At 73.0% G+C, this 56,031-nt stretch carries 52 protein-coding genes, 1 tRNA gene, 1 other RNA gene, 1 pseudogene and 1 riboswitch (2 of these 56 running past the window's edge); of the genes and pseudogenes, 29 read left to right on the plus strand and 26 right to left on the minus strand.

Annotation, left to right across the window (positions count from 1 at the left end):
- Both AOM46_RS03475 and AOM46_RS03480 read left to right on the plus strand, forming a co-directional pair.
- A protein-coding gene (locus AOM46_RS03475; protein WP_062205367.1) for a DUF3145 domain-containing protein crosses the window boundary here: on the plus strand, positions 1-228 show its 3' portion. The gene continues 267 nt to the left of window position 1, outside the view; only the last 228 of its 495 coding nucleotides appear in the window; its start codon lies beyond the left edge, outside the window; the stop codon is at positions 226-228.
- Between the two features lie 69 nt (positions 229-297).
- On the plus strand, positions 298-1,206 hold the full coding sequence (locus tag AOM46_RS03480) for an NAD(P)-dependent oxidoreductase (RefSeq protein WP_062205370.1): 909 nt from the start codon (positions 298-300) through the stop codon (positions 1,204-1,206).
- Here the strand turns inward: AOM46_RS03480 and AOM46_RS03485 are convergent.
- A complete protein-coding gene (locus AOM46_RS03485) occupies positions 1,170-1,799 on the minus strand; it encodes a TetR/AcrR family transcriptional regulator (RefSeq protein WP_062205373.1) in 630 nt (209 codons plus the stop codon). The genes AOM46_RS03480 and AOM46_RS03485 overlap by 37 nt on opposite strands.
- A 53-nt stretch (positions 1,800-1,852) precedes the next feature.
- Here AOM46_RS03485 and AOM46_RS03490 point away from each other — a divergent pair, with 53 nt between their 5' ends.
- Positions 1,853-2,797: a beta-ketoacyl-ACP synthase III gene (locus AOM46_RS03490; protein ID WP_062205376.1), complete on the plus strand. Its 945-nt coding sequence runs from the start codon at positions 1,853-1,855 to the stop codon at positions 2,795-2,797.
- Between the two features lie 53 nt (positions 2,798-2,850).
- Positions 2,851-3,225, plus strand: a pseudogene (locus AOM46_RS35985) (class I SAM-dependent methyltransferase); the annotation flags it as partial.
- Positions 3,226-3,594: 369 nt separating this feature from the next.
- On the opposite strand, the gene AOM46_RS03500 reads toward AOM46_RS35985, so the two are convergent.
- The 5 genes from AOM46_RS03500 to AOM46_RS03520 all read right to left on the minus strand — a co-directional run bounded on the left by AOM46_RS03500 (position 3,595) and on the right by AOM46_RS03520 (position 8,538).
- Positions 3,595-4,857, minus strand: a complete 1,263-nt coding sequence (locus tag AOM46_RS03500) for a beta-ketoacyl synthase (protein ID WP_062205378.1) — start codon at positions 4,855-4,857, stop codon at positions 3,595-3,597.
- Positions 4,858-4,946: 89 nt separating this feature from the next.
- Positions 4,947-5,195: an acyl carrier protein gene (locus tag AOM46_RS03505; RefSeq protein WP_062205380.1), complete on the minus strand. Its 249-nt coding sequence runs from the start codon at positions 5,193-5,195 to the stop codon at positions 4,947-4,949.
- Positions 5,196-5,303: 108 nt separating this feature from the next.
- Complete coding sequence (locus AOM46_RS03510; RefSeq protein ID WP_062205383.1) at positions 5,304-6,305, minus strand: ketoacyl-ACP synthase III; 1,002 nt, start codon at positions 6,303-6,305, stop codon at positions 5,304-5,306.
- Positions 6,306-6,314: 9 nt separating this feature from the next.
- Positions 6,315-7,271: an ACP S-malonyltransferase gene (locus tag AOM46_RS03515; RefSeq protein WP_062205386.1), complete on the minus strand. Its 957-nt coding sequence runs from the start codon at positions 7,269-7,271 to the stop codon at positions 6,315-6,317.
- Positions 7,272-7,359: 88 nt separating this feature from the next.
- Complete coding sequence (locus AOM46_RS03520; RefSeq protein WP_234313608.1) at positions 7,360-8,538, minus strand: CdaR family transcriptional regulator; 1,179 nt, start codon at positions 8,536-8,538, stop codon at positions 7,360-7,362.
- Positions 8,539-8,632: 94 nt separating this feature from the next.
- On the opposite strand from AOM46_RS03520, the gene AOM46_RS03525 reads away from it, so the two are divergent.
- Entirely contained in the window at positions 8,633-9,361 is a 729-nt protein-coding gene (locus AOM46_RS03525) for a pirin family protein (protein WP_062205392.1), read from the plus strand.
- Positions 9,362-10,037: 676 nt separating this feature from the next.
- Here the strand turns inward: AOM46_RS03525 and AOM46_RS03530 are convergent.
- Positions 10,038-10,868, minus strand: a complete 831-nt coding sequence (locus AOM46_RS03530) for a serine hydrolase (RefSeq protein WP_062205395.1) — start codon at positions 10,866-10,868, stop codon at positions 10,038-10,040.
- A gap of 114 nt (positions 10,869-10,982) precedes the next feature.
- Between AOM46_RS03530 and AOM46_RS03535 the strand changes: the two genes are divergently transcribed.
- Entirely contained in the window at positions 10,983-11,453 is a 471-nt protein-coding gene (locus AOM46_RS03535; protein ID WP_062205398.1) for a MerR family transcriptional regulator, read from the plus strand.
- Between the two features lie 31 nt (positions 11,454-11,484).
- Here AOM46_RS03535 and AOM46_RS03540 read toward each other — a convergent pair whose 3' ends face one another.
- The 3 genes from AOM46_RS03540 to aceE all read right to left on the minus strand — a co-directional run bounded on the left by AOM46_RS03540 (position 11,485) and on the right by aceE (position 16,568).
- A complete protein-coding gene (locus tag AOM46_RS03540) occupies positions 11,485-12,366 on the minus strand; it encodes a DUF4429 domain-containing protein (protein ID WP_062206369.1) in 882 nt (293 codons plus the stop codon).
- A gap of 60 nt (positions 12,367-12,426) precedes the next feature.
- Positions 12,427-13,614, minus strand: a complete 1,188-nt coding sequence (locus tag AOM46_RS03545; RefSeq protein WP_234313609.1) for an alpha/beta hydrolase — start codon at positions 13,612-13,614, stop codon at positions 12,427-12,429.
- 221 nt (positions 13,615-13,835) lie between these two features.
- Positions 13,836-16,568, minus strand: coding sequence for a pyruvate dehydrogenase (acetyl-transferring), homodimeric type (gene aceE / locus AOM46_RS03550; protein ID WP_062205402.1), 2,733 nt, complete (start codon positions 16,566-16,568; stop codon positions 13,836-13,838).
- 391 nt (positions 16,569-16,959) lie between these two features.
- Here aceE and AOM46_RS03555 point away from each other — a divergent pair, with 391 nt between their 5' ends.
- The 4 genes from AOM46_RS03555 (at position 16,960) to AOM46_RS03570 (ending at position 20,150) form a co-directional block, all read left to right on the plus strand.
- The gene (locus AOM46_RS03555) at positions 16,960-17,394 is read left to right on the plus strand and encodes a DUF3052 domain-containing protein (RefSeq protein ID WP_062205405.1); all 435 of its coding nucleotides are present in this window, start codon (positions 16,960-16,962) and stop codon (positions 17,392-17,394) included.
- Positions 17,395-17,562: 168 nt separating this feature from the next.
- Positions 17,563-18,021, plus strand: a complete 459-nt coding sequence (locus tag AOM46_RS03560) for a peroxiredoxin (protein ID WP_062205408.1) — start codon at positions 17,563-17,565, stop codon at positions 18,019-18,021.
- A 110-nt stretch (positions 18,022-18,131) separates the two neighbouring features.
- A complete protein-coding gene (locus tag AOM46_RS03565; protein ID WP_062205411.1) occupies positions 18,132-19,262 on the plus strand; it encodes a DUF475 domain-containing protein in 1,131 nt (376 codons plus the stop codon).
- A 141-nt stretch (positions 19,263-19,403) separates the two neighbouring features.
- Entirely contained in the window at positions 19,404-20,150 is a 747-nt protein-coding gene (locus AOM46_RS03570; protein ID WP_062205413.1) for a Tellurium resistance, read from the plus strand.
- 34 nt (positions 20,151-20,184) lie between these two features.
- Here the strand turns inward: AOM46_RS03570 and AOM46_RS03575 are convergent, their stop codons facing one another.
- On the minus strand, positions 20,185-20,826 hold the full coding sequence (locus AOM46_RS03575) for a TerD family protein (protein WP_062205416.1): 642 nt from the start codon (positions 20,824-20,826) through the stop codon (positions 20,185-20,187).
- 110 nt (positions 20,827-20,936) lie between these two features.
- Between AOM46_RS03575 and AOM46_RS03580 the strand changes: the two genes are divergently transcribed.
- The 3 genes from AOM46_RS03580 to AOM46_RS03590 are packed head-to-tail and all read left to right on the plus strand — an operon-like array spanning position 20,937 to position 25,371.
- Complete coding sequence (locus AOM46_RS03580) at positions 20,937-22,100, plus strand: HpcH/HpaI aldolase/citrate lyase family protein (RefSeq protein ID WP_062206376.1); 1,164 nt, start codon at positions 20,937-20,939, stop codon at positions 22,098-22,100.
- Positions 22,097-24,535, plus strand: a complete 2,439-nt coding sequence (locus tag AOM46_RS03585; protein ID WP_062205419.1) for a phosphoribosyltransferase — start codon at positions 22,097-22,099, stop codon at positions 24,533-24,535. Before AOM46_RS03580 ends, AOM46_RS03585 begins: the two co-directional genes overlap by 4 nt.
- Positions 24,535-25,371: a hypothetical protein gene (locus AOM46_RS03590; protein ID WP_062205422.1), complete on the plus strand. Its 837-nt coding sequence runs from the start codon at positions 24,535-24,537 to the stop codon at positions 25,369-25,371. Before AOM46_RS03585 ends, AOM46_RS03590 begins: the two co-directional genes overlap by 1 nt.
- A gap of 16 nt (positions 25,372-25,387) precedes the next feature.
- On the opposite strand, the gene AOM46_RS03595 is transcribed toward AOM46_RS03590, so the two are convergent.
- Positions 25,388-26,101 carry a DUF4383 domain-containing protein gene (locus AOM46_RS03595; RefSeq protein WP_062205424.1) on the minus strand — a complete coding sequence of 238 codons (714 nt, stop codon included), beginning with the start codon at positions 26,099-26,101 and terminating at the stop codon, positions 25,388-25,390.
- A gap of 94 nt (positions 26,102-26,195) precedes the next feature.
- On the minus strand, positions 26,196-27,599 hold the full coding sequence (locus tag AOM46_RS03600; RefSeq protein WP_370592629.1) for a hypothetical protein: 1,404 nt from the start codon (positions 27,597-27,599) through the stop codon (positions 26,196-26,198).
- An 88-nt stretch (positions 27,600-27,687) separates the two neighbouring features.
- Between AOM46_RS03600 and AOM46_RS03605 the strand changes: the two genes are divergently transcribed.
- Positions 27,688-27,759: transfer RNA gene (locus AOM46_RS03605), tRNA-Val, on the plus strand.
- Between the two features lie 95 nt (positions 27,760-27,854).
- Positions 27,855-28,571, plus strand: a complete 717-nt coding sequence (locus tag AOM46_RS03610; RefSeq protein ID WP_062205429.1) for a histidine phosphatase family protein — start codon at positions 27,855-27,857, stop codon at positions 28,569-28,571.
- A gap of 17 nt (positions 28,572-28,588) precedes the next feature.
- Here AOM46_RS03610 and AOM46_RS03615 read toward each other — a convergent pair whose 3' ends face one another.
- Entirely contained in the window at positions 28,589-29,134 is a 546-nt protein-coding gene (locus AOM46_RS03615) for a CGNR zinc finger domain-containing protein (protein WP_062205432.1), read from the minus strand.
- Positions 29,135-29,293: 159 nt separating this feature from the next.
- Between AOM46_RS03615 and AOM46_RS03620 the strand changes: the two genes are divergently transcribed.
- The 3 genes from AOM46_RS03620 (at position 29,294) to AOM46_RS03630 (ending at position 31,698) form a co-directional block, all read left to right on the plus strand.
- On the plus strand, positions 29,294-29,737 hold the full coding sequence (locus tag AOM46_RS03620; protein ID WP_234313610.1) for a VOC family protein: 444 nt from the start codon (positions 29,294-29,296) through the stop codon (positions 29,735-29,737).
- A gap of 106 nt (positions 29,738-29,843) precedes the next feature.
- The gene (locus AOM46_RS03625; protein ID WP_062205438.1) at positions 29,844-30,740 is read left to right on the plus strand and encodes a pyridoxamine 5'-phosphate oxidase family protein; all 897 of its coding nucleotides are present in this window, start codon (positions 29,844-29,846) and stop codon (positions 30,738-30,740) included.
- Positions 30,741-30,831: 91 nt separating this feature from the next.
- Positions 30,832-31,698 (plus strand): SAM-dependent methyltransferase, encoded by an 867-nt coding sequence (locus tag AOM46_RS03630; protein ID WP_370592630.1) that lies wholly within the window; start codon positions 30,832-30,834, stop codon positions 31,696-31,698.
- Positions 31,699-31,778: 80 nt separating this feature from the next.
- Here the strand turns inward: AOM46_RS03630 and AOM46_RS03635 are convergent, their stop codons facing one another.
- Positions 31,779-32,438 (minus strand): DedA family protein, encoded by a 660-nt coding sequence (locus tag AOM46_RS03635; RefSeq protein WP_062205441.1) that lies wholly within the window; start codon positions 32,436-32,438, stop codon positions 31,779-31,781.
- Positions 32,439-32,644: 206 nt separating this feature from the next.
- Between AOM46_RS03635 and AOM46_RS03640 the strand changes: the two genes are divergently transcribed.
- Entirely contained in the window at positions 32,645-33,415 is a 771-nt protein-coding gene (locus tag AOM46_RS03640) for a superoxide dismutase family protein (protein ID WP_078856426.1), read from the plus strand.
- Positions 33,416-33,673: 258 nt separating this feature from the next.
- Positions 33,674-34,267, plus strand: coding sequence for a TMEM165/GDT1 family protein (locus AOM46_RS03645; protein ID WP_062205444.1), 594 nt, complete (start codon positions 33,674-33,676; stop codon positions 34,265-34,267).
- 105 nt (positions 34,268-34,372) lie between these two features.
- On the opposite strand, the gene AOM46_RS03650 is transcribed toward AOM46_RS03645, so the two are convergent.
- Together AOM46_RS03650 and AOM46_RS03655 are read right to left on the minus strand one after the other, a co-directional pair.
- Positions 34,373-34,990: an HAD-IA family hydrolase gene (locus AOM46_RS03650; RefSeq protein WP_062206381.1), complete on the minus strand. Its 618-nt coding sequence runs from the start codon at positions 34,988-34,990 to the stop codon at positions 34,373-34,375.
- A gap of 296 nt (positions 34,991-35,286) precedes the next feature.
- On the minus strand, positions 35,287-37,284 hold the full coding sequence (locus tag AOM46_RS03655) for an MFS transporter (RefSeq protein WP_062206384.1): 1,998 nt from the start codon (positions 37,282-37,284) through the stop codon (positions 35,287-35,289).
- Between the two features lie 197 nt (positions 37,285-37,481).
- Here AOM46_RS03655 and AOM46_RS03660 point away from each other — a divergent pair, with 197 nt between their 5' ends.
- Positions 37,482-38,420, plus strand: a complete 939-nt coding sequence (locus tag AOM46_RS03660) for a peptidoglycan-binding protein (RefSeq protein WP_062205447.1) — start codon at positions 37,482-37,484, stop codon at positions 38,418-38,420.
- A gap of 28 nt (positions 38,421-38,448) precedes the next feature.
- On the opposite strand, the gene AOM46_RS03665 is transcribed toward AOM46_RS03660, so the two are convergent.
- The 5 genes from AOM46_RS03665 to AOM46_RS35090 are packed head-to-tail and all read right to left on the minus strand — an operon-like array spanning position 38,449 to position 44,898.
- Entirely contained in the window at positions 38,449-39,321 is an 873-nt protein-coding gene (locus tag AOM46_RS03665; protein WP_234313611.1) for an ECF transporter S component, read from the minus strand.
- Positions 39,318-40,991, minus strand: coding sequence for an ABC transporter ATP-binding protein (locus tag AOM46_RS03670; protein WP_062205449.1), 1,674 nt, complete (start codon positions 40,989-40,991; stop codon positions 39,318-39,320). Before AOM46_RS03670 ends, AOM46_RS03665 begins: the two co-directional genes overlap by 4 nt.
- Positions 40,988-42,124 carry an energy-coupling factor transporter transmembrane component T gene (locus AOM46_RS03675; protein WP_062205451.1) on the minus strand — a complete coding sequence of 379 codons (1,137 nt, stop codon included), beginning with the start codon at positions 42,122-42,124 and terminating at the stop codon, positions 40,988-40,990. Before AOM46_RS03675 ends, AOM46_RS03670 begins: the two co-directional genes overlap by 4 nt.
- A gap of 6 nt (positions 42,125-42,130) precedes the next feature.
- The gene (locus tag AOM46_RS03680; protein WP_067225862.1) at positions 42,131-42,751 is read right to left on the minus strand and encodes an SCO2322 family protein; all 621 of its coding nucleotides are present in this window, start codon (positions 42,749-42,751) and stop codon (positions 42,131-42,133) included.
- A complete protein-coding gene (locus tag AOM46_RS35090; RefSeq protein WP_234313612.1) occupies positions 42,748-44,898 on the minus strand; it encodes a prenyltransferase/squalene oxidase repeat-containing protein in 2,151 nt (716 codons plus the stop codon). Before AOM46_RS35090 ends, AOM46_RS03680 begins: the two co-directional genes overlap by 4 nt.
- Before the next feature lie 121 nt (positions 44,899-45,019).
- Positions 45,020-45,152, minus strand: a riboswitch (cobalamin riboswitch).
- 197 nt (positions 45,153-45,349) lie between these two features.
- Here AOM46_RS35090 and AOM46_RS03690 point away from each other — a divergent pair.
- From AOM46_RS03690 to AOM46_RS03705, 4 genes are all read left to right on the plus strand, one after another.
- Entirely contained in the window at positions 45,350-46,648 is a 1,299-nt protein-coding gene (locus AOM46_RS03690) for a glycosyltransferase family 4 protein (RefSeq protein ID WP_062205458.1), read from the plus strand.
- Between the two features lie 111 nt (positions 46,649-46,759).
- On the plus strand, positions 46,760-47,533 hold the full coding sequence (locus AOM46_RS03695; RefSeq protein WP_062205461.1) for a class I SAM-dependent methyltransferase: 774 nt from the start codon (positions 46,760-46,762) through the stop codon (positions 47,531-47,533).
- Entirely contained in the window at positions 47,520-48,608 is a 1,089-nt protein-coding gene (locus AOM46_RS03700) for a prenyltransferase/squalene oxidase repeat-containing protein (protein ID WP_107079967.1), read from the plus strand. Before AOM46_RS03695 ends, AOM46_RS03700 begins: the two co-directional genes overlap by 14 nt.
- A 38-nt stretch (positions 48,609-48,646) precedes the next feature.
- Positions 48,647-48,982, plus strand: a complete 336-nt coding sequence (locus AOM46_RS03705) for a hypothetical protein (protein WP_234313613.1) — start codon at positions 48,647-48,649, stop codon at positions 48,980-48,982.
- Between the two features lie 82 nt (positions 48,983-49,064).
- Here the strand turns inward: AOM46_RS03705 and AOM46_RS03710 are convergent, their stop codons facing one another.
- From AOM46_RS03710 to AOM46_RS03720, 3 genes are all read right to left on the minus strand, one after another.
- Positions 49,065-49,841 (minus strand): DUF5336 domain-containing protein, encoded by a 777-nt coding sequence (locus AOM46_RS03710; RefSeq protein ID WP_062205467.1) that lies wholly within the window; start codon positions 49,839-49,841, stop codon positions 49,065-49,067.
- 177 nt (positions 49,842-50,018) lie between these two features.
- Positions 50,019-50,621, minus strand: coding sequence for a class I SAM-dependent methyltransferase (locus AOM46_RS03715; protein WP_078856494.1), 603 nt, complete (start codon positions 50,619-50,621; stop codon positions 50,019-50,021).
- A 178-nt stretch (positions 50,622-50,799) separates the two neighbouring features.
- On the minus strand, positions 50,800-52,098 hold the full coding sequence (locus tag AOM46_RS03720; RefSeq protein ID WP_062205474.1) for a hypothetical protein: 1,299 nt from the start codon (positions 52,096-52,098) through the stop codon (positions 50,800-50,802).
- Between the two features lie 294 nt (positions 52,099-52,392).
- Between AOM46_RS03720 and AOM46_RS03725 the strand changes: the two genes are divergently transcribed.
- The 3 genes from AOM46_RS03725 to AOM46_RS03735 are packed head-to-tail and all read left to right on the plus strand — an operon-like array spanning position 52,393 to position 55,150.
- Positions 52,393-53,250: a Nif3-like dinuclear metal center hexameric protein gene (locus AOM46_RS03725; RefSeq protein WP_062205477.1), complete on the plus strand. Its 858-nt coding sequence runs from the start codon at positions 52,393-52,395 to the stop codon at positions 53,248-53,250.
- Positions 53,247-53,990: a zinc ribbon domain-containing protein gene (locus AOM46_RS03730; protein ID WP_199823924.1), complete on the plus strand. Its 744-nt coding sequence runs from the start codon at positions 53,247-53,249 to the stop codon at positions 53,988-53,990. The genes AOM46_RS03725 and AOM46_RS03730 overlap by 4 nt, the downstream gene beginning before the upstream one ends.
- Positions 53,991-53,998: 8 nt before the next feature.
- The gene (locus AOM46_RS03735; RefSeq protein WP_062206397.1) at positions 53,999-55,150 is read left to right on the plus strand and encodes a bifunctional RNase H/acid phosphatase; all 1,152 of its coding nucleotides are present in this window, start codon (positions 53,999-54,001) and stop codon (positions 55,148-55,150) included.
- Between the two features lie 6 nt (positions 55,151-55,156).
- Here AOM46_RS03735 and yaaA read toward each other — a convergent pair whose 3' ends face one another.
- Positions 55,157-55,942, minus strand: coding sequence for a peroxide stress protein YaaA (yaaA, locus tag AOM46_RS03740; protein ID WP_062205480.1), 786 nt, complete (start codon positions 55,940-55,942; stop codon positions 55,157-55,159).
- Positions 55,943-55,994: 52 nt separating this feature from the next.
- Here yaaA and rnpB point away from each other — a divergent pair.
- Positions 55,995-56,031: RNase P RNA component class A (gene rnpB / locus AOM46_RS03745), an RNA gene on the plus strand (it continues 382 nt past the right edge of the window).

The following is a 56,031-nucleotide window of genomic DNA, read 5'->3' on the forward strand; positions in this document are numbered from 1 at the left end:
AGCTGCACACCCGAGCTCGGCATCTACCACGCGGTCACCGGGCGGCACGGCGACATCATGATCCCCGAGGACCGGCTGCGCGCCGCCGCCGACCGCGCCGCCGCCGGCGAGACCGACCTCCAGGCCGAGATCAGCCGCCTGCTGGGCAAGCCCTGGGACGACGAGCTGGAGCCCTTCCGGCACGCGGGGGAGGGCGCCCCGGTGCGCTGGCTGCACCAGGTCGTCTGACCCGGGCACCGGCCCCGCCGGCGGGCGCGGCGTAACCCCCCGTTCGCGAAAGCGAGTTAGCGTGCGGCCATGATCGACAACAGCGCGCAGCGCAGCACCGAACCGACCTCCATCGCCGTGCTCGGCACCGGCATCATGGGCGCGGCGATGGCCCGCAACCTCTGTCGCGCCGGCCTCGACGTCCGGGTCTGGAACCGCACCAGGGCGAAGGCCGAGCCGCTGGCCGAGGACGGCATCGTGGTCGCCGACACCCCCGCCGAGGCGGTCGCCGGCGCCGGCGTCGTCCTCACCGTCCTCCACGACGGCGAAGCCGCCGCCGAGGCCGTCACCGCGGCGCTCCCCGGGCTCGCCCCCGATGTCGTCTGGGCCCAGTGCACCACCGCCGGCATCGCCGGCCTCGACCGGCTGGTCGCCCTCGCCGAAGAGCACGGAATCACCCTGATCGACGCCCCCGTGCTCGGCACCCGACAGCCGGCAGAGGAGGGCACGCTCACCATCCTGGCCGCCGGACCCGAGGCCACCAGGGGCCGACTGGCCCCGGTGCTGGCCGCGATCGGCAGCCGCGCCATCTGGGTCGGCGACACCCCCGGCGCCGCCACCCGGCTCAAACTCGTCTGCAACAGCTGGGTGTTGGCCATCACCCATGGCACCGCCGAGGCCCTGGCCCTGGCCCAAGGGCTGGGCGTCGAAACCGCCGACTTCCTGGACGCCATCGCCGGCGGACCGCTCGACCTCGGCTATCTGCACACCAAGGCGGCGGCCATCGAGGCCGGCGAACTGGCCCCCAGCTTCGCCGTCGACACCGCGCTCAAGGACGCCCGGCTGATCGTCGACGCCGCCGACACCGCCGGCGTCCGTCTCGACGTGGCCGCCGCAGGCCTCGACCGGCTGGCCCGCGCCTCCGCCCAGGGCCACGGCGACCGGGACATGGCCGCCTCCTACTACGCCAGCTTCGACCCGGAGCCGGCGGCCGGCTGACCCAGCAGTCGCTCCACCGCGTGCCCCGCCCGGACGGCCGCGGCGGGATCGGCGCCGAGCTGGATGGAGTGGTTCAGGCTCATCATGACCCCGTACAGCTCGAAGACCAGCTGCCCCGGATCCGTCTCCGGCGGCAGCTCCCCCCGCGCCACGGCCGTCCGCAGCTCGCCCGTCAGCCGCCGCGCCCACGCCCGGAACTGGCGGCGGAGCAGCGTCAGCACCCGGCCGCCCCTGCCGTCGAACTCGAACGTCGAGCTGACAAAGAGACAGCCGCCGGGGAACACCCCCCGCTCCAGATACGAGATCCACGCCGCGCAGACGGCGCGCAGCCGGGGCAGCCCGGGGGTGGCGCCCGACGCCGGGCGCCACACCTCCCGGTCGAAGATCACCGCGCCGCGCTCCAACGCGGCCAGCTGCAGGGCCTCCTTGGTGCCGAAGTGCCCGAGCAGGCCCGACTTGCTGATGCCGAGATCGGCCGCCAGCCGGCCCAGGGTCAACCCGCTCAACCCCTCCACGGACGCGACGTCGACGCTCCGCTGGATGATGCGCTCACGGGTCTGCCTGGCCTCGGCCAGGGAGTGACGGGGGCTCATGTCCCCACTATAGAGACCGTCGGCCTATAGCGTCCGACCGGTCGGTCGCTATCATGCCTCCCATGACGCGCATCCACGCCCTGGGGCACTACCAGCCCGAGCAGGTCCTCACCAACGACGAGCTCGCCACCATGGTGGACACCGACGACACCTGGATCAGGCAGCGCACCGGGATCGCCACCCGGCACATCGCCAAGGAGGAGTCCGTCGCCGATCTCGCCACCGCCGCCGCGGGCAAGGCACTGGCCGCGTCCGGGCTCGCGCCCGAGCAGATCGGCCAGGTGATCGTCGCCACCTGCAGCGCCAGGGACCGGGTCCCCAGCAACGCGGCCAGGGTCGCCGGCCGGCTCGGCATCCCCGACGCCGTCACCTTCGACCTCAACAACGGCTGCGCCGGCTTCACCACCGCGCTCGCCACCGCCGACCACACGGTACGCGCCGGCGCCGCCTCCCACGCGCTGGTGATCGGCGCCGAGCGGATGTCCGAGGTCACCGACTGGACCGACCGCTCCAGCTGCGTCCTGCTCGGCGACGGGGCCGGCGCGGCCATCGTCAGCCACGACGGCCCGGCCGACGGCATCGGCCCGGTCGTCTGGGGCTCCGACCCGTCGCGGGCCGGCGCCGTCCGTCTTGAGGGCGCCTGGCAGCCCAGGTTCGGCCAGGAGGGCCAGACGGTCTTCCGCTGGGCCACCACCGAGTTGGCGCCCATCGCCCGGCTCGCCTGCGAACGGGCCGGCGTCGCGCCCTCCGAACTGGCCGGCATCGTCACCCACCAGGCCAATCTGCGCATCATCGAATCCCTGGCCCGCCAGCTGAAGGCCCCCGACGCCGTGGTCGCCACGGATGTCGTGCACTCCGGCAACACCTCGGCCGCCTCGGTGCCGCTGGCGCTGGCCAAGCTGGTCGAACGCCGCGAGATCCCGATCGGCGCCCCCGTCCTCCTCTTCGCCTTCGGCGGCGGCCTCGCCTGGGCCGGCCAGGTCATCCGCTGCCCCTGAGGGACCACCGTGACCCAGCCGGCACTGTCAGTGCCGGCTGGCACGATGCACCCATGACCGATGCGACCGCCATCCGAACGTACTGGGACGCCGCTGCCGACACCTTCGACGACGAGCCGGACCACGGCCTGCGCCAGGAGCCGACCCGTGCGGCATGGGCCAGCCGCCTGGCCTCCTGGATACCGGGCGCCGAGCAGGACGTTCTCGACGTGGGGTGTGGCACCGGCTCGCTCTCCCGGCTGGTGGCCGAGGCAGGCCATCGGGTCACCGGCGTTGACCTCGCCCCGAGGATGGTCGATCAGGCGCGCGCGAAACTGGCCGCCGCCGGCCTTCGGGGCCGGTTTCCGGTGGGCGACGCCGAGGCCCCGCCCACCGGCGGGGGCACCTTCGACGTCGTCCTGTCCCGGCACCTGGTGTGGACGCTGCCCGACCCCCGTGCCGCGCTGCGCGCCTGGGGCGCGCGGCTTCGTCCGGGGGGCACGCTCCTGCGGGGCGGTGGCGGGAGGCGGGCCAGGCCTATGTCGCCGGGCGGGGGAGCTGCCCTCGCACGGTGGCGTGGCCGCGGCGGAGTTGGCCGACGCAGTCCGCCCCCTCGTCGCCCGGCTGCGCGTCGAGCCCCTCACGAGCGATCCCACCCTCTGGGGCGGCCCGGTAGCCGACGAACGCTACGCCCTGATAGCCCAGGTCTGATCCGCCCATGCGAGGCCCGCGCCGCCTCCCCGCCGCGCAGCGGCGGAACGAGGAGGGGGCCCCGGGCTCCGCCCGGGGCCCCCTCAACAGGCGGCTGAGCTGCGCGGCTACACCGTGCGGAGGGCGAGGACCACGTTGTGGCCGCCGAAGCCGAAGGAGTCGCTGAGGGCGGCGATGGTGCCGCTGGGGAGTTCGCGGGGCTTGCCGACCACGATGTCGGCGTTCACCTCGGGGTCGAGGTTGTCCACGTTGATCGTCGGGGGCGCCGTCCGGTGGTAGAGGGCGAGCGCCGTCGCCACCGTGGCGACGCCGCCGGCGCCGCCCAGCAGATGGCCCGTCATCGACTTGGTCGCCGAGATCGCCACCTGGTCCAGATGCTCGCCGAAGACCTCCCGCAACGCCCGCACCTCGGCCAGGTCGCCCTGGGGCGTCGACGTGGCGTGCGCGTTCGCGTGGGCCAGCTGCTCCGGCTTCAGATCGGTGTTGGCCAGCAGATGCCGCAGCGCCATCGCGATACCCCGGCCCGTCGGCTCCGGCTGTGCGATGTGGTGCGCGTCGGAGGAGAGCCCCTGACCGAGCAGTTCGCAGTACACCCGGGCGCCCCGTCGCGCCGCGTGGTCGGCGGACTCCAGCACCACTATGCCGGAGCCCTCGCCCAGCACGAAGCCGGTGCGGTCCACATCGAACGGCCGGGAGGCCGTCTTCGGGTGCTCGTTGTCCTTGGACATCGCCATCATGTTGGCGAAGGCCGCGATCGGCAGCGGATGGACGCTGGCCTCCGTGCCGCCGGCCACCACCACATCGGCGCGACCGGAACGGATCATGTCCCAGGCGTAGCCCACCGCCTCCGCGCCCGACGCGCAGGCGCTCACCGGGGTGTGCGTGCCGGCGCGCGCGCCCACGTCCAGACTCACGTTGGCCGAGGGGCTGTTGGGCATCAGCATCGGGACCGTGTGCGGCGACACCTTACGGGCGCCGAGCTCCCTGAGCCGGTCGTACTGGCTCAGCAGCGTGGTCACTCCACCGATGCCGGAGGCCACCACGGCGCCCAACCGATCGGGATCGACATCCGCGTCCTCGCCGGCTCTGCCCTGGAAGCCGGCGTCCGCCCACGCCTCCCTGGCCGAGATCAGCGCGAACTGGGCCGACCTGTCCAGCTTGCGGGCCTGCGGTCTGGGCAGGACCTCACTCGGATCGACCGCGGCGGTCGCGGCGAAGGTGACCGGGAGATCGGCCGCCCACTCCTGGGTGAGGGGACGCGCGCCGGACTCACCGGCGAGCATGGCCTCCCAGGTGGTCGCGCTGTCGCCACCCAGCGGTGTGGTTGCGCCGACACCGGTGACAACCACCGCTCGATTGGTCGCGTTCACAGTTCTCTTACTCCGCTAGATCGGGGATGGTGCCGCAGGCCACCCCGAAGGGTGGCGAACAGCGCGTGGAGCCTCGGGGGTCTTCCCCGTCAGCCCTGGTGGTCGGCGATGTAACCGACGGCGTCGCCCACGGTCTTGAGGCCCTTGACGTCGTCGTCAGGGATCTTGACGCCGAAGCGCTCCTCGGCGGCGACGACCACCTCGACCATGGACAGCGAGTCGACGTCGAGGTCGTCGGTGAACGACTTCTCCTCGGTCACCTCGTCGTTGGGGATACCGGCGATCTCGTTCACGATCTCGGCGAGACCGGCGATGATCTCTTCCCGGCTGGCAGCCATGACGGCGCTCCTTCGTATGCTGCGGTGGATACCGCGCGGATGTTGATCCATGGACCCTCGCGGTGAACCCGGATGAAACGCTCGGGTCCTGGCCGGTGAGGTCCTTGCTTAGGGGAGAGTAACGACCGTGGCCGCGTACACCAGACCCGCCCCGAAGCCGATGACGAGCGCGGTGTCGCCGCTTCTCGCCTGTCCGGTCGCCAACATCCGCTCCATGGCGAGCGGAATGGAGGCGGCCGAGGTGTTGCCCGTGGTCTCGATGTCCCTGGCCACCGCGACATGCTCCGGCAGCTTGAGAGTCTTCACCATCGAGTCGATGATCCGCATATTGGCCTGGTGTGGGATGAAGACGTCCAGATCGTCCACGGTGATACCGGCGGCGTCCAGCGCCTGTTGAGCGACCTTGGCCATCTCGTAGACGGCCCAGCGGAAGACCGTCTGGCCCTCCTGCCGCAGCGCCGGGAAACGGTCTCCCGGCTGGTACTCGTTCCACGGAACCGTCTGCCCGATGACGTCCGCCTTGTCGCCCTCCGAGCCCCACACCGTGGGGCCGAGAGCCGGCTCGAGCGAGGGGCCGAGCACCACGGCGCCGGCGCCGTCGCCGAACAGGAAGGCGGTGGACCGGTCGGTCAGATCGGTGAGATCCGACAGCCGCTCCACCCCCACCACCAGCACATGGCTGGCGCTGCCGTCGACGATCAGGCCCTTGCCGACGGTCAGTCCGTAGCCGAAGCCGGCACAGGCCGCCGAGATGTCGAAGGCCGGCGCGTTCTCCGTGCCCAGCCGGTGCGCGATCTGGGTGGCGATGCCCGGGGTCTGCGCGAAGTGCGACACCGTGGAGATCACCACGGCGTCCACCTGCCGCGCGGTGATCCCGGCGTCGGCGATCGCCTTGCCCGCCGCCGCGAGAGCCATCTCGGCGACGGTCTCCTCGGGACCGGCCCAGTGCCGGGTGACGATCCCCGAACGCGAACGAATCCACTCGTCCGAGGACTCGATGTGCCGGAGGATCTCCTCGTTGGGCACCACCCGGGTGGGCCGGTAGCCACCGACGCCGACCAGCCGCGCATAGGGTGCGCCGCGGCTGGCCTTGAGTGTGGCGGGGGGCATGTCCTGCTCCTATTCGGCTGTCTCGTGGGCTCGGTCCGCGTACTCGGCTATGAGCGCGCGGGCCGACTCCAACTGTTCCGGGCGCTTGATCGCGACCCGGGTCACGCCGGGCAGGTTCCGCCGGGCCAGGCTCGCCAACGTGCCGGCCGGCAGCAGCTCGATCAGCGCGGTGGCCCCCATCTGCTGGAACGTCTCCACGCACAGATCCCAGCGGACCGGGCTCGACACCTGCGCCACCAGCCGGCGCAGCACCTCGGCGCCGTCCGTGAGCGCGGCGCCGTCCGCGTTCGACACGAACGGAACGCCCGGATCCGCCGGCGTGAGCCCGGCCACCGCCCGCTCCATCTCGGCGACGGCCGGCTCCATGTACGTGGTGTGGAAGGCGCCTGCCACCTTGAGCGGCAGCACCCGCGCCTTGTCGGGCTTGTCGGCGAAGAGCGCCGCCAGCTGCTCCAGCGTGCCGGCCGCGACCAGCTGGCCACCGCCGTTGTTGTTGGCGACCGTGAGGCCCAACTTGTCCAGCGTCGCGGCCACCTCGTCCGGGTCGCCGCCCAACACGGCGGACATCCCCGTCTCGGTGACCGAGGCGGCCTCGGCCATGGCGCTCGCCCTGCGGGCCACCAGCGCCATCGCCTCGCGTTCCGTCAGGGCACCGGCGACGACCGCCGCCGGCAGCTCGCCGACGCTGTGCCCGGCGACCGCGCCCAGCACCCGGGCCGGCGCGGGCGCCGACTCCGCGCCGAACAGCTCATGGGCGGACAGCAGGGCGCCGGCCACCAGCAGGGGCTGGGCGATCGCGGTGTTTCTGATCTCGTCGGCATCCGCCTCTGTTCCATAACGGATCAGATCGAGGCCGACCACTTCGGACCAGTCGCCAAGGCGATCGGCCACTCCAGGAAGTTCGAGCCACGGTTCGAGAAAGCCAGGGGCCTGGGAGCCCTGGCCGGGGGCGACGAGTACGAGCACCTTCTCACTCTCTCCCGGTTCGGGGGTTCGCCACCGGTGGTGGCGAGAACGAAGAACAGTCGTTGGATTTGTAGCCATCCCATAAAAGTCAGGCGGCGGGATCTCCGTCAGCGAGCCGACCGAGCATCAGGGCGATGCGCAGTGTAAAGGCCGACCGCACATCGGAAGGGGGCCACCCGGTGACATCAGTCACACGTCTGAGGCGGTAGCGAACGGTGTTGGGATGTACAAACAACATTCTGGCCGCACCCTCCAGACTGCTGGCCTGCTCCAGATAGACGCTCAACGTCTCCAGCAGCGCCGAGCCCGCCTCCTGCAGCGGTCTGTAGATCTCCTCCAGCAGCAGCGTGCGCGCCGCCGGATCGCCGGCCATCGCACGCTCCGGCAGCAGATCGTCGGCCAGCACCGGACGCGGCGCGTCCGGCCAGGCGGCGCAGGCCCGCAGGCCGGCCGCCGCGGCCCGCGCGGAGCTGGTCGCCGACAGCAGATCCCGCACCACCGGGCCCGCCACCACGGGACCCTCGGCGAACGGTCCGATCAGCGCCTTCGCCGCCTGCACCGGATCGTCGCTGCCCCCCGCGATCACCACCAGCCGCTTGCCCAGCACGCCGGTCAGCACCTGGAGCTTCGCGTACCGGGCCGCCCGGCGGATCGCCTCCACCGTCAACTCGCTGTCGCCGCTGGGCGCGCTGCCCAGCACCACCACCACATGCTCGGGGGTACGCCAGCCCAACGCGGCCGCCCTGGACACGTCGCTCTCGTCGGCCTCGCCCGACACCACCGCGTTGACCACCAGCGATTCGAGCCGCGCGTCCCAGGCGCCGCGCGCCTCGGCGGCCTGGGCGTAGACCTGCGCGGTCGCGAACGCGATCTCCCTGGCATAGACCAGCAGCGCGTTGCGCAGCGCCATCTCGCTGCCCGACGGCGCGAGTTCGTCCACCGCCGACTCCATGACCTCGATGGTGGTGCGCACCATCTCGACCGTCTGCCGCAGGGTCACCGCCCGGGTCAGCTCGCGGGGCGCGGTACCGAAGACATCGGTGCTGATCGCCTGCGGGGTGTCCGGGTGCCGGAACCACTCGGTGAACGCGGCGATCCCCGCCTGGGCGACCAGCCCGATCCAGGAGCGGTTCTCCGGCGGCATGGCGCGGTACCAGGACAACTGCTGATCCATCCGCGCGATCGCGGCGGCGGCCAGCTTGCCCGAGGACTGCTCAAGGCGGCGAACGGTGGCGGCATGAGCCTGCTTCTCATCGGCATCGGACACGGGTCCAGCCTGCCTCATTTCCCTCGGCCCCATGCCCCGGGGGGTGTCACCCGGTGCCGTGGAGGCGGCCGAAGTGCGGGATAACCTGGGCGTCATGTCGCGAACCGGGGTGCGAATCGTGCGGGCCGACGACCGCTACCGGGGCGGCGACCCGCCCGCCGGAATCGACACCAGGCACGCGTTCTCCTTCGGCGACTTCTACGACCCGGACAACCTGCGCTTCGGCCAACTGACCGCCTGCAACGAGGAACGGCTGGCCCCGGGGGCCGGCTTCGCGCCGCACCCGCACCGGGATGTGGAGATCGTCAGCTGGGTGATCGAGGGCGAGCTGACCCACGAGGACGACACCGGGGCGCGCACGGTCGTCCGGGCCGGCGATCTGGCCCGGCTGACCGCCGGCGGCGGCGTGCGGCACAGCGAACGCAACGAAGGGACGCGGCCGCTGCGGTTCGCGCAGATGTGGCTCGTCCCCGAAGAGCCGGGCGGCGCAGCCGAGTACGAGGTGGTGCGCGGTTTCGAGCCCGGCACCCCGTACCGGCTTCCGCGCACCTCGGCCACCCTGCGGCTGCTGCGGCTGGCCGCCGGCGAGCCCGCCGGGCTCCCGCCAGGACCGCTGCGCCATCTGCAACTCATGTCGGGCTCGGCCGAGCTGGTCGCCTCCGGCGCGGTGGGCCGCGCCCGCCTGGCGGCGGGCGACAGCGCGCGGCTCGGCACGCCGCACGCGGTGACCCTGACCGCCCGCACCCCGACCGAAGCCCTCCTCTGGCACCTGGCCGGCACCCCGGCTGCCCCAAGCCCCCGGCCGCTGCCCCCTGACTCCTGACCTCCCGGCCCCTCGCCTCGACCTGCCAGCCGAGCCCTTGCCGGGCCCCGGGCCCGCTCGGTCTTGACCCTCCTGACCCTGGCAGGCTTTGGTCTGCCCGGCCTCGGCCCGGGCCCGGTTTCGGCCAACGCCTGCCCGGCCTCGCCCTGTCGGGTCCCGACCCCGGCTCGACGCGAACCGCCCGGGCCCGCCTGGCCCCAGGGCTCCGGGCCCGGCGGCCCGTTGAGCCCCGGGTTCGGGCTCGCGGCCGGTGGTCTGCTGAGCCCCCGGGCCGGGCCTTGGGCCCGCTCGGTCTGACCCTCCTGGCCCTGGCGGCCCGAGCCTGCCGGGCCTTGGCCTGTCCGGCCCGGGCCCGCCCGGTTTCTGCGCCGGCCTGCCCGGCCCGACTGCCTGTGCCCGCGAAGCCGTACCCGGCCCCGGGCCCCGTCGGTTGGGGCCTGCCCGGCCTCGGGTTCGTTGGGCCCCGGCCTTGGGCCGGGCGCCGTGAGCGTGTCAGGGCTTGCCGACCGAGTCCTCCACGGCCCGTCCAACCCCACCCACTACTGCAGTTCGCTGCCGAGCCCCGCCCCCGGGCTCGGTTTCGGCCAACGCCTGCCCGGCCTGGGGCCAGACCCGCTGAGCCCGGGCCCCGTCGGTTGGGGGCCCCGCCCGGGCCCGTCCGGTCCCAGGGCCGGGGTCAGGGGGTGCCCGGCCCCGGGCTGAGCTCGGTGAGGATCGCGTCGGTGAGGGCCGGCCAGATGTCGGTGGCCCAGGGGCCGAAGGGGCGGTCGGTGAGGGTGGCGCAGGCGGCGCCCGCGTCCGGGTCGATCCAGAGGAACGTGCCGGACTGGCCGAAGTGGCCGAAGGTGCGCGGCGAGGAGAGGGCGCCCGTCCAGTGCGGGGACTTGTGGTCGCGGAGCGAGAAGCCGAGGCCCCAGTCGTTCGGCTTCTGGTGGCCGTAGCCGGGCAGCACGCCGTTGAGGCCGGGGAAGACCACGGATGTCGCCTCGTCCAGCGTCTCGCGGGCCAGCAGCCGGGGGGAGAGCAGTTCGGCGCCGAAGCGCAGCAGGTCGGCGACGGAGGAGACGCCGTCCTTGGCGGGGGAGCCCGGCAGCTCCGTCGCCGTCAGGCCGAGCGGCTCGCACACCGCCTGCCGCAGATACTCGGCGAACGGCATTCCCGTGGCCTTGGCGATGACATCGCCCAGCACCTCGAAGCCGGCGTTGGAGTAGAGCCTGCGCTGTCCCGGCGGCGCCATCGCGCGGTGCTCGTCGAAGGCGAGCCCGGAGGCGTGCGCCAGCAGATGGCGGACCGTGGAGCCCTCGGGGCCCGCCGGATCGTCCAGCTCGATCGCGCCCTCCTCGACCGCTATCAGCGCGGCGTAGGCGGTCAGCGGCTTGGTGACGCTGGCCAACGGAAAGGCCAGCTCGATCGGCCCCCGGGCGCCGGCCACCGCGCCGTCGGCGGTGACCACACCGGTGGCCACCGTGTCCACCGGCCAGCTGTCGATCAACTCCAGGCTTCGCATGCCGCCGAGCGTAGCGCGGCGCTCCGACAACGGGCCTTCTGGCCCCGGGCCCAGGAGGCCCGAGGCGAGTAACCGCTTGCCTGGAGTGCACTCCAACCTTCTAGCGTGGAGGCCATGACCCTGACGCAGACCCAGCCGTCGCTCTCACCGCATCCGGACGACCAGACCGAGCAGGTGGACCACTGTGCCGCGTTGGACCGGCCGTACCCGCGTCCCGAGGGGGAGGACCACTACACGATCAGCGAGGTCGCCGAGCACACCGGGCTGAGCGCCCACACGTTGCGCTGGTACGAACGCATCGGGCTGATGCCGCATATCGACCGTTCGCACACGGGTCAGCGGCGTTACCGCAACCGCGATCTGGAATGGCTCGCCCTGGTCGGCAAGTTGCGGCTGACCGGCATGGCGGTGGCGGACATGGTGCGGTACGCGGATCTGGTGCGGCAGGGGGACCACACCTTCGCCGAGCGCCGCGAGCTGCTCCGTGCGACGCGGGAGGACGTGCGCCGGCGGATCGCCGAGCTCCAGAGCACGCTGAACGTACTGGACTTCAAGATCAGCATCTACACGGACATACCGGACTGACCATGGGGCCCGGCGGCGAGGCGGCGCCGGCTCACAGCTCGGCGAGCAGCGACCGCTTCTTGGTGGTGAACTCCTCGTCCGTGAGCAGCCCCGCCTGGTGCAGGTCGCCGAGGTGGCGGATGCGGTCGGCTATGTCCGCCGGGTCGGCCCGGTACTCGCGGCCGACGCCGTCCCGGCGGCCGTTCCCGCTGGGCTCGGCCGCGCGTATGGACTCCAGCACGGCGGCGGCGAGCGGCAGCGACTCGTGGACCAGGCCGTAGCCGATGTCGAAGACCACCGTGGCCGGATCCTGGTCCACCGGCGGCCGGTCCTTCTCCTGCTGCCCGTCCTGGCCGCGCCGCAGCAGCCGCAGATGGCCGCCGGAGACCTCGGGCGAGCGCCATTCGACGCCGCCCAGCTCGCCGACGGGGAAGAACTGGTCCCCCGCCTTCCACTTGGCCGAGGACGCGCCCGTCCTGAACCAGCGGAAGGTGACCAGCTTTCCGTCGAAGGAGACCTTGCCGTCGTACGCCTTGAACTGCAGCGGCGTGGTCGGGGCCGCCACCAGATGGCGGTCCGCCTCCTCGTCGGCCTCGGGGCCGAGCGCCGAACGCACCTCGCCGGCGTAGTACTCGGCCAGCGACTCCCGCTCGGCCGGCAGCACCAGCCGATAGGGGTCGGCCGCCTGCCGCAGCTGCCCGGCCGCCGCTTCCAGCAGCGGATCGGCGCCGGGACGCGGCACCGCTTGCAGCACCACCGTTCCTTTGCGGGCCCCCGGGGCCAGCTCGACCGAACTCAACGCCTCGTACGGGATGCGGCGTTCGCCCAGCGCCTGGAAGAGCTTCGGCGTGCGGATCCCCCGTTCGAAGCGGATGAGCACGGAGTCGGTGTCGAACTCCCATGTGGAGTGGATTCCGGCCAGCACATCACCCATGCGGGTCATCGTAAGGGGCGGCACCGACGAAAAGTCTTCCCTCGGATGGGTGTGTTCGCGTCAGCTTGTCTGACCGCCGGCATGAACCGGTTCGGGGCAGGTGGTGAACGCCGCGCAACCGTCGCCGCCAGGGGCGCAGTCCGTCGCGGCGTTCACGCCGGCGCCCACCAGCGCCAGCGCGCGCAGGCTGTGCGCCCCCGGCTGGTAGTAGCCGTCGTGCCCGTGCGCCCCCTCGTCGCTGAGCCGACGGGCGCCGAACGCCGGGGAGACGGGGTCCGTGCCGTGGCCCAGCGGGCCGATCGAGAGATGCGGCAGGTCGGCGACCCAGTCGTCCGCCGCCCGCATCGCCCAGACGCGGGCCGAGGTGCCGAGGTCGGCGACGCTGTCGGCGCGCATCCCCGGGCTGCCGGTGACGGCGATGTCGGTGACCCGGGACGGCAGCTCGTCCGCCGCCACGCCGCAGACCACGGAGCCGTAGGAGTGGCAGAAGAGCGCCAGTTCCGCGTCGGACGGCAGCCCGGCCAGGGTGTCGAGCAGCCGTGCGGCGCCGCGTTCGGCCCGTCCGGCGGTGGCCGCCGACATGGCCAGCCCGGGCGGCGCGTCGTAGTCGGCCCAGGCGATGGTGGCGGCGGCGATGCCGGGGGCCTGGGCGCGTTCCTCGGCGAGCAGGGCCTGGGCCATTCCGGCGGGGGCGGTGTACCGGCCCTCGGTGCGTTCGAAGGTGATCAGATCGGTGTCGACCCCCGGCACCAGCAGGGAGATCCGGTCCGCCGTCGTCAGATCGCCGAACACCTCGGCGACCCGGCCGGGGCCGGTGGGGTCGAACGCGAGGATCTGCCGGTCGGCGCGGAGCAGGGAGGCCAGCCGGTGGGCGCGGCGCGCGGCGTCCCCCTGGCCCTCGGGGGAGAGCCGCGCGTCCTCGGCGCGGCGTAGTTCGACGGCTCTGGCGTCCTCGATCGCCCGCCGGTTGGCCTGGTAGCGCAGGGGGACGGGCGCGCCGGAGAGGTTGCCGACGACCAGCGGGAAGCGTTCGGCCAGCCGCTCGCTCCGCGCGGTGCCCAGGTCGGCGAAGAACGCCGCCACCTCGGCGGGCGGCGCGTCGGCCGACGGCGGTCGGCGGCCGGCGACCTCCGCGTGCGCCCATTCGCTCAGCTGGATGGCCAACGGGTTCGGCGCGTCCTGCCTGGTGCTGGCCAGCCAGCCGGCCGTGGCCAGCACGACCAGCACCACGACCAGTGCGAGCAGCACCCGACGGACGGGGTGGGCGGTGCCGGGGAGCAGACGGCCCCTGGCGAGCTGATGAGATGGCCGGAACGGCCACCAAGACGACGAAGACAACACTGTCGGCCGATAATACGTGCCCCGATGGGGCATTCGGGTAGGTCGTCCGGAAAAACAGCACGGTGCCCGGTGGTCGACCGACCACCGGGCACCGTGGTGGCCGCGCCCGAGGGGGCGCGGCCGTCGCGTCAGGCGTCGCCGCCGGCCGGGCCCGGATCGGCCGCGGCCACGTCGAGCAGCTGGTACCGGTCGATGGCCTGCTTCAGCACCGAGCGGTCGATCTTGCCCTCCTTGGCCAGCTCGGTGAGCACGCCGAGGACGATCGACTGGGCGTCGATGTGGAAGAACCGCCGCGCGGCGCCCCTGGTGTCGGCGAAGCCGAAGCCGTCACCGCCCAGCGACTGGTAGGTGTTGGGCACCCACCGGGCGATCTGGTCCGGAACCGAGCGCATCCAGTCGGAAACCGCCAGGACCGGTCCCTCGGTGCCCTGGAGCTTGCGGGTGACATAGGGCACCTGCTGCTCCTCCTCCGGATGCAGCAGGTTGTGCTCCTCGACCGCCACCGCCTCGCGGCGCAGCTCGTTCCAGGAGGTGGCGGACCAGACGTCCGCCTTCACGCCCCACTCGTTCGCCAGGATGGACTGCGCCTCGATCGCCCACGGCACCGCGACGCCGGAGGCCAGGATCTGCGCCGGGACGTTGCCGGACCCGCCGACGCTGACCCGGTGCAGGCCCTTGAGGATGCCGTCGACATCGACGCCGTCCGGCTCGGCCGGCTGGTTGATCGGCTCGTTGTAGACGGTCAGGTAGTAGAAGACGTCCTCGGCGTTCTCGCCGTACATCCGCCGCAGGCCGTCCCGCACGATATGCGCGATCTCATAGCCGTACGCCGGGTCGTAGGCGACACAGGCCGGGTTGGTCGAGGCCAGCAGATGGCTGTGCCCGTCCGCGTGCTGGGTGCCCTCACCGGTCAGCGTGGTGCGCCCGGCGGTCGCGCCCAGGACGAAACCGCGCGCCAGCTGGTCGCCCATCTGCCAGAACTGGTCACCGGTGCGCTGGAACCCGAACATCGAGTAGAAGACATAGACCGGGATCAGATGCTCACCGTGCGTGGCATAGGCCGAGCCCGCGGCGATCAGCGACGCCGTACAGCCGGCCTCGCTGATCCCGTCGTGCAGCATCTGACCGGTCGGCGACTCCTTGTAGGAGAGCAGCAGATCGCGGTCGACCGACTCGTAGGTCTGCCCCAGCGGGTTGTAGATCTTGGCCGAGGGGAACAGCGAGTCCATGCCGAAGGTGCGGTACTCGTCCGGCGCGATCGGCACGAAGCGCTTGCCGATCTCCTTGTCCCGCATCAGGTCCTTGAGCAGCCGCACAAAGGCCATGGTCGTGGCCACCTGCTGCTGCCCGGAGCCCTTGCGGACCGCGGCGTACGTCTTCTCGGCCGGCTGCGGCAGCGGCTTGGCGCGCACCACCCGGGTCGGCACATAGCCGCCCAGCTCGCGCCGCCGGTCGTGCATGTACTGGATCTCCTCCGAGTCCCGACCCGGGTGGTAGTAGGGCGGCAGGCCCGACTCCAGCTCCTTGTCGGGGATCGGCAGGTGCAGCCGGTCCCGGAAGCGCTTCAGGTCGGCGACGGTGAGCTTCTTCATCTGGTGGGTCGCGTTGCGGCCCTCGAAGCTCGGGCCGAGCATCCAGCCCTTGATCGTCTGGGCCAGGATCACCGTGGGCTGGCCCTTGTGCTCCTTGGCCGCCTGGTAGGCCGCGTAGACCTTGCGGTGGTCGTGGCCGCCCCGGCCCAGATGCAGGATCTGGTCGTCGGTCATGTTCTCGACCATGGCCCGCAGCCGCTGGTCGCTGCCGAAGAAGTGGTCGCGGATGTACGCGCCGGTCTCCGTCGCGTACGTCTGGAACTGGCCGTCGGGCGTGGTGTTCAGCTTGTTGACCAGCACGCCGTCCCGGTCCTGCGCCAGCAGCGGGTCCCAGCTGCGGTCCCAGACCAGCTTGATGACGTTCCAGCCGGCGCCCCTGAACTGGGACTCCAGCTCCTGCATGATCTTGCCGTTGCCGCGCACCGGGCCGTCGAGGCGCTGCAGGTTGCAGTTGACCACGAACGTCAGGTTGTCCAGGCCCTCCCGGGCGGCGAGGGTGAGCTGACCGAGCGACTCGGGCTCGTCCATCTCGCCGTCGCCGAGGAAGGCGTAGACCCGCGACTTGGAGGTGTCGGCGATGCCGCGCGCCTCCATGTAGCGGTTCATCCTGGCCTGGTAGATGGCGCTGATCGGCCCCAGGCCCATGGAGACCGTGGGGAACTCCCAGAAGTCGGGCATCATCCGCGGGTGCGGATAGCTGGAGAGGCCGTAGGGGGCCTTGGAGCGTTCCTGTCGGAAGGCGTCCAGGTGCTGTTCGGTCAGCCGGTCGAGGAGAAAGGCCCGGGCGTAGATGCCGGGCGAGGCGTGACCCTGGAAGTACACCTGGTCGCCGCCGTCACCGCCGTCCTTGCCGCGGAAGAAGTGGTTGAAGCCCACGTCGTACAGGGACGCCGAGGAGCCGAAGGTGGCGATGTGCCCACCCACGCCGATACCGGGCCGCTGGGCGCGGGAGACCATCACGGCCGCGTTCCAGCGGGTCGCGTTGAGGACCTTCCGCTCCACCTCCTCGTCACCGGGGAAGTACGGCTCGTCCTTGGTCGCGATGGTGTTGACGTAGTCCGTGCTGCGCATCTCTGGCACGGCCACCCGCTTCTCACGGGCGCGCTCGATCAGCCGGAGCATGAGATAGCGGGCCCGTTCCCGGCCTCGTTCGTCGACCGCGGCGTCGAGCGAGTCAAGCCACTCCTGAGTCTCCTCAGGGTCGAAGTCCGGGACCTGGCTGGGAAGGCCGCCAATGATGATCGGGTTGCGATCTGATCCGGAAGCCACGCTGTTCCTTCACTGTGAGTTGTCTGCTCTGCTGTGTCGCGCCGCCTCCATCGTGGACCGCCGACGGCGAAACGTCATCTCTACTGGGTGGTAATCCTCACCTCACGTGCCATGGCGGTCCTCCCCGGGGGGCGTCTCGGCGGTGCTCCTGAGCCCAGGGCCGACTTGGCAGCCTACGCTCCCGACCTCAGCCGACCGCGAACACCCGTTCCCCGCGCTATGGCGCAGATCACCCGCCCATGGGCCAAGACGTCAACGTTTGGGCGGGCTCGGGGGTGGGGTACTTGCGCGATCCGCCCCGCCCGTGTGGACTACGCCCCAAGCCGCGCACGCGCGCGGCACGTACCGTTACGTACTCCACTACGTACCCGACACAGGACAGGAGCTATCCGTGAGCGCGACCGCGGACCACGCGGAGGAGCGGACCAACCCAGCCGCCAGGCTGGGTTTTCAGCCCGGACAGGTGGTCCAGGAACTCGGCTACGACGAGGACGCCGAGCAGGAACTCCGCGAGGGGATCGAGGCCATCACCGGTCAGGACCTCGTGGACGAGAGCTATGACGACGTGGCCGACGCGGTGGTGCTGTGGTTCCGCGACGATGACGGCGACCTGACCGACGCGCTGGTCGACGCCACCACGCTGATCGACCCGGGGGCGCCGGTCTGGCTGCTGACGCCCAAGACGGGGCGCGAGGGCTATGTCGAGCCCAGCGAGATCGGTGAGGCGGCGCAGACCGCGGGGCTGGCCCAGACCAGCAGCGTCAGCGCCGGCAAGGACTGGTCGGGGAGCCGCCTGGTGACCCCCAAGACGGCCGGCAAGAAGTAGCGCCGGACCTTCAAGCGCCCCCGGTGAGCAGGGCCCCGACGGTGTCGGAGCCCGGTGACCACCCGGGGGCGCTCAGTCGGTTTACGGCCGGTTTATGGGCGACGCGTAGGCTGGGCCGGTCACTTTGCCGGCCACTTTGCCGGCCCACGGGAAACGGATGAAGCGCGCATGGCGATAGAGCCTGGTACCAAGGCACCTGACTTCACGCTGAGAGACCAGCACGGTCAGTCGGTGAGCCTCGCCGACTTCCGTGGGGAGAAGAACGTGGTGCTGCTGTTCTATCCCTTCGCGTTCACCGGGGTGTGCACCGGCGAGCTGTGCGAGCTGCGGGACCGGCTGCCGAGCTTCGTCAACGACGAGGTCCAGCTGCTGGCGGTCTCCAACGACGCGCCCCCCTCGCTGCGGGTCTTCTCCGAGCAGGAGGGCCTGGACTACCCACTGCTGTCCGACTTCTGGCCGCACGGCGAGGTCTCCCGCGCCTATGGCGTCTTCGCCGAGGACAAGGGCTGCGCGGTCCGTGGCACGTTCATCATCGACCGCTCCGGTGTGGTCAGGTGGACGGTGGTCAACGATCTGCCGGACGCCCGCGATCTCGACGACTACGTGGCCGCGCTGCGGAAGCTGTGATCGGTCCGCACTCCCATGCAGCGTCCGAGCCCTCCCTGGAGTGCCAGGGCACCGTTTGACATGTTCGCCTGTATAACCACCGCGATCCCGTGCGGAAGACTGGACTACTCGTGATTCTCAAGACTTTTGGCTGGTCCTTCGGCGTAACGATCGCGGGACTGCTACTGGCGTTCTACCTCTGGGGCTGGGAGGGCTTCGCCGTGGTGGCGATCCTCTCCATCCTGGAGATCTCGCTCTCCTTCGACAACGCCGTGGTCAACGCGGGTGTCCTCAAACGGATGAACGAGTTCTGGCAGAAGATCTTCCTGACGATCGGCATCCTGATCGCGGTCTTCGGCATGCGGCTCGTGTTCCCGGTCGCCATCGTCGCCATCACGGCGGGGGTGGGGCCGATCGAGGCCGTCGAGCTGGCGGTCGACGACCCCGACCGCTACTCCGAGATGGTCACCGACGCGCATCCGTCGATCGCGGCGTTCGGCGGGATGTTCCTGCTGATGATCTTCCTCAACTTCATCTTCCAGGAGCGGGACGTCAAATGGATCGGCCCGCTTGAGCGTCCGCTGTCCAAGCTGAGCCGGATCGACGGCTTCTCCGTCGGCGTCGCCCTCACCGCGCTGCTGGTCACCGCCACCACCATCGCCGACCAGGCGTACCAGCACGGCGGAACGCATGCCGACAAGGCCGAGACGGTGCTGCTCGCCGGCTCCCTCGGCCTGCTGACCTACCTCTTCGTCGGCGGCCTCTCCGGCTACTTCGAGAACCGCCTGGAGGACGACCAGGAGCGGTTGAACGAGGAGGAGGAGGCGGCCCGCCGGGCCGGCAAGAAGCCCTCGGCCGAGGGCGTGGCAGGCAAGGCCGCGTTCTTCCTCTTCCTCTACCTCGAAGTCCTGGACGCCTCCTTCTCCTTCGACGGCGTGATCGGCGCCTTCGCCATCACCAACCAGATCTTCGAGATGGCGCTCGGCCTCGGCATCGGCGCGATGTACGTCCGTTCCCTCACCATCTACCTGGTCCGCCAGGGCACCCTGGACGACTACCGCTATCTGGAGCACGGCGCGCACTACGCCATCGGCGCGCTGGCCGTGATGCTGTTGATCAGCATCCGTTGGCATCTGCCCGAGGTCGTCACGGGCCTGGTCGGCGTCGGTCTGATCTTCGCCGCCTTCTACTCCTCGCTGCGGGCCAACCGCAGGGACGAACTCTCCGGCGAGGGCAAGAAACAAGTGACGTCCGGAGTGTGAGGGACCGTCAAACGCGGAAGCCTGTAACGGGACGGTCCGAGACCGTCCCGTTACCGACGGCGCGCGAGAGGCGCGCGGTCGTTCCCGGGGCGTCGGGCGGCGCGTCGGGGGAGTGCGAGGAAAGGCAAGGGGTGGGCCCGCATGGTGTCCCTGTGGACATACTGGCGCGGCGGTGCGGACAGCCAGAAGTTCGATTCGACGGGCGGCGCCATGAGCTACGCCTCCGAGCTGACCCGGCGCAACCCCACCGCCACCCTCACCAACGACGGCTCGGAGGGCGGCACGCTCCGCGTCGACCTCACCTGGCGGATGCGGAACAACAGCGACTTCGGCAAGTCCCAGCGCCGCCTGATGAACAACTGGCGCCATCCGCTGGCCGTCTTCAAGCCCGCCGAGCTGCTGGGCCATTCGCACGGCGTCGCCAGCATGGACTTCGATCTGGCCTGCATGTACGAGCTGACGGACGGCACCACGGGCGTGGTCCAGTCCCTCGGCGGCCTGCTGGGGGATTTCAACGATCCGCCGTACTGCAAGCTCAGCGGTGACGACCGCTTCGGCACCGGCTCGGGCGAGCATCTCTATATCAACCTCGACAACAAGGACGAGTTCAAGCGGCTGTTGATCTTCGTCTACATCTACGACGGCGCCCCCACGTTCGACCGCGCCGATGTGGTGGTCACCCTCGCCATGCCCGACGGGAACAACGTCGAGATCGGCTGCACCGATCCGCCGCCGCAGGCCCGTTCCTGTGCCGTGGTGATGATCGAGCCGCACAAGGGGCAGCTGGTCGCGCGGCGCGAGGTCAAATACGTCTACGGCTTCCAGTCCGAGATCGACCGGCTCTACGGCTGGGGCATGTCCTGGGGGCGCGCGCAGAAGCAGAAGTAGCCGGCCGCGCCCCGGCCGTGTGGTTTTCCGCCGCTCAGGCGGCGCCGCCCGGCATGAACTGCGGCCCCTGCGGCGGCAGCTGGAAGAGCGAGTCCGTCTGCTGGCTGCCGAACGGCGTGGGCGGCGGTCGGCGCGCCGCGCTGATGCCGAACTCGGCGGCCAGCGCCACCAACCCGCCGGTGAAGCCGCGTTCGATCCGATGGAAGGCCCAGCCGCCGTCGGCCGCGCGGCGCAACTCCCCGCAGAGCAGCGCCGTCTCGGCCGGCCCCGGGCGCAGCGGCAGCTCGGCGAGCGGCGCCGCCTCCCGACCCGTCTCGAAGAGGGCCAGCCGGGGGCGGCTCAGCTCGCTCCGGAAGCCGCCGTCCGCCGAGGCGGCCAGGGCGAGGCGCGCGATGGACTCGTCAAGGCCGGACAGCTCCGCCTCGATCCCCTCCGTGACCCCGTGCGCCGTGCGGTACTTGGGCAGCCGCCGCACCAGGCCGCCCGGGTGGCTCGGCTGGTTGTAGAAGACGAAGTCGCCCTCGTGGCCCACCCGGCCGTCCCGGCCGAGGAGGAACGCCGACAGATCGAGGTCGGGCGCGCCCTCGCCGTCGTGGTGCCATCCCCACCGCAGCTCCACCCGCACCCGGCCGGTGGTTAGCCGCAGCGGCCCGTCCGGCTCCACCACACGCTCCATACCCCGAATCCTGCCTGGCGCCATACTGCCGAAACAATGCCGAGCTTACGATGGCCCGAAACCGGTGACGTCAGCCAGACGGCCGGAGGGTGGGGAAGATCGGGGTCATCATGCGGCACTACGGGCACCTTTCGGCTGCGCGTCGTCGTGAGCTGTTCCATCGGGAGCCGGTCGATTTCGGCCCCGATTCCCCGGTCAGAACCGTCGGCTTCGCGCTGGGCGCCACGCTCTACGCGCCCGCGACCCGGCCCAGGCTCGCGGAGGACATCCGCAAGCAGGTCCGCACCGGCGTGGTCTCCATGGTGCTGTGCCTGGAGGACTCCATCAGCGACGCCGATGTGCCGGCCGCCGAGGAGAACCTGCTGAGGCAGTTCCGGCGGCTGGCGGGCGAGGGCGGCCCCGAGGGGGTGCCGTTGCTCTTCGTGCGGGTCCGGGAGCCGTCCCAGATCCTCGATCTGACCACCCGGTTGGGCGCGGACATCGAACTGCTCACCGGCTTTGTGCTGCCCAAGTTCACCGCCGCCTCGGGCGCCGCCTTCCTGGCGGCGGCCCAGGCGGCCGAGGTGCTGTGCGGGCGCCGGCTGTTGGTGATGCCGGTGCTGGAGTCGCCCGAGCTGCTGCATCTGGAGAGCCGCCAGGAGGGGCTGCGCGCGGTGGCCGACCTGGTGGAGAAACACCGTGAACGTATACCGGCCGTGCGGCTCGGGGTGACGGACTTCTGCGCGGCCTACGGGTTGCGCCGCACCCCGGACGCCACGGCGTACGACGTCGGCCTGGTCGCCTCGGTGATCGCCGACGTGGTGAACGTGCTGGGCCGCGCCGACGGTTCGGGCTTCACCGTGACCGGACCCGTCTGGGAGTACTTCCGCCGTCAGGAGCGGATGTTCAAGCCCCAGCTGCGCTACACCCCGTTCAGCGGGCGCGCCGAGAAGCTGCGCGCCCGGCTGATCGAGCACGATATCGACGGTCTGCTGCGGGAGATCGAGCTGGACCGGGCCAACGGCCTGATGGGCAAGACCTGCATCCACCCCTCGCATGTGGCCCCCGTGCACGCGCTGTCCGTGGTCAGCCACGAGGAGTTCAGCGACGCCGCCGACATCCTGGACGCGGGTCCCGGTGGCGGTGGGGTGTTGCGATCCTCTTATACAAACAAGATGAACGAGGTGAAGCCGCACCGCGCCTGGGCCGAGAGGACCATGTTGCGCGCCGAGGTGTTCGGCGTCGCCAGGGACGGAGTGGACTTCGTGGATCTGCTTGCGGCGGGCAACGCGTGACCGGCCCGATATGGCCGGGGGAGTGGGTGACCAGGCGGCTCGGGATACGCCTCACGGGGCCCGGGACCGAGGAGTTGCTGGGGCTCGCGCTGCGGCGCAACCCCCGGCGGGCGCATCTGCTGGTCTCCCGGGTGCTGGGCAAGCATGTGCCGCAGCGCCCCGGGGTGGTGCACGGCACCGGGCTCGAACTGGGCCGGCGGGTCGGGGGGACGCTGGGCGAGGCGGCGGCCTCCGCCGTGGTGCTGGGGTACGCGGAGACCGCGACGGGCCTGGGCCACAGCGTCGCCGACGGCCTCGGCGGCGCCGGCTATCTGCACTCCACCCGGCGTGCGGTGCCCGGATTCCCCTCGGTCGGCGGATTCGAGGAGGAGCACAGCCACCACACCTCGCATCTGCTGTCGCCCAGCGACCCCGGCATGCTCGCCGGTCAGGGCCCCCTGGTGCTGGTCGACGACGAGCTGTCCACCGGCCGCACCATCCGTAACACCATCGCGGCGCTGCACCGGCGGTGGCCGAGGTCCCGTTATGTGGTGGCCGCCCTGGTGGACACCCGATCCGATCAGGACCGGGCCGAACTGGCCAAGTTCGCTGCCGAACTGGGCGCGACGGTGCAGGTGATCGCGCTGGCCGAGGGCCGGGTCGCGCTCCCCGACGATGTGCTGGCACGCGGTGCCGCCCTCGTCGCTGAACACGAGGCTGAACACCAGGCCGGACACGAGACCGAACACGAGGCCGGACCCCGGGGCGCCGCCTCCACAGCTGTCCCCCGGCAGCGCCTCGTCCCCCGCCGCACCGCGCTGAGCTGGCCGGACGGGCTGCCCGACGGCGCGCGGCACGGTTACACCCCGGCGCACCGCGCCCGGCTCGAAGCCGCCCTGCCCACCCTGGGCGCCGAGTTGGCCGCCGCACTCCCGGCGCACGCCCGGCGCGTTCTGGTGCTGGGCACCGAGGAGCTGATGTACACCCCGCTGCGGCTCGCCGAGGCGACCGAACGGGCGCTCGGCCCGGACGCCGAGGTGTACTTCTCCACCACCACCCGCTCGCCCGTGCTCCCCGTCGACGAGCCGGGCTACGCCATCCGCAGCCGCCTCGCCTTCCCCGCCCATGACGCGCCCGCCGACCCGGGACCCCGCTACGCCTACAACGTGGCCGGCGGCGGCTGGGACGCCGTCGTGCTGGTCACCGACGCCGCCGGCGATACCGAAGCGCTCCGGGCACCGGGCGGACTGCTCGCCCAACTCGCCGCGCACACCGGCTCGTTGCTGCTGACCGTGCTGCCGGACCGCCGCCCGCTGCCGCAACCGCTGCGCGGCCCCGCGTTCTCCTCCTACCGCGCCGACGAGGTGGGCTGGCTGCTCCAGGACCTCTCCGAGGTGCGCCTTGAGGCGCCGGCCGAGGAACGCGAGGAGGCCATCCAGTCCGGCGGCGCCCACTACGCCGAATCGCTGCCCGTCGAATACCAGCCGACCGACGCCTACCAGCGCCTCTTCCACAGCGCGCTGGACGCCTCAGCGCGCCGGGTCGCACGCGCCGTCGGCACCGTCACGGAGACGGTGCTCGCCGAACGCGGCGGCCCCGGACGCCCGCCCGTGCTGGTCTCGCTGGCCAGAGCGGGCACCCCGGTGGGCATCCTGATGCGCCGCTGGGCCCAGCGGACACACGGCATCGAAACCCCGCACTACACCCTGTCCATCGTGCGCGGACGCGGCATCGACACCACCGCGCTGCGCTGGCTGGCCGCCCACCACGATCCGGCCGATGTGGTGTTCGTCGACGGCTGGACCGGCAAGGGCGCGATCACCCATGAACTGGCCGCCGCCCTGGCCCCGTTCCCCGGCTTCGACCCCGCCCTCGCCGTGCTCGCCGACCCCGGCGGCTGCGTCACCACCTATGGCACCAGGGACGACTTCCTGATCCCCTCCGCCTGCCTCAACTCCACCGTCTCCGGCCTTGTCTCCCGCACCGTGCTCCGCGCCGACCTGGTCGGACCCGACGACTTCCACGGCGCCAAGCACTACCGCGAGCTGGCCGCGGCGGACGTCTCGGCCCAGTTCCTGGACACGGTCGCCGCCCGTTTCGCCGAGGTCCGGGCCGAGGCGGCGGCCGAGGCCGGCGCCCTGCTCGCCTCCGACCGCGCCCCCACCTGGGCCGGCTGGCGCGCGGTGGAACGCATCAGCGAGGGCTACGAGATCAACGACGTCAACCTCGTCAAACCCGGCGTCGGCGAGACCACCAGGGTGCTGCTGCGCCGGGTGCCCTGGCGCGTCCTCGCCCGACGCGGCGCCGGCGCCGACCTCGACCACATCAGGCTGCTCGCCGAACAGCGCGGGGTGCCCGTCGAGGAGGTCGACGAACTCCCCTACAGCTGCGTCGGGTTGATCCACCCCCGCTACACCAGGGGCGCCACCGGCGCCGACGGAAGGACGACCGCCTGATGAGCGGGGACCGCACCCTGATCGCCAGCGACCTCGACCGCACCCTGATCTACTCGGCCGGCGCCCTCGCCCTGGCCGATCCCGACCACGCCGCGCCCCGGCTGCTCAGCGTGGAGACCTACCAGGGCCGGCCGCAGTCCTTCGTCACCGAGACCGCGGCGACCCTGCTGGCCGCCCTCGCCGCCGATCCGCGCGCCGTCTTCGTGCCCACCACCACCCGCACCCGGCAGCAGTACCTCCGGGTGCGGCTGCCGGGACCGCCGCCGCCCTACGCGATCTGCGCCAACGGCGGACATCTGCTGGTGGACGGCGAGTCCGACGAGAGCTGGCACCGTTCCGTCCGCGCCCGGCTGGCCGCCGACTGCGCCACGCTCGACGAGGTCACCGCCCGGGTGCGCCGCACCGCCGACCCGTCCTGGCTGCTCCGCGAGCGCACCGCCGAGGACCTTTTCGCCTATCTGGTGGTGGACCGGGAACGCCTCCCCGACGCCTGGCCCAAGACGCTCGCCGCCTGGGCCGAGCCACGCGGCTGGACCGTCTCCCTCCAGGGCCGCAAGCTCTATGTGGTGCCCGCGCCGCTCACCAAGAGCGCCGCCGTCGCCGAGGTGGCCCGCCGCGCTGGGACGGTACGGACCCTCGCCGCCGGCGACTCCCTGCTCGACGCCGACCTGCTGCTCGCCGCCGACCTGGCCTGGCGGCCGGGACACGGCGAACTGGCCGCCGGCGGCTGGTCGGCCGGCCATGTGGTGGAGCTGGCCGACCGGGGCGTCGGCTGCGGCGAGACGATCCTGCGCGCGTTCCAGTCCGTGCTGGCCTCCCAGGCGCCACCGCCCTGACGTCCGACGCCGTCCCTCACTCCCCGCTGCCCCGACGTCCGGCGGTGACACCCTGCCGCCTGGCGTGCTCGTCGGCCTCCCGCCGCCGCAGCCGTTTCCGGTCGTTCTCCCGCCACACGCTGCTCAGCTCGCCACGGCGCCGCGCCACCATGGCGTCCCTGCGCTCCTGGTTCCTGGCCATCGCCGGGTTCCTGGCCCGCCAGTACGGGTTGTCATGCGGCAACCTGCCGCTCACCCGCCCGTACATCCCGATGGTCAGCAGCACCAGCCCCAGGCCGTAGCTGAAGAGCACATCGGACATCCGGAAGTTCAGCACATTGGCATCGGTGTTGAGCACGGCCAGATGCACAAAGCCGCTGAGCACGAAGACCACGCCCAGCGCCAGACAGAACGTGGAGGCGAAGTTCCCGCCCACCAGCATCGACACGCCCAGCGCCAGGCCCACCAGCACGGAGAGCCAGCTCAACGCGCCATTGGTGTTCAACCCCAGGACCTCGTTGTCACCGGTGGAGAACATGCCGATGTTCCTGGTGATGCCCAGCACGCCGAAGACCACCAGGAAGAGCCCCATCAGCCCGGCGCCGATCCGGTAGAAGCGGTTCAGCCGACGGTCGGCCGACCGTCGCTTGTCCCAGCGAGCCGTGCTCAGCAGGCCCAGCGGCCCACCGTTCGGCAGCCGTGGCTCACCTCGGGGATCCGTTCCGATCAGTGACGAAACCGATGACGCCATGGCGACCTCCTCATCACGCCTGGAGTACTACGGGAACGTCCACCCCGCGTACCCGGCGCGCGCCCGGCCAACCACGCGCGGCCCCGGCGTCGGCTCAGCGACCGCTGCGGATCGCGTCCACCACGGCCCCGACGGACTCCCGCACCGCCTCCAGCTCGCCCAGGAACCGCCAGTAGTCCGGATGCCGGCCGCCGGCGGCCAGCTCGTCGACCGCCCGCTCCAGCCGCACGACCGCCGCATCCAGCGGACCCGCGTGCCGGGGATCGGGCACCGTCCGCCCCTGCATCGCCAGACGCTGCGCGTCCCGCACCACAAAACGGGTGCGTTCCACCTCGGCGCCGGAGTCCGCCGCCACCTCGTTCAGCCGGCGCAGCCGCTCACCCGCCCGGGACACCGCCTCGTCGGCGCCGCCCAGCAGCTCCTGCGCCCTGGCCAGCCCGGCCGCCGCCGCGTCCAGCCGCTGGCCGGCGCGCTCGCGGCGCGCCTCGTCCAGCGCCCGGCGCGCCCCGGCCACCGCCTCGACCGCCTCCTCCGGCACCCGCTGCAGGTCCTGCCAGCAGTTCACGGCGAACCTGCGCCGCAGCTCGCTGAGCACCGGCGCCACCGTCCCCGTGCGGTTGCTGATCGCCTCCGCCCGGGTACGCAGCGACGTCAGCCGACGGTCGATCTCCGCCGCCCGCTGCGGGAGCCGCGCCGCCTCGGCCGAGATCGCCTCCGCCGCCGCCCGCACCCGCTCCGCGCGCCGCACGGTCGGCTGCACGCCGTGCTGGCCCGCGCCCTCGTTCAGCTTGCGCAGCTCGGGGCCCAGCTCGGCCAGCCGCGCCGCCAGCTCATCGGCGCCAAGCCCCGCGGCCCTGGCCGCGTCCAGCTCGCCCGTTGCCGCCAGCAGCGCCCGCCTGGCCCGCTCGACGGCCGGCGCCACCTGCGCCAACTGCGCCTGGGCCCGCTCCACCAGCGGGCCCAACGTCTCCTCGAACCGCGCCAGATCACCCTTGGCCCGCACCAGCTCGTCCGTGACCCCGCTCAACTCCCGCCGGGCGCGGTGCGCCTGCCCCGAGTCCAGCTGCTCGGCCTCCAGATCGTGCGCGTCCAGCACGGTGATGTAGTCGTGGCTGACCCGGTCCACCCGCTCGCCGAGACTCGCGAACCGGCTGGTCGCCCGCCGGGCGTCGGGCGAGCTGTCGGCGGCCGTGATGGTCTCCAGGGTGATCCGCAGATCCCGGTACGCGGTGTCCAGCTCGTAGAACGCGGTGGCCGCCGCGTCCTTGGCCTGCTGCGCCTGCGACCGCGCCTCCTCCGACCTGCCCCGCCCCCAGCGCCGCGTCCCCCCACCGGTGAACGCCCCGGGCACGGCGACCCCCGCAGCCACGGCGGCCACCGTCACGGACAACGGCACCAGCAGCAGGGAGACGGTCAGATCTCTCGCGAAACGGCCGGCTGCCACGTGTCCTTCTCCCCGGATGGATGGGCCATGTGAGTCTGCCGTCCATTCTCCCATCAGCCCCCCGATCCGAAAGCGGCTGGTAGCCGCCCATCTCGATCACCTTCGTACCCAGGCCGTGTAGGCTGTGCCACCGGTCGGCCGGGGGTGCATAGCTCAGCGGTAGAGCGCCGCCCTTACAAGGCGGATGTCGGCGGTTCGAACCCGTCTGCACCCACACACGTTTCGCCAAGCGAACAGGCCCCGCCCCCACCGGGAGACGGGGCCTTCGCGCTGCCCGCACACGCGAGTGTGATCGCGCAGACTGGGGGCATGGGTGATGGGCTCCTTCCCGGGCGGTTTTCGTTGGCCGAGTTGGTCGCGGTGCGGCATGGCGAGAGCGTGTCGAATGTCGTGTTCGCCGAGGCCGCGCGGGACGGGAGGGCCGACGAGAGCCTGGCCTATCGGGACGCGGCCGTGGAGTTGACGGCGCGTGGGGTGGCGCAGTCGGAGGCGTTGGGGGCGCTGATCGCCGGGTGGCCGCCGGGGCGGCGGCCGGAGTGGGTGCTGTGTTCGCCCTACGCGCGCGCCCGGCAGACCTGGGACATCGTCGCGCGCCGGCTGGACGCGCCCCCACCGGTGCTGGTGGACGAGCGGCTTCGGGACCGCGAGATGGGGGTGTTCGAACTGCTCACTCCGCCGGCGATCGAGCGCCGCGCGCCCGGGGAGGTCGAGCGGCGGGCCCGGGTGGGGGAGTGGTTCTACCGGCCGCCGGGTGGTGAGTCCTTCGCCGATGTCAACCTGCGGGTGCGGGACGTGCTGCGGGAGGTGAGCGACGCGGTGCCGGGCGCCCGGGTGTGGGTCGTCGCCCATGACGCGGTGGTGGTGGCGCTGGCGCGGGTGGTCGCCGGGCTCGGCGTGGCGCCCCGGCCGGAGGCCAGGCCGGTGCCCAACGCCTCGCTCACCCGCTGGACGGGCGACGGCACCCGGCTGCGGCTGGCCGAGTTCGGCGATGTCTCGCATCTGGCGGCGGACGCCGGGCCCGGCTGACGCGACGGCCGCTCGGGTCAGCTGCGGGAACGGGCGTAGTGGCGGGCCGCCTTGGCGCGGTTGCCGCAGACGGCCATGGAGCACCAGCGCCTGCGGCGGTTCTGCGAGGTGTCGAAGAAGTGCAGCAGACATCCGTGGTTGGCGCAGGCCCTGATCCGGGTGGGGTCGACGCGCAGCAGGCGCAGATAGTCGTCCACCGCCAGCCAGGCGGGCAGCCAGGCGGGGGAGTCGGTGCCGGCCTCCTCGGCCGGCCCCTCGGGGGTGAGGCTGCGGCGCAACCGGCCCCTGGCCAGTACCGCGTTGACGCGGGTGAGGGTGGCCGGGGTGGGGTCGGCCGGATCGCGTACGGCGCCGGCGAGCGCGTCACGTGCCTGGAGCAGCGCGCTCAGCGTGGCCTCGTCGGCGGGGCAGCGCTGGTCGAGGCCGTTGGTGCGGAGCCAGACGGCGAGCCCGGTGACATCGGTGAGCAGGTCCTCGGTCTCGGCGGTGAGCCGCCAGCGGGTGTTCAGCAGGTCGAGCGAGAGCGGCTCACCGATCAGGGGGCGAGGGTCGTCTGCTGCCATGGCGCCCCAGCGTAGCGCTCCACACCGGACATCACCGACCTAACCGGTATGCATCTTTGCAGCGGTTGACTCGCCCTTCGGCTAACCCTTACTGTCCTCTGTAATGGTTAGGAAACTTCGGAAGTCCCGGCGTTGGCCGGGGCATTGAGGGAGGCCGCGGTGTCGCTGCGCACAGGGCATGTCGGACTGAATGTCACCGATCTCGATCGTTCGCTGCCCTTCTACACCGGGGTCTTCGGTCTGGAAGTGGCCCAGGAGGGCAAGGACGGCGACCGGCGTTGGGCGTTTCTGGCCCGTGACGGCGCGTTGCTGATCACGCTCTGGCAGCAGAGCGCCGAGGGCTTCGCCGCCGACCGGGCCGGTCTGCACCATCTGTCGTTCCAGGCCGAATCGATCGACGAGGTCCGCGCCCGGGAGGCCGTACTGCGCGAGCTGGGCGTGGAGTTCGCCTATGACGGCGTGGTCCCGCACGGGGAGGGCGCCGCCTCCGGCGGGATCTTCTTCCACGACCCCGACGGCATCCGGCTGGAGATCTTCGCCGCCACCGGAGCCGAATCGGCGAACGCCCCCGTGACAGCCGCTCCCACCTGCGGTTTCTTCTAGGACGCCGGGGTTCCACTCCGGCGGGCGGCGGGGCACGGGGGCCCGCGCCGCCCACCAGGGCCGGGCACGGACCCGTGCACGGTATCGACGACGAGAGGCCCGCACCATGACCGTCGGCTACCACCCGGGCGAGCGCGCCGTGCAGCGGCGGGCGAACGCCCTCGACCGCGCCGATCATGCCCGGCGTGCCATCCGCGACCGGGTGCCCCGGGTGGCGGCCGACTTCCTCGCCGAGCGCCGGATGCTGGTGCTCGGCGCCCGGGACGCCGAGGGCCGGGTCTGGGCCTCCCAACTGACCGGCCCACCCGGCTTTGTGACCACGGTCGACGAGACCACCGTCGCCGTGCGGGCCCGGCCGGCACCGGACGATCCGCTGGCCGACGCCCTGGCCGGGCCCGGCCCCGGTCCCGTGCCCCTGGGCGCCCTGGCCATCGAGCCGGCCACCCGCCGCCGGATGCGGCTCAACGGACTGGCCGAGCGCACCGACGAGGGGCTGCTGCTCCGGGTGGAGCAGGTGTACGCCAACTGCCCGCGCCATATCGCGCGCCGCGAGGTGACCCGGGAGCTGCCCGGCGGGCGCCCGCGCGCCGCACCGGCGCGCACGCCGGCGCTCACGCCCGCGCAGCGGCGGCTGATCGAGTCCGCCGACACCTTCTTCGTGGCCAGCGCCGATCCCGAGGGGGCGGTCGACGCCTCGCACCGGGGCGGCGACCCCGGGTTCCTCCGGGTGCTCGCCCCCGACCGGCTCTGCTGGCCCGACTACCGGGGCAACGCGATGTATATGACCCTGGGCAACTTCGAACGCCATCCGGCCGCCGGCGTGCTGCTCGTCGACTGGACCGAAGGCACCCTGCTCCACCTGGTCGGCCGCGCCGAGGTCGACTGGTCCCCCGAGCGGGCCGCCACCTTCCCCGGCGCGGAACGCGTCGTCGACTTCCGCGTCGACGAGGTGCTGGAGCGCCCGGCGGCCAGCGCCCTCCGCTGGGCCCCGACCACCCGCTAGCGTCGTCGCGCCCGGCCTCAACTCCGGTAATCGACACGGAATATGCCCCGCCGAGCTGACGGCCCGTCGGACAGCGGCTACCCTGCGGGAATTGATCTTCGAACGTATTCCTGGAGTCGGAGGACCGGATGGTGAGTGGCAAGACGAGGGGCACCCGCCGGAGGCGCTGGATCTGCGGACGGACCAGCCGCACTCGGCGCGCATGTACGACTATCTCTTAGGCGGTAAGGACCACTACACGGTGGACGGGGAGGCCGCCGAGCAGGCGCTCGCCTCCTTCCCGCTGCTCCGCACCGCCGCCAGGGAGAACCGGGCCTTCCTCGGGCGCGCGGTCCGCTATCTGGTGCGGGAGACCGGGATCCGTCAGTTCCTCGACCTCGGCTCAGGACTGCCAAGCGCGGAGAACGTCCACCAGGTCGCCCAGCGGGCCGACCCCACCGCGCGGGTCGTCTATGTGGACAACGATCCCATCGTGCTGGTGCACGGCAGCGCGCTGCTGGCCAGGGACCCGAGCACCGCCGTGATCCAGGGCGACATCCGGGAGACGGAGGCCGTGCTCGCCGACCCCGAGGTGCGCGCCCTGCTCGACCTGGAGAAGCCGCTGGGCGTCCTGGCCGTCGCGGTGCTGCACTTCGTCGGGGACCACGAGAACCCCGAGGGCATCGTGCGGCTGCTGCGGGACGCCGTGGCGCCCGAGAGCCATTTCATCCTGTCGCACGCCACCGCGGATATCGCCCCGGAGGCGGCCATGGGCGTCCAGCGCGCCTACCGCGCCCAGGGCGTGCCACTGACGCTGCGCGACAAGGAGCGGTTCACCGGCTTCTTCGAGGGGCTTGAGCTGGTCGAGCCCGGCGTCCAGGTGGTCTCGGACTGGCGCAACGACGAGGTGCCGGAGTCCGAGCGCCCCGACCACGCGGATGTCTCCTGGTACGGCGGCATAGGCCGCCTCGCCGGCTGAACCGCGCGCCGGCGCATTCCACCGGGACATGCGCCGGCGCGTATCCGTCGGGAGCGTGCGCTAAGAAGGCTCGGACGCGCTCAGACGCCGGGCGTGGCCGTGGCCTGCGCCTCGGCGGTGCGGGCCGGCCGCAGGAAGCGGGCGGCGATGATGCCGGCCCCGATCAGCGCCAGCACCGAGAGCCCCGCGCCCAGCCAGCTGGCGCCCAGCAGTTGACCGCCGAGATAGCCGACGCCCACGCTGTACGCCGTCCACACCACGGCGGCCAGCGCCGACCACGGCAGGAAGTCCCGGGTGCGGCGGTGCGCGATGCCGGCGCCCAGGCTGACCACGGCGCGGCCGGCCGGCGCGAATCTGGCGAGCACCACCAGGGCGCCGCCGCCGCGCACCACCGCCGACTCCAACCGTTCCTGGGCCCGGCTCAGCCGCCGGGAGCGCGCGATCGCGGGACCGTACCGGCGCCCGCCCCGGCGCGCGAGCCGGTACGCCATCATGTCGCCGACCACGGAGGCCGTGGTCGCGCAGACCACCAGCAGCGCCAGCTGCGGCAGTCGGCCGTTGGGAGTGGGGGGCTCGGGCAGCGAGGTGACACCGGCCGCCGTGTCCGCCGCGATGGCCGCGGCCGTGACCACCAGGGCGCCGCTGGGCAGCAGTGGGAAGAAGACGTCGAGCATGATCGACAGCACGACGGCAATGTAGATCCAGGGGGCGTACAGCAGTATCCCCAAGGTCTCTTGCAACTTCTCTCCCCGATCCCCCGTGGCTTGGTACGCAGGTCCGGCACGCGAGGTGTGATGGGTGAGACGTCTCGCAGAGTGTGACGGTTCCGCCGTACAGCGTACGCCCGCGTCCTTCGGCAGGAGCACGCGGGTGCGTGTGTTCAGCATCTCATGGCGGAGCCCGGCAGGGTGAGTGCCCGGACATAGGAAACTCACCGGGAGCAATCATGAAAACACTGGTCACAAGCGCGTTTGCGGTGCTCACCGCCCTGTTGGCCGGTTCGGGGGGAACGGCCGTCGCGGCCGAGGGGGCGGCGGCGTCGGCCGAGCGGGGCCCGGTCTTCGCCGGACGGTTCGCGCCGGTCACCGAGCGTGCCGTTCCGGACGCGGTCACCTACCGGACGGACCTGGTGCCGCCGGGCTCGACGATCGAGGTCGCGCAGCGGGTGACCGAGGGACGGATGCGGATCGCACTCAGGGTCGACGGTGTCAACCCCGGGCACACCTATGGCGCCCATGTGCACACCGATCCCTGTGGGGCGGACCCCCAGGACTCCGGGCCGCACTACCGGAACCGCGAGAGCGACGCCCCCGAGGCGGCCAACCCCGCCAACGAGGTGTGGCTCGACTTCACCGCCGACGCCGGCGGGTCCGGCCAGGGGCTCGCCCGCCAGAACTGGATCTTCCGCGCCGGGGAGGCGCGGTCCGTGGTGATCCACGAGCACGCCACCTCGTCCGGGCACCACGGTGGCACCCCGGGGGACGCGGGGGCCAGGGTCGCCTGTTTCACGGTCCCCTTCCACGGCGTCGTCCAGTCGGGCACCGCCGAGGCCGACACCCTGCCGGCCGCGCCGGTGCCCGCGCCGCCGCCCGGCGCCTCGGGCACCGCCCGGCCCTCGGACGCCGTCCCGGCGCCGGGCCAGTCCCACCGGCCGGCCCTCGCGCTCGACCGGCTGCCCTATGTCGGCGGCCTGTTCCGGTCGGCCGGCACCGCCTGAGCGTTCCGGCCCTACGGGGGTGGGCGGCGCACGGGGCCGGGAGTAGGCTGGGGCCACTGAAGGGGAGTAGCTCTACGCCGGAGCGTTCGACATACTGGCCCACCGCCCCCAGCGGTGTGCCCGGCGCCCGGAGCGGATCACGGTCGACGGCCGTGCCGCCAGCGAGACCTTCGGCCGACAGTGTCATGGACGCTGCCGTGCCGAGGTCGCCGCTCCCCGGGCCCCTCGGTGCGGCGGCCCGATCCCCGAGGTCCTATCGTGTTCAGTCTCTCCACCGCGGCCGTCGTCTTCGGCGTGGTGTTCCTGGCCGAGCTTCCCGACAAGACGGCGCTGGCCGGTCTGGTGTTGGGCACCCGCTTCCGCGCCTCCCATGTCTTCGCCGGTATGGCCGCCGCGTTCGCCATCCATGTGGCGCTCGCCGTGGCGGCCGGCAGCGTGCTGACCCTGCTGCCGCAACGCCCGCTGCAGGCGGTGGTGGGCGTGCTCTTCCTGGTCGGCTCGCTGCTGCTGGTGCGCGAGTCCAACAAGGAGCCGGACGAGGACGACGGCAACGTGCGGGCGCCGGAGGGGGCGACGTTCTGGCGCGTCGCCGGCAGCGGCTTTGTGCTGATCCTGGTCGCCGAGTTCGGCGATCTCACCCAGATCATGACCGCCAACCTGGCCGCCCGGTACGACGATCCGCTCTCCGTCGCGGTGGGCGCGGTGCTCGCGCTCTGGGCGGTGGCCGGCATCGGCGTGCTCGGCGGCCGGGCGCTGATGAAGCGGGTGCCGCTGAAGCTGATCAGCCGGGTCGCCGCGGGACTGATGCTGGTGCTCGCCTGCTTCAGCTTCTACGAGGCCATCAGCGGCTGACCGCGGCGGTCGAACAACAGCGGTCGAACAGCGGCGCCTGACGCCGAGACGAACGCCCCGCCGTGGCGACCACGGCGGGGCGTTCGTCTCGTTGTGTCGTTCGGCTCAGCGGGTGATCGTCAACCGGACGGCGTCCTCGGGCGCCGGCCGGACGGTGAGCTGTTCCAGCGTGTCCACCAGGGCGCTGGCCTCGTGGTCCCTGGCCCTGGGGCCGACCCCGATGACCCGCATGCCGGCCGCCAGGGCGGCCTCGATGCCGGCGCCCGAGTCCTCCAGCACCACGCAGTCCCAGGGGTGGACGCCCAGTTCGGCGGCGGCCTTGAGGAAGCCCTCCGGGTCGGGCTTGCTGGAGCCGACGGACTCGGCGGTGATCTGGATATCGGGCATCCGCAGGCCGGCCGCGTGCATCCTGGCCTTGGCCAGGGCGCTGTCCGCCGAGGTCACCAGCGCGTGCGGCACGTCCTCGATGGCGTCCAGCAGCCGGCGGGCGCCGGGAATCGGCACGATGCCGGTGACGTCCAGGGTCTCCTCCGCCAGCAGCAGCGCGTTCTCGCGGTGGTTCTCCTCCATCGGGCGGTCGGGGAGCAGTTCGGCCATGGTGGCGTAGCCCTGGCGTCCGTGGACCACCGGCAGCACCTCGGCGAAGTCCAGGCCGTGTTGCTCCGCCCACCCTCGCCAGATCCGCTCCACCACCGCGTCTGAGTTGACCAGGGTGCCGTCCATGTCCAGGAGCAGGGCGCTGAACACCCCGACGGTCTCTGTTGTGCTGCGCAAGGTGGGCCGTCCTTCGGTAGCGGTCCGACGGTGGGTCGTCTTCGGGAGTGCGGCTGGTGGCCTGGGGCGCGGAAGAAGCCAGTGGTCCCGCCCGAGGTGGTCGGGGAAGCGGGCGGGGCCACTTTGTTTTCACACGATACAAAACGGGAGCCGCGTCGCGCCACCCCATCACGTCCGAATTACGGTGGCGTTCCGGGAAAGTTCACCGTCGGAGTCGGTTGCCGGCGGTCGGGTGACGTCCGGGATCAGGCGCCGCCCCTGGGCAGTTCGGCGCGGGAGCCGCCCAGTTCGGCGCCGAGGACATGGACCAACTCGACCAGGTCATGGGGGCGGTCCGGGCCCCACCAGTCGCCGAGCAGTTCGGCCAGGGCGTCCTCCCTGGCCCGCGCCAGCCGTTCGGTCACCGCGCGGCCGGCCTCCGTCGCCACCAGCGGCAGCCCCTCGCGCACCGCCAGGCCGCGCTCCTCCAACTGCTGGGCCGCCTGCAGCAGCACCTCGACCGGGGCGCCCGTGCGTTCGGCGAGCAGCCCGGGTTCGGCCATGCCGTGCCGGTTGATCCGCAGCAACAGCCAGGCGGCGGCCGGCAGCAGATCGGTGCCGGCGTCGTCGGCGATCCTGGCGTACAGATCCCGCCGACCCGCTCTCGTGCCCAGCAACGAGAGGGCCCGGGCACACTCGTCCTCGGAGGAACGTTCCACCGGGTTGGGCGGCACGCTCTCCCCCAGGTCGGGCGCCACCGCGCCGCCGCGCAACGGGTCCTCGCGCAGCGCCCAGGCCAGCGCGTGGGCCACCAGCAGCAGCGGCAGCGCATACAGGAACACGCTGGTGATCGCGTCCGCATAGGACCCGAGCACGCTCTCCCTGGTGGACCCGGGCAGCCCGGCCACCCGTTCCGGATCGTGCAGCAGCCGCTCCTCGCTCACCCCGGGCGGCAGCGTCACCCCGCGCAGCGCGTCCGCCAGTTCGTCGGCGAGCCGATGGCTGAAAATCGCGCCGAAGACCGCGACACCGAAGGCCGCGCCGATGGAACGGGCGAACGTGACCCCGGACGTGGCCACGCCCAGGCTCTCGTAGCCGACCGCGTTCTGCACCGCGAGCACCATCACCTGGAGCACCAGGCCGAGGCCGAGGCCGAAGACCGCGAAGGACAGGCTCATCGCCCAGAGCCCGCTGTGCTCGTCCAGCGCCTGCAACAGCCCCAGGCCGACGGCGGTGACGGCCGTGCCCAGCACCGGGAACACCTTCCAGTGGCCGGTACGGGAGATCAACTGCCCGGAGAGTGTGGAGGACAGCAGCACCCCGAGCACCATCGGCAGCATCCGCACCCCGGAGAGGGTGGGCGAGACCCCGTGCACCACCTGGATGAAGGTGGGCAGATAGGTCATCGCCCCGAACATCGCGAAGCCGACCACGAACGAGATCGCCGAGCAGAGCGCGAAGGTGCGCACCCGGAACAGGCCCAGCGGGAAGACCGGTTCGACCGCGCTGCGCTCGGCCCGGACGAAGAGCAGCAGGCTCACCACGGACAGCACGGCCAGCGCCGCGATCTGCCACGACAGCCAGTCCCAGGTGACGCCGCCGAGCGAGGCGATCAGGACCAGCCCGGCGGCGAACGCGGCGATGGCCGCGGTGCCCCGATAATCGATCACATGGTGCCGTTCACCGGTTCTGATATGCAGGACGGTGGCGATCACCACCAACGCCACCGCGCCAAAAGGGAGATTGATATAGAAAACCCAACGCCAGCCGAGATGGTCGACAAACAGGCCGCCCAGCAAGGGCCCCAGCACGCTTGTGGTGCCGAACACGGCGCCGAACAAGCCCTGGTACCGGCCACGTTCGCGAGGTGAGACCAAATCGCCGACAATCGCCATCGACAGCACGATCAGGCCACCGCCGCCGAGTCCCTGGAGAAAGCGGAAGGCAATAAGCTCTGGCATATTCCGAGCGATGCCGCAGAGCACGGAGCCCAGCAGAAAGATCACGATCGCGAGTTGGAAGAGCGGCTTACGACCGAACAGGTCGCCCAGTTTCCCCCACAGCGGGGTGGCCGCCGTCGCGGCCAGCAGATAGGCGGTCACCACCCAGGAGAGATGGTCGAGACCGCCCAGGTCGCCGACAATGGTGGGCAGCGCGGTGGCCACGATCGTCTGGTCGAGCGCCGCCAGCAACAACCCCAGCAACAGGGCCCCCATGGACAGCCAGAGCCGTCCCCGCGCCGCGCTGTCGGGCGGCGGCGGCATGGCGGAATCGGCTCGGGAGGGCCGTGTGGCCATGGGCGCCTCCTGGGGATGCCGGGGCCGGAACGGGCTGGGAGCACGGACGAGTCCAGGCCCAGTTTGACGCCATTTGTCGGGGCCAGCGCGTTGAGCAAGTTGGCCCACGTTCACCCATACGGGTGGTGCATAATCGCTGCCAACCGACCAGGAGGGCAGGCGCGGTGACCGACCAGCTCGACTGTCTGATCTGTGGCCGCCTGTTGCGGCCCACAGGCGAGCCGAACTGCGACTGCCTGACGCATTCCCTCTCCCTGCCCGTGGGCCCGCCGCAACACGACCCGGACCCGGCGGACGTGGCGCTCTTCCCCATCGAGGACGAGCGGCCCCGCTCCCGGCCACCCACCCCGTGGGCGCACCAGGGCCCGGGACTCGAAGGACTGGGCGTCGAGTTGCCCACGATCGGGCGTACACAGGGCGCGCACCGCAAACCCCGCGACCGCAACAAGATCGCGCTGGCCGCCGGCGGCGCCGTCGCCGCCGTGATGGGCTGCACCGCGCTCGCCGCCTCGCTCTTCCACGGCGCCGGACGCCACGAGGAGGCGTTGGAGACCCAACTGCCGTCCCCCAGCCTGGTGCTGCCCGACGGCGACGGTCAGCCGGAGGTCGAGGAGGACGGGAACGAGGGGGACGGCCGCGAGGAGGAACGCGCCCGGCGCACGCCCCCGCCCGAGGAGACCGAGCGGACCGCGCCGGAGCCCGAGGAGAGCCACGCGCCGGAGCCCACGCCGGCGCCCAGCAGCCCCGTCGAGGAACCGGAGCGGCCGGACCCCACCCCGCCGCCCTCGACGCCGCCGCCCACCGAGGAACCCACGCCCACCCCCGACCCCACCGAGGAACCCACACCCGATCCGACCCCGACCGACCCGGAGCCGGAGGAGAGCCTGGCCGAGGGCGACGAGGGCCCCGCCGTCGTCGAACTGCAGCTCAGGCTCCTCCAACTGCACTGGGTGTACAACGGGCAGCCGCACGGCCTCTACGACGCCCAGACGCGGGCGGCGGTGACCCGTTTCCAGGTGGCCTACGGGGTGCAGGGCGACCCGGAGGGGGTCTACGGCCCGGCCACCAGGGCCGTGCTCGAAGCCCACACCGAAGCGCCCTGAGCGGTCCCGGGGCCCCTCAGCCCTCGCGTCAGCCCGTCGTGGATTCGCCCGCCTCGGGCGCGTGCGCCGGCGTGCGCGCCGGCTCGAAGCGGGCCTCGGCGTCGAAGGCGGCCCTTCGGGTGGCCCGGCGCAGGGCGCGCAGCACCGTTCCGCCGCAGAGCAGCACCAGCAGCGCGGTGAGCAGCGCGCGTGGCACGTCCCAACCCAGCGACGTGGTCGCCACATAGGCCAGATAGCGGCCCAGGTTCTCCGCCAGCGGATCGCCCGGCACAAAGGAGACGCCGGTGCTCATGCCGGCCAGATAGGGCCAGCCCTGCAGGTTGATCACCAGCCCGTAGCCCAGCGAGGAGACCACCCCGTACCCGGCCAGCAGCGCCAACTCCGCACGCCCGCGCAGCGCATGCGCCCCCGGCAGCAGCCCCGCGCCCATGGTGACCCAGCCCATCGCCAGCATCTGGAACGGCAGCCAGGGCCCGACGCCCCCGGTGATCAGCGCCGAGGCGAACAGCGAGACCCCGCCCAGGACAAAGCCGAAACCCGGCCCCAACACCCGCCCCGACAGCACCAGCAGAAAGAACATCGGCTGCATTCCGGCCGTGCCCGCGCCCAGCGGGCGCAGCGCCGCCGCGGCGGCCGCCAACACCCCCAACATCGCGATCACCTTGGCGTCGAGACCGCCGTCGGCGACGGTGGCCAGCAGCACCGCGAGCAGCAGCGGCAGCAGCAGCGCGAAGAGCCAGGGCGCGTCGGCCGAATGCGCCAGACCCGAGTCGGGCGAGGCCAACAGCGGCCAGCCGAAGCCGACCACACCCACCGCCGACACCAGCAGCAGCGCGGCCACCGAACGCGGGCCCAGCCGCACCACCGGCGCACGCCGTCCCGTCCCGCGCACGCCGTTCACGCCGGCACCTGCCCGCCGTCGTCGTCACCGGCGTCGTCGGCGTCGGCCAGCGCGGACCGCACCTGGGCCACCGTCAGCCAGGGCTCGGGCGCCAACACCTTGGCCACCTGCGGGGCGAACGCCGGGGAGCCGGTGACCACCCGGTCCGCCGGCCCCTCGGCCACCACCTCGCCGTCCGCCAACACCACGACGCGGTCCACCAGTTCCGCCGCCAGCTCCACATCGTGGGTGGCCAACAGCACCCCGTGCCCCGCCGAGGTCAGCTCGCGCAGGATCGCCACCAGCCGCTCCTTGGCCGCGTAGTCAAGACCCCGGGTCGGCTCGTCGAGCAGCAGCAGCGGGGGAGCGGCGGCCAGGATCACGGCCAGCGCCAACGCCAGCCGCTGGCCCTCGGAGAGATCACGCGGATGCGCTTCGCCCGCCACCTCGGGAAGCAGCCGGTCGACCAGCGCGCGACAGCGCCCGGGGGGCGCGCCGGCGTCGACATCCGCCGCCGCGCACTCCTGCGCGACGCTCTCGGCGAAGAGCAGGTCCCGCGCGTCCTGCGGCACCAGGCCGACATGCCGCAACAGCGCCCGGGGCGCCGTCCGGTGCGGCACCACCGGCCGCTCGCCGGCCGACTCAGGCGCCAGCCGAACGGTCCCGGCGCCGGGGGCGTGCAGGCCCATCAGGGTGCCCAGCAGCGTCGACTTACCGGCCCCGTTGCGGCCCATCAGCGCCACCGCCTCGCCGGGCGCCACCGTCAGACCGACGCCGCGCAGCACCTCGTTCCCGCCCCGGCTCACCCGCAGCCCGCGCAGCTCGGCCAGCGGCGGGCCGCCAGGCCCCGGGGCGCGCGTCGGCGCCGCGCGCCGGCCCGCAAGCCGCGCACGGAGCCCGGCCGCGCGCCGGCGCGCGTCACGCACCGACAGCGGAACGGGCGACCACCCCGCCACCTCGGCCAACCGCACCACCGGAGGACGCACCGGCGACCGCGCCAACACCTCGGCCGGATCCCCCGCCACCGGCGCCGCCCCCGCGCCCGGCAGCAACACCACCCGGTCCGCGTACTGCACCACCCGCTCCAGCCGATGCTCCGCCATCAGCACCGTGGTGCCCAGATCGTGCACCAACCGCTGCAGGACGGCCAACACCTCCTCGGCCGCGCCCGGATCGAGCGCCGACGTCGGCTCGTCCAGCACCAGCACCCTCGGATGCGTGGTCAACACCGAGCCGATCGCGACCCGTTGCCGCTGCCCACCCGACAACGTGGCCAACGCCCGATCCCGCAGCTCGGCCAGCCCCAGCAGATCAAGGGTCTCCTCGACCCGCCGCCGCATCACATCCGCCGGCACCCCCAACGACTCCATGCCGTAGGCGAGTTCGTCCTCCACCGTGTCGGTGACGAAATGCGCCAGCGGATCCTGGCCCACCGTGCCCACCACATCGGCCAGCTCACGCGGCGGATGCGTCGCGGTGTCCCGCCCGGCCACCGTGACCCGCCCGCCGAGCACCCCGCCGGTGAAATGCGGAACCAGCCCCGAGACGGCGTTCAACAACGTCGACTTGCCCGCCCCCGAAGGACCGACCAGCAGACACAACTCCCCCTCGGGAACGGTCAGATCGACCCCGGCGAGCACCGGCGGCACGTCCTCCGCATAGCGCACCGAGACCGAGTCGAACGTGATCACCGCCGCACCTCCCGCCGGCCGCCCGCCTGCCCGGCGGGCACCGGCGCGACCAGCGCCGGCAGCAGCCCCAACAGCAGCGCGCCCGCCGCCGCCAGCGGCAACTCGGGAGCGGTCAGCGGCACCGCCGGCGGATGGAGCGCCACCGGATCGGCCACCAGGCTCACCAGCAGCGCCACCCCGGCGCCCGAACCCGACACCGACCAGGCCCGCGCGCCCCACCGGTCGGGCCGGTACCGGGTGCGCGGGCTGCGCCGCCCGCCCAGCCACAGCCCCGCCAGCGCACACAGCAACCCGGCCAGCAGCAGCGGCAACCCCAACGTCGCCCCCTCGGCGGCCAGCAGCCCGTACGAGCCGGCGCACACCCCCAACAGACCACCCAGCGACAGCGCGTTGGTCGCCCGCCGCACCCTCTTCGGCACGGCGGCCGTCCGCCCGTACCCCCGGGCGTCCATCGCGGCGGCGAGCGCCACCGAACGCTCCAACGCGCCCTCCAACACCGGGCGCGCCACCCGCAACAGGGAGCGCGCGCCCCGGTCGCCGCGCCCGCGCAGGCGCTGGGCCGCGCGCATCCGCAGCAGATCGGCCACCAGCCGAGGAGCGAACGTCATGGCCACCACCACGGCGACTCCCATCTCGTACAGCGCCCCCGGCAGGGACTTCAACAGCCGCGCCGGATCCGCCAGCGCGTTGGCCGCGCCCAGACAGATCAGCAGGGCCGCCAGCCGCAACCCGTCATAGAACGCGAACACCAGCGCCTCCGCCGTCACCCGACCCCCCAGCCGCACCCCCGCCAGCCAGTCGGGCAACGGCACCTCGGGCAGCGTGAACAGCACCCGGACGCCGCCGATCGGCGAGCCGAGCACCATCGCGAAGAACACCCGCACCACCACCACGACCGCGCCCAGCGCCAGAAAGAAGCCGAACGCCCGCGCCCACGGCGCGTCGGTGCGCCGCGCCGCCACCACATAGCCCGCCACCGCGACCAACAGGCCCAACAGCAGCGGATTGGTCGTCCGCGAGGCGGCCGTCGCCAACCCCAGCGCCCACAGCCACCACGCGCCGGCGTGCAACGCGTTGCTTCGATGCGCGACGGGCGCCCGCAGCGCGGCCAGCGCCGCCCCGGAGGTAGTCATGGCCGGTCAACCCCTGCGACGTCGCGCTCGCACCAGACCGGCGGCGCCCAGCAGCGCCACCAGCCCCACGCCGACCAGCAGCGGGACACCGGCCGAACTCCCGCCCCCCGAGCCCTCGTCGGCCACCGCCTCGCCGCAGCCACGCTCCGGATAACCGGCGATGCCGCAGAGCAACCCCGCCTGGTCATAACGGAGCGGCGGCGCCGCCTCGGCCAACAACTCGGCGACGGTCGCCCCCGACGGCAACCCCACGCACTCTTCGCGGGCCGCCGGCGGCATGGCATCCCCCGGCGCGTCCGCCTCCGTACCGAAGTCCAGAACGAGAACGACGTGCGGCTCCTCGGCCGCCGGGCCGCAGACCCGCGCCACATCGGTCTCCCCACGCGGCGCCGTCCGGTCATCGGCCTCGCCGCTGACCCCGAACCGGAACCCCACCACCGCCCCGTCCGACGGCCGCAGCGTGCCCGGCCCCTGGTCCGCGTACTCCCACTCCGCGTCATCGGCCGCCCAGGTCCAGAACGACCAGTAACGGTAGGCCTGTTCCTCGGCCAGCGCGCTGGGCGCCGGCCACAGCGCCCCGAGGGCGAGCACGAGCGTCAACAGCAGCCGACCAACCCCCCGACTCACCGCTCGTTTCCGGCGTCCGGCCGACCTTCGCTGCCGCTGCCGCTGCCGCCGGCGTCCGGCTGACTTCCGCCACCCTCGCCGGCCGACGGGCTCTCGCCTCCGGCGGAGCCGCCTTCGGCGTCCGCCGAACGGGCGTTGGCGCTCGCCTCGCGCCCGCTGGCGCTGCCGGCGGGGTTGTCGCCTTCGGCGTTCACCGGACGAGTGTCGTCGTTTGCCCCGTTCTGGCCGGCGGTTGCGGTGCCGGCGTCCGGCTGGCTGTCGCCGGGCTGCTCGCCGCCGGTGTCGGCCGGCGGGGCCGCACTTGCGGCGTTCGCGGAACGGGATTTGTCGTTCGCGTCGTCCTTGTTCGTGCCAGCCGCGCTGGCCGTGGCGGTGTCGTCGTCCGCTTCGCGACCGCCGTTGCCGGCGCTTGCGGCGCCGGTCGTGTTGCCGCTGGCCGACGGGGTGTCGCCTTCGGCGTTCGCCTTGTCGTTGCCCTCGCCGGCCGCGCCGGCCGCGCCGGTCGTGTTGCCGCTGGCCGACGGGGTGTCGCCTTCGGCGTTCGCCTTGTCGTTGCCCTCGCCGGCCGCGCCGGCCGCGCCGGCCGTGGTGCCGCTGGTCGACGGGCCCGCGCCTTCGGTGTTCGCGGAACGAGCGTTGTCGTTCGCCTCGTCCTTGCCGGTGCCCGCGGCGCCAGCCGCGCCGGCCCCGGTCAGCCCCGTGCCCGCGCCGGCCGTGCCGGCTTCCGCCGGCCCCGCGCCTGCGGCGCCGGCCGGCTCGTCGCCTGCCGCGCCGCCGTCGCCGGCCTCTGCCGGCGTCGTCCTGTCGGCCGCGGCGCCAGCCGCTCGGCGTCGGAAGCTCAGGAGGGTGCCGATGAGGATGCCGGCGAGGAGGCCGATGCCGATGATCCAGGGGAGGGGGCCCATGCCGTCGTCGTCCGAGGCGTTCTCGTCGCCGTCGGCGTGGCCGGCCGGGGTCTCGGCCGGGTCGGGGCCGAGTTCGGCCAGCAGCGTCAGCAGGTTGGTGCCGCCGAAGTCCGTCGGCGAGGTGTCGGTCGCCTGGGCGACGAGCACCAGCAGGCCGAGCGCCGTCGGGTTGGTGGCGTAGTCGGCCCATTCGGCGTGGTGGGTGCGCAGCCAATCCAGCGGCGCCCGCGCCTCCTCGTGGTGGCCGCCGGCCGACAGCGCCAGCACCGCGCGCGCCGTGGTGCCGAAGTCCGGCTGGGTCTCGCCGCCGGGGGGCGTGGACTCCAGCCGTCCCTCGCCCCGTTCCAGCGCGCCCGCGAGCTGCGCGGCACCGGCCGCGCCCACCGTGGCCTCCGGGCTCAACGGTGCGCCGGTGGACCCGGCGTCCGCGTCCGCCTCCGCGTCGGAGTCCGCGTCGTCGGAGCAGTCCAGCGCGGTGACCGGAGCCGACACCGTGTCCTGGGCGACGATCAGCCCGCTGCCGTAGGCCGCCAACACCGCGTCCACCGTCGCCATATCGCTGGCGAAGAGCTGGCCGGACTCCTCGTCCGGCTGCCAGGCGAACGCGCCGCGCTGGTCCTCGGGCGCTTCGCAGCCCAGTTGTAGTTCGGCCAGCGCCGAGTAGCCCGAACTGCCCTCGCGGACCACCTCGTTCGGGTCCACGCCGGCCGCGGCGAGCGCGCCGATCACCACGGCCGTGGAGTTCGCGTCGCTGGCGCCGCCGGGCGTGAAGCTCCAGCCGCCGTCCTCGTTCTGCACGCCGGTGAGCCAGGCGACGCCGGCGTCCACCGCGTCGTCATGGCCGCCGACGGCGGCCAACGCCTGCACGGCCAGCGCCGTGGCGTTGGACTCGGAGGCGGTGACATCCGCGCAGGGCTCCCCGGGGTCGGCCCGGAACGCGAGGAACGAGCCGTCCGCGCACTGCTGGCCGACCAGCCAGTCCACCGCCTCCGTCGCCGGGGTGTAGCCCGAGGTGTGCTGGGCGAGCAGCGCGTAGGACTGCCGCCACACCCCGTCGTAGCTGGGGTCGGCGTCGCCGAAGAGCGCTTCCGGCGCCTCCGCCGGAGGCGGCGCCACCGGGTCCTCGGCGAGCGCGGTCGGCGCCAACGCGGTGAGCAGCAGGGCGCCCGCGCCGGAGAGCGCGAGCGCGCCGAGGCGGGCGGCGCGCGGCGCGCCCCTGAACGAGGTGCGGGGGATGAACACGCGGAAGCCTTTCGCTGTGCCGGTCGCCGGCACGCCGACCGCCATGACGCGGCCATGCGTCATGCGGCACCGGGCGCGACGCCGTACTCCTCGACGGTGTCGGTCGCCGAGTCGACGACCTGAGCCAGGGCCTTTCACGGGTGGGCGTTCCGGCTCGCGCGGCGCCGGTCGGCGTCGCGCTCACGGCTGCGGGTCAGCGTCGGATTCGCACCGACTTTCCCCACTCGTGAGTGACTGATGGGGCTCACTCTAACGGCCCCGGTTCCCGCTCCGGCCGCTCGCTCCCCGGCCGCGCCCCGGGCGCGGGCGCACGTCCGGCGGGTCGAGGCCGCCTGGTGCCCGCTGTCGTCGGGGGCGATAATCACCCCACCCGCCGCAATTCCACCCGACCCCCGGCGAGTAGTGTTCGTGCGTACCCGCGAGTAGGTAGCGGCAGACCGAGGGAGCGTGTGTGGCGGCGGAGGCCGGGGCGGATCGCCCGATCAGGATCGCGCTGCTCAGCTACAAGGGGAACCCCTTCTGTGGTGGTCAGGGCGTCTATGTCCGGCATCTCTCCCGGGAGTTGGTCGCCCTGGGCCACCGGGTCGAGGTGCTGGGCGCCCAGCCCTATCCCGAGCTGGATCCTGGCGTCGGGCTGCACAAGGTGCCCAGCCTGGATCTCTACCGGCAGCCCGATCCGTTCCGCACGCCGGGGCGCAAGGAGTACCGGGACTGGATCGACGTCCTCGAAGTCGCCACCATGTGGACCGGCGGCTTCCCCGAGCCGCTGACCTTCTCGCTCCGCGCCCGCCGCGAACTCGCCGCGCGGCGCCATGAGTTCGATGTGGTGCACGACAACCAGACGCTGGGCTACGGCCTGTTGGGCCTGGACGGCGGACGCCTCGGCCTGCCGCTGGTCACCACCATCCACCACCCCATCACCGTGGACCGCCGGCTGGAGTTGGCGGCGGCCGAACGGCGGAGCCGCCGGTACGCGGTGCGCCGCTGGTACGGCTTCACCCGCATGCAGGGCCGGGTCGCCAGGCGGCTGCCCACCGTGCTCACGGTCTCCGGATCGTCCCGTCGGGAGATCGTGGAGGACTTCGCGGTGCCGGCGGAACGTGTCTCGGTGGTGCCGATAGGCGCCGACACCCGGGTCTTCCGCCCGGACCCGGCCACGCCCAGGGTCCCCGGCCGGATCATCACCACCTCCAGCGCCGACGCCCCGCTCAAGGGCCTGGTGTTCCTGGTCGAGGCGCTGGCCAAGCTGCGCACGGAGCGCCCGGGGACGCATCTGGTGGTGGTGGGCAACCGGCCGGAGTCGGGGCCGGTGCGCGACGCCCTGGAGCGGTTCGGGCTCGGCGGCGCCGTCGAGTTCGTCAAGGGCGTCAGCGACGCGGAGTTGGCCACGCTGGTGCGCGGCGCCCAGGTCGCGTGCGTGCCCTCCCTCTACGAGGGGTTCTGCCTGCCCGCCGCCGAGGCGATGGCGGCCGGCACCCCGTTGGTCGCCACCACGGGCGGGGCGATCCCCGAGGTCACCGGGCCCGACGGGGAGACCTGTCTGGCCGTGCCGCCCGGCGACGCCGGCGCGCTGGCCGAGGCGCTGGGCCGGCTGTTGGACGACGAGCCGCTGCGTGAACGGTTGGCTGCGGCGGCCATGGAACGGGTGCTCGCCCGCTTCACCTGGGAGCACACGGCGCGCGCCACCGTCGCCCACTACCGGGCGGCCATCGCGGCCGGGCGCCGTTCGGGCCGCCGGCGCCGACCGTAGGGGCAACCGCCCCAGCCGACCGTTCCGTTGACGACCGTCCCGTTTGACGACCACCGGCCGATGCCGGCCGAAGCCGGCCCAGGCCGGCCGACGAGAGAAAGGGTTGACCGCGTGCTGACCGTGGACTTCTCCCGCTTCCCGCTCGCCCCCGGCGACCGCGTCCTCGACCTGGGCTGTGGCGCGGGGCGGCACGCCTTCGAGTGCTACCGACGCGGCGCGCGGGTGGTGGCGCTGGACCGGGACGGCGCCGAAGTGCGGCAGGTCGCCGGCTGGTTGGCCGCGATGCGGGACGCCGGCGAGGCGCCGGCGGGCGCCGAGGCCGTCGCGGTCGAGGGCGACGCGCTGGCGCTGCCGTTCCCCGACGACAGCTTCGACGCGCTGATCGTCTCCGAGGTGATGGAGCACATCCCGGACGACAAGGGCCTGTTGGCCGAGGCCGTCCGGGTGCTGCGGCCCGGCGGACGGATCGCGGTGACCGTGCCCAGATACGGCCCGGAACGCGTCTGTTGGGCGCTGAGCGACGCCTACCACCAGGTGGAGGGCGGGCATATCCGGATCTACCGGGCGGACCAACTCCTCGGCCGGCTCCGCGAGGCGGGCCTGCGCCCCTATGGCACCCACCACGCGCACGCGCTGCACGCGCCGTACTGGTGGCTCAAGTGCGCGCTGGGCGTGGACAACGACCGGGTGCTCCCGGTCCGCGCCTACCACAAGCTGCTGGTCTGGGACCTGATGAAGCGGCCCCTGGCCACCCGGGTCGCCGAGGCCGCGCTCAACCCCGTCCTCGGCAAGAGCTTCGTCGCCTACGCCACCAAGCCGCACGCCGAGCCGCATGCCAAGCCCCAGGCGCGGCCGGTCGAGGGGCGGGGCCGTGGAACGTCCTGAATCCACCGGCCGGTTGGAGCTGCCCGGGGTGCTGACCGTCGCGCAGGCCGAGGAGACCGCGCGGTGGATCGGCACGGTGCAGCGTTCCGACGGGGCCATACCCTGGTTCCCCGGCCATCATCTCGACCCCTGGGACCATGTCGAGGCCGCCATGGCCCTGGACACCGCCGGCGAACACGACCGGGCCGCCGCCGCCTACGAGTGGCTGGCCCGCCACCAGAACCGGGACGGCTCCTGGTACGCCGCCTACGCCGAGGGCGATCCGTCGCGCCCCACCGACCTCGGCAAGGAGAGCAACTTCTGCGCCTATCCGGCGGTCGGCGTGCTGCACCACTATCTGAGCACCGGGGACGACACGTTCCGCCGCCGGATGTGGCCGATGGTGCGGGCGGCCGTCGGCTTTGTGCTGGGGCTGCAACGGGACGGCGGACAACTGGGCTGGCGGCGCGAGGCGGACGGCCGGGCCGTGCCGGACGCGCTGCTCACCGGCTCCGCGTCCGGCTACCAGGCGCTGCGCTGCGCGCTGGCGTTGGCCGATCTCGCGGGCGTGGCCCAACCCGACTGGGAGATGGCCACCGGACGCCTCGGGCACGCGGTGCGCCGCCATCCGGAGCTGTTCCTCGACAAGTCCCGCTACTCCATGGACTGGTACTACCCGGTGCTGGCCGGCGCGCTGCGCGGGGAGGCCGCCGTGGCCCGGCTGGCGGAGCGCTGGGACACCTTTGTGGTGCCGGACCTCGGGGTGCGCTGCGTGCGGGAGAACCCCTGGGTCACGGGCGGCGAGAGCGCCGAACTCGCCCTGGCGCTCTGGGCCTGCGGCGAAGAGCCGCGCGCGATAGAGGTGCTGCGCTCCATCGGACGGCTACGGACAACGGACGGTCGTTACTGGACCGGTTTTGTCTATGCCGACGAAGCGTTCTGGCCGATCGAGCACACCACCTGGACGGCGGGCTCGGTGCTGCTGGCCGTCGCCGCGCTCACCGGCGACCACGCCACCCGGGCGGTCTTCGGCGGCACCGCGCTCCCCGAAGGTCTCGACCCGGTCGACCCGGACTGCTGCGGCCCCCGGCCGTAGGGTTGTCGTCGAACGCCCCCGAGCAGATGGTGAGCCGCATGGTGGTGCGAGATCTCTACAACGTCAGGCCACGGCCCGAGGAGGGCGCTGACCCGGTCGCCCCGGAGGCCGGGGTCACCCCGCTGACCGACGAGGAGGAACGGCGCTATCAGGCCGTGCTGTTCGGCGAGTTGGGCAACACCGTCGCCGAGCGGGGCTGGGCGCGCTGGCCGGCGTACACGCCGGAGGACCGCCGTCGGCTGGTCGAGGTGGCCCGCCGGCTCGCCGCCCACTGGGGACAACAGGTCTTCGTCGAGGCCGAGGACGAGTGCCGCCTCCGGCTCTGCCTGGCCGAACACCGGTCCTCGGCGACCGCGCTGCCCGCGCGGCCCTGAGCGGCCGGTCCCGGACTCAACGCGGCGGGCCCCGCCGGAGGTTCACTCCGGCGGGGCCCGCCGCTTCACGCGTCAGTTGTCGTCAGCCGCGCTGGATACCCGAGGTGTCCTGCAGCACGCCGCGCCGCCCGTCCTGGGTCTGCGCCACCAGGGTCTGGCCGCGCTGCTCGACCGCCAGGTACCAGTTGCCCGGGGTCAACTCGGCGACCGTGCCGGGCGAACCGTCCTCGCCGTACAGCGGCCGCGCCGCCGGCACGGCGAACCAGAACGGCTGGAAGTTCGGGTCCGGGGCCGCCGGCTGGGCCGGAGCGGCCTGCTGCTGGTAGCCGCCCTGCGGCTGGCCACCGGGGTAGCCGTACCCCTGCTGCGGCTGCTGGGGCTGCTGCACACCACCGTACGGCTGCCCCGGCTGGCCGACCTGACCCGGCTGGGCCGGGGAAGAGCTGGTCAACGGCACCCGCAGCGCCGGCACCACGGGGGTGGCGGCGGCGACGCCGGCCAGCGCCAGCGCGGAGAGGAAGCCCAGGATGAGGCCGACGCCGGTGTCCGTGCCGTCCGGGCCACCCACCAGGGCCCAGAAGCCGGCCCATGGCGAGGTCACCGCGAGGGCGATGCCCCACTGGTCGAGACGCAGCCCCAGGTACTCCTTGCCGGCGGGCAGGAACCGGGCGCCCACGATCGCCCCGGCGCCGAGCAGCCCGGCCAGGGTGAGCGAGGGCAGCAGCGGGAACAATTCGCTGGACCAGCCGTTGACACTGAAGGGGCCCGCCTTGCGAGCGTCGAGGAACGAGAAGATGAAGAGCAGGACCGCTGCTCCGATAACTCCTGCGTCGCCTCGGGAGAGCGAGCGGTTGTTCACATCAGATCCTTTGTCGTTCTCGTCGTCTTGGGTCGGATCGGGTCGGGCAGAGCGAGCCCCATCGTACGGATGAACACCGACCCGGGTGTCGCGGAGGGGTTGACTGTTTCCCAGGCGACACGCTTGTGATGAGGTCGTGACCTCGTCCACAGTTGTGTGGGCGAAGGCCGCCGCAGGTCAGTGGCCCGGGCCCACCCGTCTGAGCACGCGCAGCGTGTTCCGGGTGCTCACCTCGGCGAACGCCCCGCTCTCCAGCGCCCGTAGCCAGACGCGGTACGGGGCCTGCCCGCCGTCCGCCGGGTCGGGGAACACATCGTGGATGACGAGCGATCCGCCCTCGGCCAGCCGGGGAACCCAACTCTCGTAGTCCGCCATGGCATGGGCCTCGGTATGGCCGCCGTCGATGAAGACCAGCCCGAACCGTCCGCCGCCGTTCCCGCCGAGCGCGGCGGCCACCGTGGGGGACGCCCCCACCAGGGCCACCACATGCTCCTCAAGCCCGGCGGCGGCCACCGTGCGACGGAAGAGCGGCAGCGTGTCCATCCGACCCGGCAGGTCGGGATCGGCCAACTCCGGGTCCGCGTACTCCTCCCCCGGCTGCTGCTCCTCGCTGCCCCGGTGGTGGTCAACCGTGACGGCGACCGTGCCGGCCGTCCGCGCGGCGGCGGCCAGCAGCAGAGTGGAACGGCCGCAGTAGCTGCCGATCTCCAGCAGCGGCAGCCCGAGCCCGGCCGCCTCGACCGCGCTCGCGTACAGCGCCAGCCCCTCGTCGACGGGCATGAAGCCCTTCGCCGCTTCGAAGGCGGCGCGCACCTCCGGCTCGGGGGCGATCACGTCGCCCTCGTCGTCACGCACTTGTCCCCCTGGATGCCTGTGCCTGCCTCCCACATGCTGCCCTATCAACCCGCCCGGACCCCAATCGGGGCACCGGGCGGGCCGTCCCGGGCCCGGCCACCGGCTACAACGAACGGGCCAACGGGGCCTGTTGCAGGGGAACGGGCTTGGTCACCCCGGTCGGAGCCGTGGCCGATGGCGGCGGCTCGGCCGGCCCCGAGGCCGACAGCCTCGCCGGCGCCGACGCGTCCTCGGCCCCCCGGGCGCCGTCGGCGCTGTCCGTGGGTGCACCGGAGGCCGCCGGCGCGACCCCGTCGGCCGGCGAGGCCGGCGCCACCGACTCGTTGCCCACCGCCGGCTCGTGCAGCTCCGGCGCCGGCTCCGTCACCCGCGGCGCCACCGGCTCCGGCACCGGCTCCGCCGGACGCGTCCCCGGCAGCGGCACCGGCATCCGCGCCACCCCGCACGGCGTGGCCGCCGTCGCGTACGGCAACAGCAGATCCCCGTCCACCGTCCAGCGGCCGACCCCGGCCAACCAGCCGTCGGGCGCCGCCAGATGGATCAACTCCCGCTGCTGCGGCCGCCACACCGCCACCCAGTCGGCGTCCGCCGTGGTCAACCGCAGTGCCACCGCGCAGTGCTCCGGCATCAACACCTGCCCCGGCTGCACCGCGAACGGCGTCACCCGCACCCCGTGCGGATGCAGCAGCTCGGGGAACCGCACCGGACGGTGGCTGCCCAGCACCCCCCAGCCGACCCGGTCCCCGCCCGGCGCGTCCGAACGCACCAGCAGCAGCCCGCTGTCGTAGTCCGCCAGCAGCAGCCGGTCGTCGGAGTCCTCGGCGATCCGCAGCAACTCCGTTGGCTCGCCACCGTGTTCCACGTCCACCGTGACCGCACGGGTGCGCCCCGAACCGTCCGTCCGGTCAAGTGCCAGCAGCCGCCCCTCGCCGTCCAACCAGGCGCCGCCCGAACAACCCCCGGCCACCACCGTGACCAACTCCGGACCGAAAGCGCCCCCGCACACCAGCCACAGCGCGGTACCGCCCGCCTCGCCCGACTGCGGCGCCAACGCGTACACCCGCGCCCCGTCCGGCGCCGGCGGCAGCAGCGTCAGCCGCTCGCACTCCAGCGCGCCCAACGCCAACTCGCCCGTGTCAGGACCCGAGGGGTAGAGCAGCGAGAAGTGGTAACGCCCGTCCGTGCGGCGGCCGATCAGCACCCGGCCGTCCGCCAGCGGCACCACCGGGCTGTCCGGCTCCTCCGGCTGGTCCGCCGGCAACAGCACCGCGTACGGCTCCGGGCTGTCCAGGGTCCACCGCTCCGGACACCAGCCCGCGCCGCCCCGCGATACCAGCCTGGCCGCATAGGAACCGTCGGCCGCGATCGTCAACGGCGCCGGTTCCAAGGCTCCGGCCGTCATCTGCCTGTCACCTCCATCAGGTGTGGTCCGATCCACGACCCCACCGCGCCGGAGGACGGCGACGGCGAAACCGCGCGAACCAACGACGGTAGGGGGAGAAGCCCCGCCCCCGCGCGGACTTCCCCCGACACCGCCGCCGGATTCGCCCCACCGACCGCACGATCGAGCCATCCGGACCGCACGTCCGACTTCACGCTTAAGAGGGGACGCCGTCCACGCCCGCTGACCCGAAGGGCGCGGGGCCGACGTCCCGGGGACGGTTTCCCCCGGCCGCGAGGCAGGTAGCCTGGGCCCGTGCCCGTACTCTCCGATGTGATCACCACGCTCGACAGCCTATGGCCCCGCGCCTGGGCCGAGCAGTGGGATGCCGTGGGCCTGGTCTGCGGCGATCCGGGCGCCGAGGTCAGCCGGGTGCTGTTCGCGGTCGACCCGGTCCAGGAGGTCGCCGACGAGGCCGTCGCCATGGGCGCCCAACTCCTGGTCACCCACCACCCCCTCTATCTGCGCGGCACCACCACGGTCGCCGCCGACAGCTTCAAGGGCCGCGTGGTGCACACCCTGATCAAGCACGGCGTCGCGCTCCATGTCGCCCACACCAACGCCGACCGCGCCGATCCGGGCGTCTCCGACGCCCTCGCCGACGCCCTCGGGCTGCGCGTCACCGGCCCGCTGGTCCCCGCGCCCGACGATCCCACCGGGCGGCGCGGCCTGGGCCGACTGACCGAGCCGGCCGCCCCGTTGACGTTCGGCGCCCTCGCCGAGCTGGCCGCCGCCCGGCTGCCCCGCACCGCACAGGGCGTCCGCGCCGCCGGGGACCCGAACCGCCGGGTGCGCACGGTCGCCGTCTGCGGCGGCTCGGGCGACAGCCTGTTCGCCGAGGTGCGCGCCGCCGGCGTCGACGCCTTCCTCACCGCCGACCTGCGGCACCATCCGGCGTCCGAAGCACGCGAACACTCCCCGTTGGCCCTGCTCGACGCCGCCCACTGGGCCACCGAGTGGCCCTGGTGCCAGCTGGCGGCGGCCCAACTCGACGCCGCATCCGAGCGGCAGGGCTGGGGCCTGCGCACCGAGGTCTCGCGCCTGGTGACGGACCCCTGGACCGCCCAACTCCCCTCGTCCCTCCCTTCGTCCCCTTCAGGAGCCCCGAACTGAACGCCGAGCCCGCCGACCAGCTCCGCCTCCTCGACGTCCAGGCCCTGGACGTCCGGCTGACCCAGCTCGCCCACCGGCGCGACAACCTCCCCGAGCACGCGGAGATCCGCGCCGTGGAGAGCCAGCTCGTCCAGCAACGCGATCTGCTGGTGGCCGCCCAGACCGAGGAGAGCGACACCGCCAGGGAGCAGACCAAGGCCGAACAGGACGTCGACCAGGTCCGCCAGCGCGCCGCCAGGGACCAACAGCGGCTGGATTCGGGCCTGGTCACCAACCCCAAGGACCTGGCCAGCCTGCAGAGCGAGATCGCCTCGCTCGCCAAGCGCCAGGACGATCTGGAGACGATCGTCCTGGAGATCATGGAGCGGCACGAGACCGCCCAGACCCGCGCCAAGGAACTCGCCGTCCGGCTCGACGAGTTGCAGAGCCAGGCCGCCGAGATCGTGGCCCGCAGGGACGGCCTCACCCAGGAGATCGACGCCGAGGTCGCCACCGTCCGGGCCGACCGTTCCACCGCCGTCGCCGGCGTCCCGGCCGATCTGCTCAAGCTCTACGAGAAGCTGCGCGAGCAGCAGGGCGGCATCGGTGCCGCCCGGCTCTACCAACGCCGTTGCGAGGGCTGCCGGTTGGAGCTGAACATCACCGAGGTCAACGACGTCCGCGCCGCCCCCGCCAACGCCGTGGTGCGCTGCGAGAACTGCCGTCGCATCCTGGTGCGCACCCCCGAGTCCGGGCTGTGAGCCGTTCGATGACCCGCGCGTTGCTCGTCGAGGCCGACGGTGGTTCCCGGGGCAACCCGGGCCCCGCCGGCTACGGCGCGGTGGTGAAGGACGCCGACACCGGCCAGGTGCTCGCCGAGACCGCCGCCTATATCGGCACGGCGACCAACAACGTCGCCGAGTACCGGGGGCTGATCGCCGGCCTGCGCGCCGCGTACGCCCTGTCGCCCGAGGCGACGGTACGGGTGCGGATGGACTCCAAGCTGGTCGTCGAGCAGATGTCCGGCCGGTGGAAGATCAAACACCCGGACATGCGGCCGCTGGCCCTGGAGGCCCAGAAGATCTTCCCCAGCGGCGCCGTGCGGTTCGAGTGGATGCCGAGGGAACGCAACAAGCACGCCGACCGGCTCGCCAACGAGGCGATGGACGCCGGACGGCGCGGCGAGGAGTGGCAGCCCAGCGGGCCCCCCACCCTGGCGGAGCCTGCCGTCGCGGAGCCTTCTGCCGCGGAGTCCGCCGAGGTGGCGCGCGGCTGGGGCCCGAGCACCGGCACCCCCACCACGCTGCTGCTGCTCCGCCACGGCGAGACCCCGTTCACCGCCGAGAAACGCTTCTCCGGCAGCGGCGGGCCCGACCCCGAGCTGACCGACATCGGGCACGCGCAGGCCGCCTCGGCGGCCGGCGCGCTGGTCGGCGCCGGCATCGGCGCCGTCGTCAGCTCCCCGCTGCGCCGCTGCCGACAGACCGCCGAGGCGGTCGCCGGGCGCCTCGGCCTAGACGTCCGCATCGAAGAGGGCCTGCGCGAAACGGACTTCGGCAGCTGGGAGGGCCTTACCTTCGAGGAGATCCGACGGCGCCACCCGGCCGAGCTGACCGCCTGGCTCAGCGACGCGGACGCCACCCCCGTCGGCGGCGGCGAGAGCTTCGCCGCCGTCGCCCGCCGGGTGGCCGTCGCCCGGGACAAGACCCTGGCGCGCTACCCCGGCCGCACGGTGCTCGCGGTGACGCATGTCACCCCCGTCAAGACACTGATCCGGCTGGCGCTCGGCGCCCCGCCGTCCGCGATGTTCCGCATGGAGCTGTCGCCGGCGGCGCTCAGCGAGGTCGGCTACTACCCGGACGGCAACGCCACGGTGCGCCGCTTCAACGACACGGCGCACCTGGGGCGCCCGGCCCGCTGACCGGGCTCACACCTCGCTGACCACCACGTCCAGACGGTTCGGCGCGGCCTCGTCGCTCTCCACCCGGTAGCCCAGATCGCGCAGCGCGTCCGCCACCAGGCCCGCGCGGCGCGGCAACGGGCCGGCCTCCAACAGGTCACGCACCAGCCGGCCCTTGGTCGCCTTGTTGAAGTGGCTGACCACGGTGCGCTTCGGCACCCCGCCGACCAGCCGTTCCTGCAGCACCCGCACCGTGAGCGTGCGCTCGGCGACCTCACCCGTCGGCCGCCACAGCGCCGCATAGGCCGCCGACCGCAGATCCAACACCGGGCCGCCGCCGGCCACTTCGGGCAGCACCTCGGCCAGCGGGCCGCGCCAGTGCCCGGCCAACGCGCCGATCCCCGGCAGCCGCACCCCGGCCGAACAGCGGTACGCCGGAACACGGTCGCCGATCCGCAGCGCGCCCCAGAGACCGGAGAACACCACCAACGCGCCGGCCGCCCGCCGCTTCGCCGCCGCGCTCAACCCGGCCAGGTCCAACGCGTCGTACAGCACCCCGGTGTAGACGGCGCCGACCCGCCCGGTCGGCGCGCCCCGCAGCGCGGCGTTCCGCGCCACCTCCCCGACCTGCCCGGCGCTCAGCCCCAGCACCTCCCTGGCCTTCTCCGCATCGCCCGAACACAGCGCGACCAACTCGTCCAACACCCGCGCCCTGGCCCCGGTCAACCCGGGGAACGACAACGACTCCAACGCGACGGGACGACCCGTAAGCCCCCCGGCCTTGCCCTCGGAGGGCGGCAACAGCACCAACATGACCAGCAGCGTACGTCCTCGTCGGAGGGGGTATCGTGGTCCGCACGGCGGACGAGCCGGCCGGGCGGTCGCGTTGGGAATCTCCGGAG

Source organism: Streptomyces sp. NBRC 109706, assembly GCF_000974485.1.
Classification (GTDB): domain Bacteria; phylum Actinomycetota; class Actinomycetes; order Streptomycetales; family Streptomycetaceae; genus Streptomyces.

Bases quoted from the DNA above. Each gene is read 5' to 3' on its own strand.
- AOM46_RS03480 (WP_062205370.1), top strand. From the start codon at position 298: ATGATCGACAACAGCGCGCAGCGCAGCACCGAACCGACCTCCATCGCC.
- AOM46_RS03485 (WP_062205373.1), bottom strand. From the start codon at position 1,799: ATGAGCCCCCGTCACTCCCTGGCCGAGGCCAGGCAGACCCGTGAGCGC.
- AOM46_RS03490 (WP_062205376.1), top strand. From the start codon at position 1,853: ATGCCTCCCATGACGCGCATCCACGCCCTGGGGCACTACCAGCCCGAG.
- AOM46_RS03505 (WP_062205380.1), bottom strand. From the start codon at position 5,195: ATGGCTGCCAGCCGGGAAGAGATCATCGCCGGTCTCGCCGAGATCGTG.
- AOM46_RS03510 (WP_062205383.1), bottom strand. From the start codon at position 6,305: ATGCCCCCCGCCACACTCAAGGCCAGCCGCGGCGCACCCTATGCGCGG.
- AOM46_RS03525 (WP_062205392.1), top strand. From the start codon at position 8,633: ATGTCGCGAACCGGGGTGCGAATCGTGCGGGCCGACGACCGCTACCGG.
- AOM46_RS03530 (WP_062205395.1), bottom strand. From the start codon at position 10,868: ATGCGAAGCCTGGAGTTGATCGACAGCTGGCCGGTGGACACGGTGGCC.
- AOM46_RS03535 (WP_062205398.1), top strand. From the start codon at position 10,983: ATGACCCTGACGCAGACCCAGCCGTCGCTCTCACCGCATCCGGACGAC.
- AOM46_RS03540 (WP_062206369.1), bottom strand. From the start codon at position 12,366: ATGGGTGATGTGCTGGCCGGAATCCACTCCACATGGGAGTTCGACACC.
- AOM46_RS03560 (WP_062205408.1), top strand. From the start codon at position 17,563: ATGGCGATAGAGCCTGGTACCAAGGCACCTGACTTCACGCTGAGAGAC.
- AOM46_RS03570 (WP_062205413.1), top strand. From the start codon at position 19,404: ATGGTGTCCCTGTGGACATACTGGCGCGGCGGTGCGGACAGCCAGAAG.
- AOM46_RS03575 (WP_062205416.1), bottom strand. From the start codon at position 20,826: ATGGAGCGTGTGGTGGAGCCGGACGGGCCGCTGCGGCTAACCACCGGC.
- AOM46_RS03580 (WP_062206376.1), top strand. From the start codon at position 20,937: ATGCGGCACTACGGGCACCTTTCGGCTGCGCGTCGTCGTGAGCTGTTC.
- AOM46_RS03590 (WP_062205422.1), top strand. From the start codon at position 24,535: ATGAGCGGGGACCGCACCCTGATCGCCAGCGACCTCGACCGCACCCTG.
- AOM46_RS03595 (WP_062205424.1), bottom strand. From the start codon at position 26,101: ATGGCGTCATCGGTTTCGTCACTGATCGGAACGGATCCCCGAGGTGAG.
- AOM46_RS03600 (WP_370592629.1), bottom strand. From the start codon at position 27,599: ATGGGAGAATGGACGGCAGACTCACATGGCCCATCCATCCGGGGAGAA.
- AOM46_RS03610 (WP_062205429.1), top strand. From the start codon at position 27,855: ATGGGTGATGGGCTCCTTCCCGGGCGGTTTTCGTTGGCCGAGTTGGTC.
- AOM46_RS03615 (WP_062205432.1), bottom strand. From the start codon at position 29,134: ATGGCAGCAGACGACCCTCGCCCCCTGATCGGTGAGCCGCTCTCGCTC.
- AOM46_RS03625 (WP_062205438.1), top strand. From the start codon at position 29,844: ATGACCGTCGGCTACCACCCGGGCGAGCGCGCCGTGCAGCGGCGGGCG.
- AOM46_RS03640 (WP_078856426.1), top strand. From the start codon at position 32,645: ATGAAAACACTGGTCACAAGCGCGTTTGCGGTGCTCACCGCCCTGTTG.
- AOM46_RS03650 (WP_062206381.1), bottom strand. From the start codon at position 34,990: ATGGACGGCACCCTGGTCAACTCAGACGCGGTGGTGGAGCGGATCTGG.
- AOM46_RS03655 (WP_062206384.1), bottom strand. From the start codon at position 37,284: ATGCCGCCGCCGCCCGACAGCGCGGCGCGGGGACGGCTCTGGCTGTCC.
- AOM46_RS03675 (WP_062205451.1), bottom strand. From the start codon at position 42,124: ATGACTACCTCCGGGGCGGCGCTGGCCGCGCTGCGGGCGCCCGTCGCG.
- AOM46_RS03705 (WP_234313613.1), top strand. From the start codon at position 48,647: ATGGTGGTGCGAGATCTCTACAACGTCAGGCCACGGCCCGAGGAGGGC.
- AOM46_RS03715 (WP_078856494.1), bottom strand. From the start codon at position 50,621: ATGCCCGTCGACGAGGGGCTGGCGCTGTACGCGAGCGCGGTCGAGGCG.
- AOM46_RS03720 (WP_062205474.1), bottom strand. From the start codon at position 52,098: ATGACGGCCGGAGCCTTGGAACCGGCGCCGTTGACGATCGCGGCCGAC.
- AOM46_RS03735 (WP_062206397.1), top strand. From the start codon at position 53,999: ATGACCCGCGCGTTGCTCGTCGAGGCCGACGGTGGTTCCCGGGGCAAC.
- yaaA (WP_062205480.1), bottom strand. From the start codon at position 55,942: ATGTTGGTGCTGTTGCCGCCCTCCGAGGGCAAGGCCGGGGGGCTTACG.